This is a genomic window from Methylomonas sp. MgM2 (assembly GCF_054172045.1).
The window spans coordinates 1-51191 of sequence record NZ_JBSYXO010000030.1 but is presented as its reverse complement, the minus strand read 5'-3'; the positions used below and the strand labels follow the sequence as shown (position 1 = coordinate 51191).

41 protein-coding genes are annotated in these 51191 nt (G+C 51.0%); 18 read left to right on the top strand and 23 right to left on the bottom strand.

The window, feature by feature from the left end; genetic code table 11:
* Nucleotides 1–616: 616 nt before the first annotated feature.
* Entirely contained in the window at nucleotides 617–1171 is a 555-nt protein-coding gene (locus tag ACW73I_RS18140) for a M15 family metallopeptidase (RefSeq protein ID WP_458030846.1), read from the top strand.
* 365 nt (nucleotides 1172–1536) lie between these two features.
* Here ACW73I_RS18140 and argC read toward each other — a convergent pair whose 3' ends face one another.
* The gene (gene argC, locus ACW73I_RS18135; protein ID WP_458030845.1) at nucleotides 1537–2565 is read right to left on the bottom strand and encodes an N-acetyl-gamma-glutamyl-phosphate reductase; all 1029 of its coding nucleotides are present in this window, start codon (nucleotides 2563–2565) and stop codon (nucleotides 1537–1539) included.
* Between the two features lie 106 nt (nucleotides 2566–2671).
* Between argC and ACW73I_RS18130 the strand changes: the two genes are divergently transcribed.
* The 4 genes from ACW73I_RS18130 to ACW73I_RS18115 all read left to right on the top strand — a co-directional run bounded on the left by ACW73I_RS18130 (nucleotide 2672) and on the right by ACW73I_RS18115 (nucleotide 7688).
* A complete protein-coding gene (locus tag ACW73I_RS18130) occupies nucleotides 2672–3649 on the top strand; it encodes an NAD(P)H-quinone oxidoreductase (RefSeq protein ID WP_458030844.1) in 978 nt (325 codons plus the stop codon).
* Entirely contained in the window at nucleotides 3650–4489 is an 840-nt protein-coding gene (locus ACW73I_RS18125) for a sulfurtransferase (protein ID WP_458030843.1), read from the top strand.
* A gap of 90 nt (nucleotides 4490–4579) precedes the next feature.
* Nucleotides 4580–6334 (top strand): S8 family peptidase, encoded by a 1755-nt coding sequence (locus tag ACW73I_RS18120; RefSeq protein WP_458030842.1) that lies wholly within the window; start codon nucleotides 4580–4582, stop codon nucleotides 6332–6334.
* A gap of 31 nt (nucleotides 6335–6365) precedes the next feature.
* Entirely contained in the window at nucleotides 6366–7688 is a 1323-nt protein-coding gene (locus tag ACW73I_RS18115; RefSeq protein WP_458030841.1) for a hypothetical protein, read from the top strand.
* 225 nt (nucleotides 7689–7913) lie between these two features.
* Here the strand turns inward: ACW73I_RS18115 and tadA are convergent, their stop codons facing one another.
* Nucleotides 7914–8360 carry a tRNA adenosine(34) deaminase TadA gene (gene tadA / locus ACW73I_RS18110; RefSeq protein ID WP_458030840.1) on the bottom strand — a complete coding sequence of 149 codons (447 nt, stop codon included), beginning with the start codon at nucleotides 8358–8360 and terminating at the stop codon, nucleotides 7914–7916.
* A complete protein-coding gene (locus tag ACW73I_RS18105; protein WP_458030839.1) occupies nucleotides 8357–9325 on the bottom strand; it encodes an L-threonylcarbamoyladenylate synthase in 969 nt (322 codons plus the stop codon). Before ACW73I_RS18105 ends, tadA begins: the two co-directional genes overlap by 4 nt.
* A gap of 253 nt (nucleotides 9326–9578) precedes the next feature.
* Between ACW73I_RS18105 and gltA the strand changes: the two genes are divergently transcribed.
* A complete protein-coding gene (gene gltA, locus ACW73I_RS18100) occupies nucleotides 9579–10874 on the top strand; it encodes a citrate synthase (protein WP_458030838.1) in 1296 nt (431 codons plus the stop codon).
* Nucleotides 10875–10887: 13 nt separating this feature from the next.
* Here the strand turns inward: gltA and ACW73I_RS18095 are convergent, their stop codons facing one another.
* The 3 genes from ACW73I_RS18095 to ACW73I_RS18085 form a co-directional block, all read right to left on the bottom strand.
* Complete coding sequence (locus ACW73I_RS18095; protein WP_458030837.1) at nucleotides 10888–11163, bottom strand: late competence development ComFB family protein; 276 nt, start codon at nucleotides 11161–11163, stop codon at nucleotides 10888–10890.
* A 76-nt stretch (nucleotides 11164–11239) separates the two neighbouring features.
* Nucleotides 11240–12439: an ABC transporter permease gene (locus ACW73I_RS18090; RefSeq protein WP_458030836.1), complete on the bottom strand. Its 1200-nt coding sequence runs from the start codon at nucleotides 12437–12439 to the stop codon at nucleotides 11240–11242.
* A gap of 6 nt (nucleotides 12440–12445) precedes the next feature.
* Nucleotides 12446–13651 carry an ABC transporter permease gene (locus ACW73I_RS18085; protein WP_458030835.1) on the bottom strand — a complete coding sequence of 402 codons (1206 nt, stop codon included), beginning with the start codon at nucleotides 13649–13651 and terminating at the stop codon, nucleotides 12446–12448.
* Nucleotides 13652–13748: 97 nt separating this feature from the next.
* Here ACW73I_RS18085 and ACW73I_RS18080 point away from each other — a divergent pair, with 97 nt between their 5' ends.
* Nucleotides 13749–14696: a DMT family transporter gene (locus tag ACW73I_RS18080; protein ID WP_458030834.1), complete on the top strand. Its 948-nt coding sequence runs from the start codon at nucleotides 13749–13751 to the stop codon at nucleotides 14694–14696.
* 170 nt (nucleotides 14697–14866) lie between these two features.
* Nucleotides 14867–15817 (top strand): hypothetical protein, encoded by a 951-nt coding sequence (locus ACW73I_RS18075; protein WP_458030833.1) that lies wholly within the window; start codon nucleotides 14867–14869, stop codon nucleotides 15815–15817.
* 4 nt (nucleotides 15818–15821) lie between these two features.
* On the opposite strand, the gene ACW73I_RS18070 is transcribed toward ACW73I_RS18075, so the two are convergent.
* Nucleotides 15822–16148 (bottom strand): exosortase system-associated protein, TIGR04073 family, encoded by a 327-nt coding sequence (locus tag ACW73I_RS18070; RefSeq protein ID WP_458030832.1) that lies wholly within the window; start codon nucleotides 16146–16148, stop codon nucleotides 15822–15824.
* 222 nt (nucleotides 16149–16370) lie between these two features.
* On the opposite strand from ACW73I_RS18070, the gene ACW73I_RS18065 reads away from it, so the two are divergent.
* The 4 genes from ACW73I_RS18065 to ACW73I_RS18050 all read left to right on the top strand — a co-directional run bounded on the left by ACW73I_RS18065 (nucleotide 16371) and on the right by ACW73I_RS18050 (nucleotide 19976).
* The gene (locus ACW73I_RS18065) at nucleotides 16371–17381 is read left to right on the top strand and encodes a Gfo/Idh/MocA family protein (RefSeq protein ID WP_458030831.1); all 1011 of its coding nucleotides are present in this window, start codon (nucleotides 16371–16373) and stop codon (nucleotides 17379–17381) included.
* 39 nt (nucleotides 17382–17420) lie between these two features.
* Nucleotides 17421–19250 (top strand): intermembrane phospholipid transport protein YdbH family protein, encoded by a 1830-nt coding sequence (locus ACW73I_RS18060; RefSeq protein WP_458030830.1) that lies wholly within the window; start codon nucleotides 17421–17423, stop codon nucleotides 19248–19250.
* A 175-nt stretch (nucleotides 19251–19425) separates the two neighbouring features.
* Complete coding sequence (locus ACW73I_RS18055; RefSeq protein WP_458030829.1) at nucleotides 19426–19623, top strand: YnbE family lipoprotein; 198 nt, start codon at nucleotides 19426–19428, stop codon at nucleotides 19621–19623.
* Nucleotides 19624–19634: 11 nt separating this feature from the next.
* Entirely contained in the window at nucleotides 19635–19976 is a 342-nt protein-coding gene (locus tag ACW73I_RS18050) for a YdbL family protein (protein WP_458030828.1), read from the top strand.
* A gap of 471 nt (nucleotides 19977–20447) precedes the next feature.
* On the opposite strand, the gene ACW73I_RS18045 is transcribed toward ACW73I_RS18050, so the two are convergent.
* From ACW73I_RS18045 to ileS, 4 genes are all read right to left on the bottom strand, one after another.
* Nucleotides 20448–21920, bottom strand: a complete 1473-nt coding sequence (locus ACW73I_RS18045; protein ID WP_458030827.1) for a methyl-accepting chemotaxis protein — start codon at nucleotides 21918–21920, stop codon at nucleotides 20448–20450.
* A 3-nt stretch (nucleotides 21921–21923) separates the two neighbouring features.
* Nucleotides 21924–22463 (bottom strand): PAS domain-containing protein, encoded by a 540-nt coding sequence (locus tag ACW73I_RS18040; RefSeq protein WP_458030826.1) that lies wholly within the window; start codon nucleotides 22461–22463, stop codon nucleotides 21924–21926.
* Between the two features lie 264 nt (nucleotides 22464–22727).
* Nucleotides 22728–23207 carry a signal peptidase II gene (lspA, locus tag ACW73I_RS18035; protein ID WP_458030825.1) on the bottom strand — a complete coding sequence of 160 codons (480 nt, stop codon included), beginning with the start codon at nucleotides 23205–23207 and terminating at the stop codon, nucleotides 22728–22730.
* Nucleotides 23200–26031, bottom strand: coding sequence for an isoleucine--tRNA ligase (gene ileS / locus ACW73I_RS18030; RefSeq protein WP_458030824.1), 2832 nt, complete (start codon nucleotides 26029–26031; stop codon nucleotides 23200–23202). The genes lspA and ileS overlap by 8 nt, the downstream gene beginning before the upstream one ends.
* A gap of 244 nt (nucleotides 26032–26275) precedes the next feature.
* Between ileS and ACW73I_RS18025 the strand changes: the two genes are divergently transcribed.
* From ACW73I_RS18025 to ACW73I_RS18015, 3 genes are all read left to right on the top strand, one after another.
* Nucleotides 26276–26869 carry a DUF4124 domain-containing protein gene (locus tag ACW73I_RS18025; protein WP_458030823.1) on the top strand — a complete coding sequence of 198 codons (594 nt, stop codon included), beginning with the start codon at nucleotides 26276–26278 and terminating at the stop codon, nucleotides 26867–26869.
* The gene (locus ACW73I_RS18020) at nucleotides 26866–27702 is read left to right on the top strand and encodes an SDR family oxidoreductase (protein WP_458030822.1); all 837 of its coding nucleotides are present in this window, start codon (nucleotides 26866–26868) and stop codon (nucleotides 27700–27702) included. Before ACW73I_RS18025 ends, ACW73I_RS18020 begins: the two co-directional genes overlap by 4 nt.
* 153 nt (nucleotides 27703–27855) lie before the next feature.
* A complete protein-coding gene (locus ACW73I_RS18015; protein WP_458030821.1) occupies nucleotides 27856–28242 on the top strand; it encodes a hypothetical protein in 387 nt (128 codons plus the stop codon).
* 85 nt (nucleotides 28243–28327) lie between these two features.
* On the opposite strand, the gene ACW73I_RS18010 is transcribed toward ACW73I_RS18015, so the two are convergent.
* The 3 genes from ACW73I_RS18010 to ACW73I_RS18000 form a co-directional block, all read right to left on the bottom strand.
* Nucleotides 28328–29155, bottom strand: a complete 828-nt coding sequence (locus ACW73I_RS18010) for a hypothetical protein (RefSeq protein ID WP_458030820.1) — start codon at nucleotides 29153–29155, stop codon at nucleotides 28328–28330.
* A 116-nt stretch (nucleotides 29156–29271) separates the two neighbouring features.
* On the bottom strand, nucleotides 29272–31914 hold the full coding sequence (locus ACW73I_RS18005) for a UPF0182 family protein (protein ID WP_458030819.1): 2643 nt from the start codon (nucleotides 31912–31914) through the stop codon (nucleotides 29272–29274).
* A gap of 342 nt (nucleotides 31915–32256) precedes the next feature.
* A complete protein-coding gene (locus tag ACW73I_RS18000; RefSeq protein WP_458030818.1) occupies nucleotides 32257–33987 on the bottom strand; it encodes a multicopper oxidase domain-containing protein in 1731 nt (576 codons plus the stop codon).
* 356 nt (nucleotides 33988–34343) lie between these two features.
* On the opposite strand from ACW73I_RS18000, the gene ACW73I_RS17995 reads away from it, so the two are divergent.
* Both ACW73I_RS17995 and ACW73I_RS17990 read left to right on the top strand, forming a co-directional pair.
* The gene (locus ACW73I_RS17995; protein ID WP_458030817.1) at nucleotides 34344–35930 is read left to right on the top strand and encodes a glycoside hydrolase family 17 protein; all 1587 of its coding nucleotides are present in this window, start codon (nucleotides 34344–34346) and stop codon (nucleotides 35928–35930) included.
* A gap of 175 nt (nucleotides 35931–36105) precedes the next feature.
* On the top strand, nucleotides 36106–36792 hold the full coding sequence (locus ACW73I_RS17990; protein WP_458030816.1) for a hypothetical protein: 687 nt from the start codon (nucleotides 36106–36108) through the stop codon (nucleotides 36790–36792).
* 268 nt (nucleotides 36793–37060) lie between these two features.
* Here the strand turns inward: ACW73I_RS17990 and ACW73I_RS17985 are convergent, their stop codons facing one another.
* The 5 genes from ACW73I_RS17985 to ACW73I_RS17965 all read right to left on the bottom strand — a co-directional run bounded on the left by ACW73I_RS17985 (nucleotide 37061) and on the right by ACW73I_RS17965 (nucleotide 43249).
* On the bottom strand, nucleotides 37061–38578 hold the full coding sequence (locus tag ACW73I_RS17985; RefSeq protein ID WP_458030815.1) for a diguanylate cyclase: 1518 nt from the start codon (nucleotides 38576–38578) through the stop codon (nucleotides 37061–37063).
* Between the two features lie 103 nt (nucleotides 38579–38681).
* Nucleotides 38682–39287: a thiol:disulfide interchange protein DsbA/DsbL gene (locus ACW73I_RS17980; RefSeq protein ID WP_458030814.1), complete on the bottom strand. Its 606-nt coding sequence runs from the start codon at nucleotides 39285–39287 to the stop codon at nucleotides 38682–38684.
* Nucleotides 39287–40456, bottom strand: a complete 1170-nt coding sequence (ccsB, locus tag ACW73I_RS17975) for a c-type cytochrome biogenesis protein CcsB (RefSeq protein ID WP_458030813.1) — start codon at nucleotides 40454–40456, stop codon at nucleotides 39287–39289. Before ccsB ends, ACW73I_RS17980 begins: the two co-directional genes overlap by 1 nt.
* 93 nt (nucleotides 40457–40549) lie before the next feature.
* On the bottom strand, nucleotides 40550–42499 hold the full coding sequence (locus tag ACW73I_RS17970; RefSeq protein ID WP_458030812.1) for a cytochrome c biogenesis protein ResB: 1950 nt from the start codon (nucleotides 42497–42499) through the stop codon (nucleotides 40550–40552).
* Between the two features lie 81 nt (nucleotides 42500–42580).
* Nucleotides 42581–43249 carry a c-type cytochrome gene (locus tag ACW73I_RS17965; RefSeq protein WP_458030811.1) on the bottom strand — a complete coding sequence of 223 codons (669 nt, stop codon included), beginning with the start codon at nucleotides 43247–43249 and terminating at the stop codon, nucleotides 42581–42583.
* Between the two features lie 110 nt (nucleotides 43250–43359).
* Here ACW73I_RS17965 and yihA point away from each other — a divergent pair, with 110 nt between their 5' ends.
* The gene (gene yihA, locus ACW73I_RS17960) at nucleotides 43360–43974 is read left to right on the top strand and encodes a ribosome biogenesis GTP-binding protein YihA/YsxC (RefSeq protein ID WP_458030810.1); all 615 of its coding nucleotides are present in this window, start codon (nucleotides 43360–43362) and stop codon (nucleotides 43972–43974) included.
* Nucleotides 43975–44002: 28 nt separating this feature from the next.
* Here yihA and ACW73I_RS17955 read toward each other — a convergent pair whose 3' ends face one another.
* The 4 genes from ACW73I_RS17955 to ACW73I_RS17940 form a co-directional block, all read right to left on the bottom strand.
* The gene (locus tag ACW73I_RS17955) at nucleotides 44003–44890 is read right to left on the bottom strand and encodes an MBL fold metallo-hydrolase (RefSeq protein ID WP_458030809.1); all 888 of its coding nucleotides are present in this window, start codon (nucleotides 44888–44890) and stop codon (nucleotides 44003–44005) included.
* A 13-nt stretch (nucleotides 44891–44903) separates the two neighbouring features.
* Nucleotides 44904–45746, bottom strand: a complete 843-nt coding sequence (locus tag ACW73I_RS17950) for an HDOD domain-containing protein (protein ID WP_458030808.1) — start codon at nucleotides 45744–45746, stop codon at nucleotides 44904–44906.
* A 17-nt stretch (nucleotides 45747–45763) separates the two neighbouring features.
* Nucleotides 45764–48481 carry a DNA polymerase I gene (polA, locus tag ACW73I_RS17945; protein WP_458030807.1) on the bottom strand — a complete coding sequence of 906 codons (2718 nt, stop codon included), beginning with the start codon at nucleotides 48479–48481 and terminating at the stop codon, nucleotides 45764–45766.
* A 107-nt stretch (nucleotides 48482–48588) separates the two neighbouring features.
* The gene (locus ACW73I_RS17940) at nucleotides 48589–51000 is read right to left on the bottom strand and encodes a mechanosensitive ion channel domain-containing protein (RefSeq protein WP_458030806.1); all 2412 of its coding nucleotides are present in this window, start codon (nucleotides 50998–51000) and stop codon (nucleotides 48589–48591) included.
* Nucleotides 51001–51191 lie beyond the last annotated feature (191 nt).

Sequence of the window (51191 nt, the reverse complement as noted above, 5' to 3'; positions counted from 1 at the left end):
TTATGTGAGGCGCAAGACCAAGGAATCTCACTCCAGGCGGTCTAGGGTGGCTCTGGAATGAATCTGACAAAGTAGAATTAGGATGGACTAAATTTTTACATGCACATGAAATGCATAGACTTTTAACTTTTTTAATTTTTTTAGACAACTGATGACGCAATGTTTTGCGTCATTTAGGACGGCTAATTGTAGTTATACGTACAAAGTGTGAGGGCTAGATTTGGCAAATAATTGGAGTATTCCAAGCTGGCTAGAAAAGGAAGTTCGTGAGCGAGATAGGGCTTGTGTTTATTGCGGTATTCATTTCACGCCGGAAAAGGTGTCGAGGAAGTCCGCAGCTAGCTGGGAGCATATAATCAATGATGCAACCATAATTAACAGAGAAAATATTGTTCTCTGTTGTTGTGGGTGTAATGCCAGCAAAGGGCAAAAGCAGCTCTCGGAATGGTTGCAATCTAAATACTGTAAAGACCGCGGCATTACTCCTGACTCTGTTGCTCCAATAATTAAGCAGGCAATTGCGAATGGGCAATAACTTCACGTATAACACGTCGCTCAAAGGGACGCTCCGCTTTGCTACGCGCCCCTTAGCTTGGCGTTGGGCGTCTTTATCCGCATGAACGTGCACCTCGCCGCACTTGGAATTTCAAGCGAATTGATAACAGCTCGTGGCTTGCGCGAGTGTGGGGAAGCTACGGAACTTGAAATCGCAGAAGTTGGAGCCGAAGGTCGAGATCACTTGCTTGTTCCGTCGGCCGCTGAAGCATGGCGCTGCCTCAAAGCCGCGGCGCTCGCTGACGGCATCGATTTATTCATCTTTTCCGCTTTTCGCAGCATCGACCGGCAAGCCGAGATAGTTCGGCGAAAGCTTGAAGGTGGGGCTACGGTTGAAAGCATTCTCACTGTCTGCGCGCCTCCGGGCTACAGCGAACATCACACCGGACGGGCCGTCGATCTTTCAACATCCGGTAGTCGCGTACTTGAAGTCGAGTTCGATCAAACCCCTGCCTATGCTTGGCTCACTGAACACGCTGCCGAATTCGGCTACTATCTCTCTTATCCCATTGGCAATCTCTGGGGCTACCAATATGAGCCGTGGCACTGGTGTTTCCAAGACGCCCAACGAATAAGGTTAGATTGTGCGAGCGCAACGCGCGAAGCCACCATCTGAACCGATTGTTGGACAAGCCCGGTTTTCGGGGGACGGATTTAATTTAAGAAAATAGCTTTTTGTAGATTTGGGCTACTGCGGTCTGTTTCAAGGGTAGATTGTCGGGAAACAGACCGCAATGGGCGGGATGCCGGTCATCACAGGCGGAATTGGGCCATTTTGACAGCATTCCGGCCTGGATGCGGGCCGAACGAAAGAGCATTAGGGTCAGGCCTTACATTTGACATTTATAGTATATTTTTTCTGCGTGAAGTCTAATGCGTAAGGCGGATTCGCCGACAGGCAATCCGCCATAGCCTTTAAACACTGTTGGCGTTTTGCTACCGCGAAAACGCCCTACGACTTCAAGCTGTTCGCGCCCCCCATTACGGATACAGCGCCACAGCCTCCAAACCCTGATTCTCAGGCAAACCAAACATCAGATTCATGTTTTGCACGGCTTGACCTGACGCGCCTTTGACCAGATTGTCGATCACCGACAGAATCACCACCGTGTCGCCGCCTTGCGGTTGGTGCACGGCGATTTGGCAGCGGTTGCTGCCGCGCACGTTGCGGGTGTCGGCGTGGCTGCCGGCCGGCAATACGTCGACGAAGTATTCGTCCTGGTAGCGCTGTTCGAACAGGCTTTGCAAATCGATGCTGCCGGTCAGGCGCGCATACAGGGTTGCGTGTATGCCGCGTATCATCGGCGTCAAATGCGGCACGAAAGTCAAACCGACACTTTGTCCGCTTGCCGCTTGCAAGCCTTGTTTGATTTCAGGCAAATGCCGATGGCCCGGCACGCCGTAGGCCTTGAAACTTTCGCCGGCTTCGCTCATCAGGGACGAGATTTCCGCCTTGCGCCCAGCGCCGCTGACACCGGACTTGGCATCGGCGATCAAATGCCCGGCTTCAATGACGCCGGATTCCAACAATGGCAAGAAGCCCAGTTGCACGGCGGTCGGATAACAGCCGGGACAAGCGATCAGGCGCGCCTGTTTGATCGCCTCGCGATTGACTTCCGGCAAGCCGTAAACGGCCTCTGCGACCAGTTCCGGGCTGGCGTGGTTCATGCCGTACCATTTTTCCCATTCCGCTACGTCCTTGATCCGAAAATCCGCCGCCAAATCGATGACTTTGATGCCGCGCGCCAGCAACTCGGCCGCCATGTTCATCGCGGTACCGTTCGGCGTGGCGAAAAACACCACGTCGCAATCGGCTAAATGTTCGATTTCGGGCTGGGTAAAAACCAGGTCGCACAAGCCTCTAAGATTGGGATAGGTTTTATCGACACGTTGTCCGGCATCGGCACGCGAGGTCACCGCCGCAACCGCCACTTCCGGGTGTAACACCAATATCCGCAATAACTCGACGCCGGTATAACCGGTGCCGCCCACAATGCCCGCACGTATCATTTCTCTTTATCTCGCTGGAAATTCGAATCACCCTAACCGTAAGCATCGACTCGGGCATAAAGCCGCCTATAATAAAGCCTATCGCCACTCCTAAAAACCCTTAATCATGCGCGCAATCGAAATTGTCCCGGACACCGCCCGCAACGAACTGCAAGTGGCCGAGCTGCCCATCCCCCAACCGAGCGGGCATCAGGTGCTGATCAGAGTCGCCGCGGCCGGCGTCAATCGCCCGGACTTGCTGCAGCGCCAGGGCCTTTATCCGGCACCGCCAGGCGCCCCGCCGATCATGGGCCTGGAAGTAGCCGGCACGGTCGCGGAGACAGGCGATCAAGCCGGTCATTTTAAAGCCGGCGATCGCGTCTGCGCGCTGGTCACCGGCGGCGGCTATGCGGAATATTGCCTGGCCTCGTCCGCATGCTGCCTGCCTATCCCGGACGGGCTCGATTTCGTGCAGGCCGCGGCTTTGCCGGAAACGTATTTCACGGTCTGGAGCAACGCGTTCGAACGCGGGCGGCTGTCGGAAGGCGAAAGCTTGTTGGTGCACGGCGGCGGCAGCGGCATCGGCACCACGGCCATACAATTGGCCAAAGCCTTGGGCAACAAGGTTTACGTCACTGCCGGCAGCGACGACAAATGCCGACGCTGTCTGGAACTGGGCGCCGATGCCGCGATCAGTTACCGGCAGCAGGATTTCGTCGAAAAGATCAAAGAGCTGACCGGCGGCAAAGGCGTCGATGTGGTTCTGGACATGATAGGCGGGGATTATTTTCCGCGTAATCTGAAAAGCCTGGCGACCGAAGGCCGTTTAGTGCAAATTGCGATTCAAAACGGCGCCAAAAGCGAAATCAATCTATGGGCCGTCATGGCCAAGCGCTTGACGATTACCGGCTCTACTCTCCGGGCCCGCGACGACACTTTCAAAGGCCGGATTGCCGGCCAATTACGCCAAAAAGTCTGGCCCTTGCTGGAAACCGGCGCCGTCAAACCGGTGATCGACTCGGTATTCCCCTTAACCGATGCGGAACAAGCCCACGCCCGCATGGCGAGCAATCAACATTTCGGCAAAATCATCCTGGAGATTTAAATGAGCCATACCACCTTGATATCCGCGGCAGAACTGGCCAAGCATCTGAATAAGCCCGACTGGGCAATTTTCGACTGCCGCTTCTCGCTGGCTGACGACAGCGCAGGCGCCAAAGCCTACCGACAGGGCCATATTCCCGGCGCCCGATATGCCGACTTGAATAAAGACCTGTCGTCGCCGGTCAGAAGCGATACCGGCCGCCACCCGCTGCCGGATTTTAAAGTCTTGGCGAAAAAGCTGGGAGACTGGGGCGTCGGCAACCGTAGTCAGGTGGTGGTGTACGATGATGCCGGCGGCGCCTTTGCCGGGCGCATGTGGTGGTTGTTGAAGACCATGGGGCATGAAAAAGTCGCCGTATTGGACGGCGGAATCGGTTACTGGCAAAAGCAAAATCTTCCGCTGGTCACCACGCTGCCTAAAATCGAGCCGGCGCAGTTCCGCTGCTATTTGGATCGCGGCCGGTGGCTAAGCGCTATCGACGTCGAAAACGGCCTGGCGGCCTGCACGATCACTTTGATCGACGCCCGCACACCGGAACGCTATGCCGGACGACAAGAGCCGATAGACCCGGTAGCCGGACACATACCCAAATCCGTCAACCGGCCGTTTCAGAAAAACCTGGATCAAAACGGACTGTTTCTTGCGCCCGCCCAACTAAAAATCCAATTCCAGGACTTGACCGGCTCGCGAAATCCGCAACAAATCGTGCATATGTGCGGCTCCGGCGTCACGGCTTGCCATAATCTGCTGGCCATGGCGGTAGCCGGTCTGAACGGCTCTAAGCTTTATGCCGGATCATGGAGCGAATGGATAGTCGACAAAAACCGGGCTACCTCATAATGATCAGGCGAGCAAAACAAACACTAACGAGACAAGAAGTTTGCTGATTATCAAACCCGGCTCAAACGTTTACTTGCTACGGAGAACCTTATGGCAGATAAAAAATCAAAGCGGCCGTCGAAGGGGAGCGCCCGCAGTGCTAAGGACAAATCGTCTCCGCAGCAGGAATCGAGCGCCCGGCCATCCTCTAATTCCGACGAAGGCATCGGTAACCGTTTCGCGCGCCTCACTGCTCCGCGCGAACTGGATGACGCGGATAAACGTAAAAAATGGGGTTTGCCTCCGTTAGAGCAACCCGATGAGTTGGGCGATTATATCGTCGAGCTGAATGTGCAGCATATGGGCGGCTTGACCGGTGCGGCTCATGCATTTGTCCAACTTTATAACGACGTCATTGCCGAGCCCCCAAAAGCCAAGCGAGGCAAGCCGGGCGCAACTTCGCCGCAATCCAGGCCGGGGCCCTTACAAATTGCGAAATCCTATTACCGCTGCAAACTCAAAGATGCCGAGTGGCGTAAGCTGGTCGCATTGGATGAAGTCAAGCCGGCCAACAAACAGGCGATTTACCGACTGTGGCCGGATTTTCCGATCAGCGCCAGAACCGATCGCTCCATGGCCACAGTCAAGGCCGATGCGGCACTCCGTTCGTTCGACGCTGCCGGAGAAGGGATCACTTGGGCCGTTATCGATTCCGGCATCGATCGAAATCATTTGCATTTCGCCGGCGAAAAGAATGAGGATCATCTGCTATTGGCCGACTCCGTCCGCGACTTGCATCGCTGCTTCGCCGAGATAGAACCCATAGTCGACGGCGTTCCGATGGCTAAGCAGCAGCTACCAAGCCCGGACTGGGACCCGACCATCCCGGCGGATGCGTCTCAAAAAATGCTTGACGACCACAGAACATGGGCGCTACGCGACGACTTCGGCCATGGTACCCATGTGGCCGGCATCATCGCCGGCGAATCGCCGCAAGATCAAAGTAAAGTGACCGTTCTAGAGCATCAGTACAAAATGGACCAGGATGGAAAGAAAATGTCGCAGTGCTTCAGCGAGCGTTCAATTTCCGGCAAGAGCCGGTTCCGCGGAGTCGCGCCGCGCTGCCGGCTGATTAGTCTGCGAATTCTGGACGACGAAGGCAAAGGGCGCGCCAGCCAGGTGATTCAGGCTTTGGAATATATACGCGAAAAACTCAACGACAACCCCAAGCTCATGCGGGTGCACGGCGTAAACCTCAGCGTGGGCTACGAGTTCGACGCCGAGATGTTCGCCTGCGGCCAGAGCCCGCTATGTACGGCGGTGGATCGTTTGGTGCAGGAAGGCGTGGTGGTGGTAACGGCGGCCGGCAACACCGGCTACGGCACGGTAGGCGCACAGGTCGGTCCCACTAAAGTGGGGATTCCCAATACCATCAACGATCCCGGAAACGCGGCTTTGGCAATCACCGTCGGTTCCACCCATCGTGATTCGCCGCATACCTACGGTGTTTCTTATTTTTCGTCGAAAGGACCCACCGGCGACGGCAGGCTGAAGCCGGATCTACTGGCGCCGGGCGAGCGCATTACCTCCTGCGGCGCGGGCAAAAAATTAAGCAACGCCAGGAATTCCAATGATGTTACATTACGCGACGAAAATGCCTGTTATATGGACGACAGCGGCACGAGCATGGCCGCCCCTCATGTTTCCGGCGCCATTGCGGCGTTTTTATCGATACGCCGGGAATTCATCGGCAAGCCGTTGGAAGTCAAACGCATTTTCTTGGAAAGCGCGACACCGCTGGGACGGGACCGTTATTTCGAAGGCCATGGACTGCTGGACTTGATGCGTGCGATTCAGTCGGTCTAATTCCAATAAACCCAATCACGGGAGGTACATCATGTCTTTTCCTTTTTTTGATCTCGAGTTCACCAAAAACGGCCGGATTTTCGACCAAAGCCAATTGGACGCCATCCTGAATCAAACCGATCAATTTTCCGATCTAATAGTAATGTCTCACGGTTGGAACAACGACATGCGGAATGCGCGTGCTCTGTACGACGAACTCAGCGAGAGCCTGATCAAGGTTCTACCGCATGTGCCGGCGTTGCAAGGCCGGCAGTTTGCGGTATTACGGATATTCTGGCCAAGCAAGCGTTTCGCCGACGCAGAATTGATTCCGGGCGGCGGCGCCGCATCCGCCACACAGGAAAGCGATGCGGCCTTGGTACGCCTATTGGAAGAATTGAAGCGCGATCCGGAACGTCTTCCCGAACAAAGCGGCGATGGCGGCATCGACCCGGAACGCGCCGCGATTATCGATCGGGCGCTGGCGCAAATTCCGTCATTGGATGAGGATTTGAACGCCCGGGTAAGCTATGTACAAGAGTTGCGCAAACTGTTCGACCAACCCGCCATGGATGCCGATGACGGTTCCGACGAACTGTTCAGTCTGGCCCCGGACGCGCTGTTCGACGCGTTGCAGGAACCGGTACAAGCACCGCTGGGCACGCGGCCGGGCGGCGCCAATGCGGTCGGGGATACGGGCGGAGCCGCCGGTCTCGGCGATCTTATTTCCGGCGCTAAGGCCGCAGCACGCCGATTAGCCAACTTATTTACCTATTACACGATGAAGGAACGGTCCGGGACGGTCGGTAGCAAAGGACTTGGCCCGGTATTGATCCAGCTGCGGCAGCGCAAGGCCAACCTAAAACTGCATTTAGCGGGACACAGCTTCGGCGGCCGCCTAGTGACCGCAGCCGCCCATGCGCTTCCCGCATCCACGCCGAACGTTTCCATAACCTTGTTGCAAGCCGCCTATTCCCACAACGGCTTGGCGGAAAACTTCGATAACAAAGGCCATGACGGTGCTTTCCGTGCGGTAATCGCCGATAAACGCGCCTCGGGCCCTATCGTCATCACCCATACCCATAACGACAAGGCCGTGGGTATCGCCTATCCATTGGCATCCCGTATCGCGCGCGACCAGGCCTCGGCATTGGGCGACAAAAACGATCCCTATGGCGGAATGGGGCGCAACGGCGCCCAGCACACCAAGGAAGCGGCAGACAAAGCTGAAGACATGCATGGAGTCGGCAAACCTTATGATTTTCAACCGGGCGGTATCTATAATCTGAAGGCCGACGAGTTCATCCGGGATCACAGCGATGTGAAGGGATTTCAGGTGGCCTACGCGTTGTTGAATGCGGTCAAGGCGCTGTGATCGCGGCCATCGGTTTGAGCAAAGCGCGTGCGTATTTCAGAGCGGTTTCAGTCACGGAAAACTGAAACCGCCGCTATCCCGGAACTTGATTCGGATTGACCATCCTCGTTCCGAATAGTCAGCGAAGATACGTTTATCGCGTGTTCCGGCGCGTTAAACAATCTAAATTCCGATAGATTTTTTTAGGCAAAGAATTTTAGCACGCTAAAAAATTCGTCATGGCCCTTACCTGCGCGCTTTAAAGAAATCCGTCAGTATCTCGGAGCAAATTTGTTCCAATACGCCGCCCGTCCATTCAATGCGGTGATTCAAAAACGGCGCGTCGCTGAGCTGAAGAGCATGGCAAACGGCACCCCGCTTGGGATCGTACGCGCCGAAAACCAGGCGTTTGACCCGCGCATGCGCGATCGCGCCCATGCACATTACGCAAGGCTCCAGCGTGACATATAAAGTGGTCTCGTTTAAGCGATAATTTTGCAAGGCCCGGCCGGCTTTTCTTAATGCAACGATTTCGGCGTGGGCCGTTGGGTCGTTGTTTTGTATCGGCTGATTCCAGGCTTCGGCAATGCACCGATCGTCTTTGACCAGCAAAGCGCCGACAGGCACTTCTCCTTGCTCCTCGGCACGCTGCGCCAACCTGAAAGCGTGCCGCATCCATTCTTCGTCGGTCATATAGTCGCTTTACTGAGTCTGTCGTTTACCGCCGCCCATTCTTCCCGTTCCGGCGGTTGCTCTACCAATATGCTGTCCAAGTGCAGCTTGTCCAGTTCGCGCAACGCCGCATATAAGGCCGCTTCGTAGTCTTCGACATTAGCGGGCAAGTGCGTTAAATGCCGGCAACGCAATTCGGACAAGCACGCGCTGTAAGACAACACGCCGACCTGCTTTCCCTGATGTTGCTGCCGGTCCAGCAACGCAAACAGCGCCTCGGTCGAACACAAAAACGCCGGCGTGTTCGGGGCATAATGCGAGGCCAACATGCCCGGAGCGCGGATTTTGTTTTGCGATTTCAACGCCACCTCGGTTTGCAACACGGATTCCAGTTGCTCGCGGGTAATCCTTCCCGGACGCAAAATAGTCGGTCTCGCATCGGTCAAATCGATGATGGTCGATTCCACGCCTACCGTACACGGGCCGCCGTCGAGAATAAAATCGACCGCATCGCCGAGCTCCTCCGCCACGTGTTGCGCCGTCGTCGGGCTAATACGCCCGAATCGATTAGCCGACGGCGCCGCAATGCCTCCGCCAAAAACCCTTAACAGCCATAAGGCCACCGAATTATCCGGTACGCGCAGCGCCACCGTATTTTGACCACCGGTGACAGCCATCGGCACGATCGCTTTTTTGTGCAAAACCATAGTCAACGGGCCCGGCCAAAATTCGCCGGCCAAGCGCAATGCGTATTCCGGAACTTCCTCGGCCCAATCCTTGATTTGCGATGCATAGGCCAAATGCACGATTAAGGGATGATCGGCCGGCCGGCCTTTGGCCTTGAAAATCTTGGCTACCGCTTCGGGATTGGATGCATCGGCCCCCAAACCGTAAACGGTCTCCGTGGGTATGGCCACCAACTTTCCTTGGCGCAATAAATCGGCGGCGAGTTGAATCGCGTCCGGAGTAACAACTGTGGGCGTCAAAGTAAAAACTCGTAATTAAAAAAAGCGTATTTTAGCGTTTCAGTTGCTGACTTTGGTTCGAATATTCGACAAAGCGTTCGCTGCGCCATTTAATTCTCAACGTCTTAGTGAAAATTAAGGCCATCATATTTCGATGACGAAATACTTTAGTCACCCATTATTGACAATTACAAACTGGTTACGCTCTTCTACATCGAATAGAATAGATCCTAGCCTGCAGTCACGCAGCTGAAACCGACGTAGGAGAACTGATATGGTTGAAAAATATGTTTCCTTGTCAAAGGACGATCAGGAACAAGCACACCAATTACCGGTAATGGAAGGCACGATGGGGCCTTCGGTAATCGATATTCGCACCCTTTACGCTAATACAGGGCATTTCACTTACGATCCCGGGTTTACTTCAACCGCGAGTTGCTCTTCTAAAATTACATTCATTGATGGCGATGCCGGCATTCTTTTGTACCGCGGCTATCCGATTGAACAGCTGGCGGAAAAATGCGACTTCCTCGAGGTCTGTTATTTGCTGCTGAATGGTGAATTGCCAAAAGGCGCGCAAATGAAGGAATTTGTCACCACCGTCAGCCAGCATGTGATGGTGCATGAACAACTAACCCGATTCTACAGCGGATTCCGGCGCGATGCCCATCCGATGGCGATCCTGGTTGGTGTGGTCGGGGCGCTATCGGCGTTCTACCACGATGTGACCGATATCAATTCACCCGAAGACCGCTATATATCGGCAATCCGGTTGATCGCGAAAATGCCCAACATCGTCGCCATGAGCTATCGATACAGCACCGGCATGCCGTTTATTTTCCCAAAACGCCGGCTCGGTTATGCCGAGAATTTTATGCGCATGATGATGAGCGATCCGTGCGATGAATATATCGCCAACCCCGTCTTGATGAGGGCTTTGGATCGCATCCTGATTTTACATGCCGACCACGAGCAAAATGCGTCCACTTCGACCGTGCGCCTGGCAGGCTCCAGCGGCGCCAACCCCTACGCCTGTGTGGCTGCCGGTATCGCCTGCTTATGGGGTGCGGCGCATGGCGGCGCCAACGAGGCCGTATTGAACATGCTGGAGGAAATCGGCGATTCGTCGCATATTCCGGAATACGTCAAAAAAGCCAAAGACAAGAGCGATCCGTTCCGCTTGATGGGTTTCGGCCACCGAGTCTATAAAAATTACGACCCGAGGGCGAAACTGATGCGTCAGACTTGCCACGAAGTACTCGACGAGCTCAATCTGAATGGCGATCCTCTGTTCAAATTAGCGATGGAACTGGAGCATATTGCGCTGGAAGACGAGTATTTCGTCGAACGCAAGCTTTATCCGAATGTGGATTTCTACTCCGGCATCGTTCTCAGAGCCTTAGGCATTCCGACCGAAATGTTCACCGCTATTTTCGCATTGGCAAGATCGGTGGGTTGGATAGCGCAATGGGACGAGATGATCTCCGATCCCGAACAAAAAATCGGCCGACCAAGACAACTATATCGTGGCGTCACGACGCGCGACGTCATGCCTATTTCACAGCGTTAAACACCTTCTTATGTTAACCGCCTCTTTTCTCATGAGGACGGAGGCGGACTTGAACCATGGCTTGCGCTATGGCCTTTTCTACCGCAACCCTCATCTTTTCATGATCCGTTTCGCTCAAGTTGGCACTTTTATCGACCGGACTACACACGTAGCAGGTCGGCAAACTATTTAAAGCTAAACAGGCCACATCCTCCAGAAAACACTGAGAAAACGATTCCGCCTCAGTTTGCTGCATTTGCCAGATCCGGTCGATGACCAATCGTTCGTAATAATTGACGATGTCAAACATATACCCTCCCTTCATCGGCTCAGATTCAGTCATATCAATTTTTAAGGATGGTTTAGAAACGGCCGCCTTCCTTCATCTATTCCGCGCGCAGCGCATCCAGCGGATTTAGGCGGGCCGCTCTAATCGCTGGAGTTACTCCGGAGGCGATTCCGATCAGCAGAGAAACAAAAAACGCCGCAACGATATAGCTCCACGCCAATTGTACCGGCAAAGCCGGCACCAAGACCGAAACAAGCTGGGCCAGAACCACGCCTAATATTATTCCGACCGCGCCGCCGGCTAGGCTTAACAGTATCGCTTCTGCCAAGAATAGTCGGAAAATCAGATGACGCTCGGCGCCTATCGCACGCAACAAACCGATTTCGCTCACGCGCTCGGATACGGCGATGGTCATGATAGTCAAAATCCCAACCGATCCGACTAACAACGATATGCCGCCCAGTGCGGCCACGGCCATTGTCAATATGCCGAGTACCGAATCCATTTTTTCCAGCATCTGATCCTGGGTGATGATGGTGAAGTCCTCACCGCCATGCCGGGCAATCAGCCTGCGTTTAATGGCGTCGACGACATTTTCGGCTTTCGCTTCGCTGCTGTATAACACATCGACTTCCATCATGCTCTGACGGTCGAACATTTCCATCGCTTTGCCGATAGGAATATAGACCGTATCGTCGAGATCGAAGTCCAATATCTGGCCTTTGGACTCCATGACTCCCAGCACTCGATAGCGGTCGTTGCCGATACGTATCCGTTGACCCAGTGGACTGGCACTACCAAACAATTCGTCGCGCATTTTGCTTCCCAGCACCGCAAAAGCGCGCGGATTGCTCATGTCGTCATCAGGCAAAAACCGGCCGAGACCGACTTTGATTTGCCAAACCATCGGTACCCCCGGGCCCACTCCAAGCACGTTGGTTCGACGTTGCCGTTTGCCCGCTTCGACGCGGGCATTGCCCTGAATCACCGGGACCACGGCAATGACGTGCTCAAGCCTGGACAAACTTTCGGCATCGGCCACGGATAACGGCCGCACCGTACTAAAAGTGGCTCCGGACAAACCAAAAGTAGTGGTCTTGCCCGGATAAACGGCAATCAGATGCGTACCGAATTGGGTAAATTCGTCGAGTACAAAGCTATGGATTCCGCGGCCGATTGATGTCAACAGCACCACAGCGGCTATTCCAATAACCAAACCTAATACCGTCAGCAAAGAACGTTGCCTATGCCCTCTCACGCTACTCAGCGCCAATTTCGTCAGGTCTATGGCATTCACATCCCGTCACCGTCTGGCCAAGGCCGCTATTGGGTCCAAACGCGCCGCTTTTCGTGCCGGCAATACCCCGAAAAACAAGCCGGTAAACAAGGCCACCGCAAGCGCCGAAAAAAAAGCCCACTGCGGCAGGCTCATGGGAAAATCCGGATAAACCCATTGCAATACCCCAACCCCCAGACGGCCGATCAGACTTCCGAGCAATGCTCCGGCCAACGATAGCAAAGCGGCTTCGGACAAAAACAGAATCTGCAACTGGCCCCGGGTAGCGCCCAATGCCTTCAGTAGACCAATTTCGGCAGTCCGTTGGCTCACGCTGACCAGCATCACATTCATCACCAATACGCCTGCCACAGCGAGGCTGATCGCGCCGATGCCCGTTACCGTCAAGGTTAGCGCTTTTAGAATTTTATCGAAGGTACTCACCACGCTGTCCTGCGTAACGATGGTAATGTCGTCTTCGCCTTCATGTCTTAGCTTGATGATGTTGCGAACTTCATCCACGGCTTTGTGCATCGCTTCTTCGGAATGGGTTTCGATTAGGATGCGAAACAGCGAATGATTATCGAATAAAGCGAGCGCGGAAGCCACCGGAACGATGACGATTTCATCGAAGCCGACGCCTATCGATTGACCTTCGCTAGCCAGCACGCCGATCACCCGGAAGCGCCGATCGTTAATCCGGAGCCATTGACCGATCGCCTGCCGGCGCGGGAATAATTCCTCTCGTATGGTACGGCCTATCACGCAAACCGGCATTTCCTTTTCGGCATCGGTATCGGGCAAAAACCGCCCTTGCGCTATGGTCAAATGACGCACGCGCAGTAACGCGTGGGTCGAGCCTAGAATATTGGTTTCGCGTTCCAAACCGGCTACCGATATCGGAGCCGAACCGACACTGACCGGCGCGATAGCGGCTATGTGGCGGCTTCTATACAAGGCAGCGGCATCGCTCAAGGTCAAATCGCGCGGCGTTTCGCCAAAAATCGGCGGATGCCCGCCCGTTGTCTCCGAGCGTCCGGGCAACACAATCACTAAATGCGTGCCCAGCGATTCGAATTCGTTAACGACATAGCGGCGGGCGCTTTCGCCCAGCGCGATCAAAACATTGACCGAAGCCACGCCTATGCTCATCGCCAGCACGATCAGAGCAGCCCGAAGCGGCTGCATTTTTATGGCTTTGGTCGCCTGAAGCAAAATATCCCGGATAAGCATGATTTCAATTTTATGTTAAACGCCTGCAGTTTGGCCGGATAAATACCGAAGCCGCCGCGAGAATGCGGGTAAACTAGGCAAACCGGCTAATCCAGTGATGCCGGCCACTATTTCCAATTTTATCCGTTCTCATTTTTCCATGAAGTTGGCGAATCTCCGCTATAAGAAATTCAGCGCATCCCCCTTATCAAAAACTCGCCGCGGTTTGGCCGATATGGTATTGGCTTGTTTGCTATTTTCGCTGATGAACGCCGCCGTGTATGCAATCAAATTGTTCGACGCCGACATGCCGGCGACAGTGATTAGCTTTGTCAGAGTCTTAGGCAATTTACTGATTCTGGCGGTACCGGCTTTGGCCCGTAACCAACTGAAGGTATTGTTCGGTGACCGCCGCCCGTCATTGTGGTTGCGGGGCCTGTTTGGCACGCTCGCGCTGATGCTGTCGTTTACCGCGATTACGCGGATTGGCCCGGGTGAAAGTACGTTTCTGTCCGCGAGTAGCGGCGTGTTTGTCGCGTTGTTAGGCCCGTTGATCTTAAAACAGAAGAATTCCTGGCTGGTTTGGCTGGCGATTTTAGCTTCGTTTGCAGGCATCACCTTAATGTTCAAACCGAATGGACACGGTGCCGACCTATTAGGCAGATCGATGGCATTGATGTCCGGATTTCTGGCCGCGCTGGCATACTTAATGGTTGCGCGCGCCGGCCGCAGCAATTCGCCGCAATCGGTGGTTTTTTATTTCTGCCTGGTCGCCTTGATCGTCCACCTATTGTACTTCGCCGCCTATGGCGGCCGATGGCCTCTTATGCCGGAGATTTACGGCTTGTTGCTATTGATCGGCATATTAGGCAGCGGCGCGCAACATTTGATGACGCGGGCCTATCAAGCCGCCCCGGCCGCTTTAGTCAGCGCCGTAGGCTATTTGGCACCCGTGCTGAGTCTGGCCTGGGGCATCGTGTTGTTTAATCAAATACCCCACCAGAACGCGCTTTTGGGGTCGTTATTGATTCTGCTGTTCGGAGTATTGCTACCGTTTCTGCGTTAACGTTGCCGTTAAACGGCTGTCGTCAATTGCGCTTCACATAGGTGCATAAATGCACCAGCACGGCTAATCAAAATCCGCACGAAAGCAATAGGCCATTGATTTTAAATGATTCATAGAAGGCATATATCTTGCTGTAATTAGCTTACGCTCTAGTCGGCATGAGGTGTTCCATGGCTAACTGTCAACGTTTCACTGATATTTCCGTTTCGGAACGCATACTCAACACATTGTTCTTGTTAAGTATTGCAATCGGTTACCTGTTCTCGCTCGGACAAGTGTTTTTTACCCATCAAGGGCGCGACGGCCTCCCAGGCCTATCCATCACCGACATCGCCATTGCCTATCACGGCAGCCCCGAGCAAACCCGCCTGGCGGCAGCCATCAACGGCCCGATGGCCGCTAAGCTGAAATCCGCCGGCGACAAAGCCGTAATCCTGGATTGGATAGATTCCGGTGCGTCGAAGCCCTTGTACGAAACCCAAGTCGCGCCGATATTGCAGCGCGATTGTTTAGGCTGCCATTCGCCGGCCAGCGGCATGAACGTGCCGGCCTTAACCGGTTACGACGAAGTGGTTAAGCTGACCGAGGCCGACCGCGGCGCATCGATTCCTTCGCTGGTACGCGTTTCACATATCCATTTATTCGGCATTGCCTTTATTTTATTCTTCGTCGGCAAGCTATTCATATTGTGCGATATTCCTGTCTGGCTGAAACGCCTAACGATAGGTATCCCTTTTATGAGTATGCTAACCGATGTGTTTGCCTGGTATCTAACCCGGGAAACGCCGGCGTTCGCCTATTTGTTGGTCGTCAGCGGAGGATTGATGGGCTTGTCGTTAAATTTTCAGATAGGCCTTAGTCTTTACCAAATGTGGCTACCAAGCGAATGGGAATACCAGATACAGAAAGGCGCGAGAAACCTGGCTTGTGTGACCAAGTCAATCGCGCGGCTAGGTTTTCAAGGACTTAAAACGATGTGCCGCGAAACAAACATGTTGATAATCGGTCTGTCTCGCAGCGAAAAAATGAAGGCGATTCAAAACGAATTGAGATCGGCTATTTCCAACACCATAGATATCGTCAAGAACCGCCTGTCTACCGGCGACTGGCGCTTATTTTGATGTTTTACTTGAAATAGCCCCAAGGGTATTCCGGTCTCAAGATTGGTCTAAAGCCCGCCGGCACGGGGAATGGTGCTGTTAAAAACTCGTAAACGCCGACCAATTCGCGGGTGACTATCATACCGACCCCCATAGCTAAGCCGACCGGAATACCAACCGGCCCATTAGCGTCTGTTTCCTTAACAATATTCCCCGGCAATTCCAAAAACCCGCAAGTCATGCCAGCCAAGCCGCGTCCGAATTTTTGCGACGCGGTATCGGCTCGGGCGCCGGTAATCGTCAACATCAGTCCCAATGAACAAACAAGAGCTATTTTTTTTAATTTTTTCATGCTTAATCTCAAGTCAATTAGTAAATGGTGGGTTATCGAACATCGTGGACCCGCAATCATTTAGGGTATTCTCTGCCTGTCCCAACAATGCATAACTATAACCGATAGTTTCAAACCCTGATCTGAACGTTAAATTAGGATTATTAAATTTCGGTTTGACGGATTACCCAATGACCCGGCACACTTTGCCCCATAAACGACATCACCACAAGAGGCCAGACTATGACTAAACAAAGCAAATTGCGTTGGGGGATTATAGGCGCTGCACGTGTCAACGAAAGATTACTGCCGGCCATCATTCAGGCCGGCAATTCCGAACTGATCGCAATCGGCAGCCGCCGCCCCGGCGCCGCAGCCGAAACCTTGAAAAAATATGCCCCTTGCTATCCTGACATTCATGCCTATGACGATCCGGATGCCGTGCTGACCAATCCGGATGTGCAGGCGGTCTATCTGCCGATGGCCAATCATGAACACGCCGAATGGGCTCTGCGCGCGATCGCTCACCGCAAACATGTGTTGGTCGAAAAACCCATGGCGCTGACCGTCGCCGACATCGATGCGATTGAAACCGCAGCGCGCCGCTACAAAGTCACCGTGATGGAAGGCTTTATGTATCGTTTTCACCCGCAACATGCCAGGGTCATGGAAATTTTGCGTTCCGGTTTGATCGGCGAGATCCGTTCCGTGCGCAGCTGTTACTCCTTCATGATGCGTCCGGCCAGAATGTACCGCTTGGCTGAACACGTCGAAAGAGGCGGCGGGGCCATGTGGGATATCGGCTGCTACGCGATTCACTCGCTCAGGATGTTTTTCGACCAGCCGCCCGTTGCGGTTACGGCCATGGCCAAATACGCGGAAAGCGGCGCCGATATCTCCACCAGCGGCATACTGGATTACGGCGACGGCCGCTTCGCCCAATTCGATTTCAGCTTCGAGCGGGCGCGACGTTGCGAATACGAGATCGTCGGCACCCAAGGCGGTCTGAAATGCCATGTGGTTTGGCAATTACCGGGCGATGTACCGGTCATTTCCTGGTGGACCGAAGACGGCCGCCAAGGTGAAGAGCGCATGCCGGCATCCAACCACTTCAATCTCGAAATCGAGCATTTCAGCAACTGCGTGCTTAACGGCAAGGAACCGGCATTGTCCTTGGACGATGCCAGAGAAAATTGCAAGATCATCGTGGCTGCGTTGGAATCGGCCGCCAACGGTCAGGTAGTGAAAATATAATCCGGCTCGGCGCCACGGGCTTAAGGAACCCCATCTGCGATGGCGGAACAAGCCGCCTCCGACACACAACCACGGCCGGGCAAACGGCGATCCAAACGCCGTTTTTCGGTGGTTTTAGTGTCGTTGATAGCGGCCGCAAGTGCAGGCATATATTATTTTCACGATCTAATCGTGCAATGGGGCTTGCAACGTCTATTGGAACAAACTCCCTTGCAGCTCCCCAAAAGCGCCGGCCTCAGTTTTGGACTTAGCAGCGCCGAAATTGCCCATGCCGAATTCAATTTACAAACCGCCGCCGGTTTAATAGCTGTTCAATTAAGCGACGTCACGGCCAATTATGACCTGAAGACGGCCCGGGTCGATAGCCTTTATGTGGCGGATGCCAAGATTAGCTGGGTCTACCGGGCTGAAAACCCATCTTCAGAAAAACAAAATATCGATCCAACTGAAATAGGGGCGTTAATCCCGCTGCCGAGTTTGCCGATTCGGGAATTGACGATAGAAACGCTCCGCCTCGACCTGGACAGCCTCTGGGGGCACTCGAATTTTAGCGGCCGGGCCGGCTTCTCGCAGGATCAGGACAAACTCCAAGCCCTGCTGACCGATCAAAACATGAAGCTAACCGTCAAGATTGATCGAAACAGCGCGGCACTGTCGATTGAACAAGGCGGGCTACAGCCCGTCGCGCAACTCGATTTAAAGCAAACCGAGAAAAAGCATTATCGAGCCGATTTGAATGCCGATGCGGTCTCGCTGCTCAATTGGCTGACCGGCTCAAGCTTGATCCCATCGAAAATCCGGAGTGACTTGGCTGCTTCGATTTCGGCACAAAATATTCCGGCCCTTTCGGGAATCAAGTTGAATCTTCAATTCCGCTCGAATGACGCGCTGAAAAACCTGAAGGGCCGGATGCTTTTGACCCGCAACGATAGCTATCTGTCCAGCGCGGAAATTACCCTAAACACGCAAAACCTTAGAGCGACCGCCGACGGCCACTTGGACATGGTTCTTGCCGACTTGCTGGATATCGCCAAACCCTGGTTGCCGGCGGAGAGCACGGCTTGGCAGACTACCGGCGGAAATGTAACGGGAACGTTTCGCGGCCAATGGCTGCCTCAAACCGAAGTCCGGGGTGAAATGTATCTCAGAGCCTATAACGTTGCCGGCAATCTTGGTCCGGCCAGGCTTGAAGGCGGATTTTCCCGTCTGGATGTCAAAACGCTGCTTCCCCTTACGGCCTTGCTGGAAGTAGACATACCTGATCTGCAATTGGGCAAAGACACTAGACTCAACCACTTGCAGTTGAAAGCTGCGATCGATGGACGATGGTTTTCGGTGAAAAAAGCCGAATTGCCTATATTCGGCGGCTTGCTGGAGATATCGCCGACCCGGATCGATCTCGAAAACACACCGCTGAGTCTGACCTTGAACATACGCAAATTGGATTTGGGGCAATTGCTGCAAAGTTTAAATTATCCGGAACTATCCGGCACTGGCAGCATCAGCGGTAAGCTGCCGTTAAGGCTATCAAAGCAAAGTATCGAGGTGATAAACGGTGAGCTCAACGGAACGCGTCCTGGCGTATTACGTTATCAAGGCGCCGTGACCGACACCAGCAATATTGCTTTTAAAGCTTTGCAAAATCTGCTTTACCATAAACTACAAGGCAAGTTGAACTATCAAGCGAACGGCGACTATCGCTTGGGTTTACGACTGGAAGGTAAAAACCCCGAGGTCTTATCCGGACATCCGGTGGCGTTTAATCTAAACCTGAGCGGGCATTTGCCCGAGTTATTGCAAAAAGGCTTAATGGCCGGGGACTTCGACCAACCCATCCTGGAACACCTTAAGACCAACGGTAATCGTTAACTCAGCAAATGGATCAGGGTGCCGGATTTTGGATATAAACGGCGAAAATGCCCGGGGAATGACATTTTGAGCCTATCCCGGACAAAGCAATGGCAATACGGGGGCTAACCATGTTTTCGCAGACTAGGCGGTTTCTAAGGATCAACGTTATGCCGCGCAGCGGCTGGAGAAGTCTATGAATTGGAGTACAACAAAGATCGCGAGTATCTTATTCGGCGCTTTCTATTTGGCCGGCTGCTCGCCATCCGTCAAACTGGAAGCGCCGGAAAAACCCATCGAAATTACCATGAACGTCAAAATCGAACACGAGATACGTTTAAAGGTTGAAAAAGACGTGGATAATTTAATAAGCAGCAATAAAGACCTGTTTTAAAGGAGCGATCAATGAAAAACAAAGCATTGAATTCTATGTTGGCGATCTCGTTCTTGGCTCTGTGCTGTTTGGTTCTGCCGGTTAGCGCGGCCAGCTTGGCTCAGGCGAAAGCAGCCGGACAAGTCGGCGAACTAATGAACGGCTATTTGGGCATGGTTGATCCGGGAGCGCCTAGCGATGTAAAAGCCATGGTGAATAGCATCAACGCCCAGCGTAGAGCCGAATACCAGCGCATCGCCAACAAAAACGGCGTGCCTGTCGATGAAGTCGCCAAGATGACCGCCCAAAAAGTCATCAATCAAGCCCCCCGCGGTCATTACGTGCAGACACCTTCCGGCTGGCAAAGACGATGATTTTTTAAAATCGTCGTTCCGTTTAGAGCAACATGCCTTGTAAGCCTCACGAAATCAGAGCCACTGATTATGTATTTGATGTTCAACTTGGAATACGAACTCAAGGCCGAGCCGTTCGGCACCGAGTAAAAGTGAATCGATTGTTCAAAATATAGCTTGTAGCCACTGCTATCAGAAGGGCAAGAAGAACGGGGTCAAGTGTAGCCATTCCTCGATCGATACGCTCCACTTTCGTTCAGCACATAGGGCGCTTCAGATGTAGGACTGGTATATTTGCCCACCATTCCAATCCGCGCGGGTACAAAATCCGTGCCATCCTGCCGGACTGGCCACTAACCATCTCATCGAACAAGGTATGCCAAAGGCGGCTTGGGTCGGCGACGGCCTTTCGGTTTACGATCTATTGCGATTGGATTTTAAAAATGCCTGGTCGAGTTTGGCCTGCCGCGCTTTAATCTATCGGGATCACGATTAAATCCTGCGATGTTTTTCTTCGACCATTTCGTCGATATATTTCATTACCAAGGCGCTGGCTTCTTCGGACAATTGCATTTGTTTAATAATCTCATCCAATTTATGAGGATCGTCAGCCCAATTGCTGCGAGAGCTTTCATAAGCCGTCTGAGTGGTCCGATGAACTTCTTGATGCGGAAAGTCCAATTGGCTGTATGCCGAGGTCGTGCGGAATTTCTCATAGCCGACACCATTGTAATACCACTTACCTAAGCGGCAATGATGATTGTCGACCATAATGGCTTTTCGTTCATCGCAATCTTCATTATTTTCGATGGCGATATAGGCATTTTGCTTGTAGATAATATGGTCCAGCTTAGTCAGCAAACCGAAGGACTTGTCTTTTGCGTAAGTAATGTAACCGACCGAGGCCTTAGCCGACTCGGACAAACCCGTAAACTGAAACCGGAAGGAATTCACTTGCTGCATCACTTCCTGCGATAAGGTCGCCGAACTTTCGGCTTCGCTATACATTTGCTCGACCCGTTTATTAAAGGCTTTCAAGGTCTTCGAAACTTCCAACGCTGCATCCTTGGTGTGCTCGGACAGGTTTTTGACTTCATCCGCCACAACCGCAAAGCCTCGCCCGTGTTCACCGGCCCGGGCGGCCTCAATGGATGCATTCAATGCCAACAGGTTGGTTTGGTCGGCAATACCGGTAATCATGGATAACGATTCGGTAATTTTTTTACTGTCATTGATCAAGGCTGTGATGACTTCCGAAACTGAATGCACGGTGTCGTTAATGTTGTTTAACGAAGCACTGATTTGCTCGACCGTGCCCAGGCTGGCATCTGCGTTACTTCCTGTGTCCATAGCTATGCTTTCGACTTTTTCCAATTGCTCCGTTATATTGATCAGATCGTTCTGGCTGGTTTTCAGATTACCGGATAAATTGGCGGTATTGAGCCCATGCAGACCGGCTGACAGGCGTCTTTTCACCATCAGCTTTTCATTTTCGTTCATATGTTGTAATGCTACGTTCATATTTTTGGCGGACTGCTTCAACAGTCCGGGCAATCCATCCGCCAAAGCATAACGGTCAAGATTACCTTTGGCTGCCTGGCCAAAACAACTGTTCATCTCCTTGAAATAGGATTCCATAATATCCAGCGTTTCGTTCAATTCCCAGGCAACCTTACCTACTTCACCCAAGCCGCGAGTCCCGGTAATCCTATGATAAAGCTCGCCCCGGTTCGTGCAGATCAATACCTGTTCCATCCGCTCCAGTACATCCAAGTTGCGCTGCGTAATCTTCCAAACACCGAACGCGATGACCGGCAACGGTATGGCCAAAACTAACGCGGCCCAGGAAAAACCTCCCAACGTTAGACTGCAAGCCAATTGCGCCAGCGCGAAAAATACAATTCCCCCGACCGCATAATTTACCTGTGTTCTCACAAACGGTATATTCGCGCTTACTCTACTCATGGTTCACACTCCGTTAGGCTTATACAGCTTCAACACTAGATTGTTATAATTCTTGAACCCGTGCTGCCTGACCACATCGAAAAGATACGCCATCGACTGCTCGGGGGCTTCTTTAGCAGAACTGCGCTTTTCTATCGCCAGCATTTCCCGGTAAATCGGGATTATTACCTCAAGTGCAGAACGTGGCGGGTTGCGGCGCACCGAATAGTAGCCTTGCAGTTGCCCCTCTTTATCGTAATCCGGCGTGATATTGGCAAACACCCAGTAAAACCCGCCGTCGGCGCAAAGGTTTTTTGCAAAACCGAAAAATTCCTCCCCGGCCTTTAACGTATTCCACATGAACCGGAACACGCCGCGCGGCATGTCCGGATGCCTAATGATATTGTGCTGCACGCCAAGCAACTCATATTCCGGATAACCTGCTATTTCCATGAATATCCGATTAGCATAGGTTATGCGTCCCGATGTATCCGTTTTCGAAACGATAAAGTCTTCCTCCGCCAACTTTTTTTCAGCGTCGTTCGGTGTAATAGCAGGTTTCATAGTTCATACCTTGTGAAGAATGTTCAATCGAATTCTAGGACTTTTTTATAAAAACACTAATTGGTAACGCTCGCCGTTCGATCGAACAAGGTTTACGGCATCGGCAGGGAAAACTTGAATCATTAAGCAGTCTGCGTCAAGTTAACTGCGTTCAACTCTTTATTAACTTGAACAAGAAATATGTAGAAGGAGTATTTAAATTGGCACTTGTATAAAAAAACTTTCGCTTTACCTTCACGACAGCGGCGTAATGCGAATCAAGCCTTATTTCAAAACACCGGAGGGTTTACGGCCAACACCGAAGCTTTCCAACAGAATCAGGCCAACGCCGATGCAAATCGCCGAATCGGCAATATTGAAAGCGGGCCAGTGCCAGTGTTTGTAATAAACATCCAGGAAGTCGATCACATAACCGTAGGCCACCCGGTCGATTAGATTACCGATGGCGCCGCCGAGTATCATAGACAGCGCAATTGCCATCAATGTCTCATGCTTTTCGAGGCGCATCAACCAAACCGCGATGATGCCGCTCATCACGATGGCCAAGCCGGCGAACAACCAACGTTGCCATCCGCCCGCCTGTGCCAAAAAACTAAACGCCGCTCCGGTATTGTGCGCATACGTCAGATTGAAATAAGGCATCACCGGAATGGACTCGTATAACTGCATCGACGCGTCGATTGCTAATTTGCTGGCCTGATCCAAAATCAGCACCAGCAAGGAAATCCACAACCATTTAAGCATAGCGGCGTATCTCACCATTGCCGACGACGTTTTCTACGCAACGGCCGCATAACTCCGGATGGTCCGGATGCGTGCCGATATCGGCGCGTTGATGCCAGCAACGCACACATTTTTGATGTCGGGACACCGAAACTTTCAACTTAACGCCGTCCAATTCGGTGGCTATCGCGTCACCGGGGCAGTTTTTCATATCGAGCACGTCGGCATTTGACGTGATGAACACGAAATGCAACTCGCCGGCTAGTTTGTTCAGCTCGGCAGCATAAACGCTATCGCAATACAACTCGACTTCGGCATTCAAAGACGCGCCGATGGCACCGTCTTTGCGCAGAAGCTCGAGCTCCTTGCTGACCACGTTCCGCACAGCCATCACTTTTTCCCAGGTGCCACGGTTGATTTCGGCGGCGGCGTCCATCGGGAACAAACCTTCATACCACGTTTCCAGGAACACCGATTCGCCGTGCCGGCCGGGAAGCGCCTGCCAGATTTCATCGGCGGTGTAACTGGTAATCGGCGCCAGCCAGCGTACCATGGCTTCGATAACATGAAACATCGCCGTCTGGGCGGAGCGGCGAGCCAGGCAGTCTTCCTTGGCGGTGTATTGCCGGTCCTTGACGATATCAAGATAAAAACCGCCCAAATCGATGCTGCAGAAATTCAGCACTTTTTGGTAAATCAGCTGGAACTGATAGTCGCTGTAGGCGGCTTTGATTTCTTCCTGCAGTTGCCAGGCTTTGTCGACCACCCAACGATCCAAAGCCAACAAATCATCCTTGCTCACCATATGCTGCGCCGGATCGAAACCGTTTAAATTCGACAAAAGAAAGCGGGCGGTATTGCGCAAGCGGCGATAGGCATCGGAAGTGCGTTTCAAAATTTCGTCGGAAACCGACATTTCGTAGCGGTAATCGCTGCCGGCCACCCATAGACGCAATACATCGGCACCCAGCGACTTCATGACGGTTTGCGGCAATACTACGTTGCCTTTGGACTTGGACATTTTCTTGCCCTCGGCGTCGACCGTGAAACCGTGCGTCAAAACCTCTTTATACGGCGCTACGCCGTTCATCGCCACCGACGCCAGTAGTGACGATTGAAACCAGCCGCGGTGCTGATCCGAGCCTTCCAGATACAAATCGGCCGGGAAGCTTAATTGGTCGCGCCGTTGCAATACCGCGCCATGGGTCACGCCCGAATCGAACCAGACGTCCAGAGTATCGGCGACTTTTTCGTAATGCTCGGCGTCGCCGCCTATCAGCTCGGCGGCATCCAGTTCGAACCAGGCCTCTATGCCTTGCTGTTCGATGCGTTCGGCAACCTGTTCGATTAATTCGGCCGTGTTTGGATGCAGTTCGCCCGTTTCTTTGTGCACGAAAAACGCGATCGGAACGCCCCAGGTACGTTGCCGCGAAATACACCAATCGGGACGGTTATTGATCATCGCTTCGATGCGGGCTTGGCCCCAGTCCGGTATCCACTCGACCCGCATGACTTCACTCAACGCTCTATCGCGCAAGCCATTTTTCTCCATCGCGATAAACCACTGCGGCGTAGCGCGAAAAATGATCGGGGTTTTGTGCCGCCAACAATGCGGATAGCTATGCAGCAACGCATGATGATGCAACAGCTTTCCTCGCTCGTTGAGCTCCTCCAATACCTTGTCGTTGGCGCTGAACACATGTAAACCGGCGAATAGTTCGGTGCCGGGCAAAAACACGCCGTTGCCGCCGACCGGATTGTCAACCGGCAGGTTATATTTCATGCCCACGACATAATCTTCCTGACCATGACCGGGGGCGGTATGCACCGCACCGGTACCGGCATCGATGGTTACATGATCGCCCAGAATAATAGGTACTTGTCGATCGTAAAACGGGTGTTGCAACATCCGGCCTTCCAATACGCTGCCTTTGCAATAAGCGATCACATGATGTTCTTCCACGCCGTATCGCATAACGGCATCCTTCAACAAGGCCTCGGCCAGTACCAAGCGTTCCGGTTTGCCGGCGATCGTGCACTGCACCACGGCATAATCCAGGTCGGGATTCAATGCGACGGCCTGGTTAGCCGGCAAAGTCCACGGCGTCGTGGTCCAAATCACGACCGACAACGGCCCTTGACCTTCATGCGCCGGAACATGGTGGCACTTGGCTAGAAACGCATGTTCGTCGACGACTTGAAAACGAACGTCAATGGCGGGAGAGTGCTTGTCTTCATACTCGACTTCCGCCTCGGCCAAAGCCGAACCGCAATCGGTACACCAATGCACGGGCTTAGCCCCTTTACTGAGATGGCCGTTGGCGGCGATTTTGCCCAATGCGCGTACAATATCGGCTTCGAAGGCGAAGTCCATGGTCAAATAAGGATTATCCCAGTCGCCCAACACCCCAAGGCGTATGAATTCGGCTTTTTGGATTTCAACCTGTTTCTTGGCATAGGCCCGGCATTCTTTGCGGAATTCCGCCGGGCCCACCTTGACGCCGGCTTTACCTACTTTTTTTTCGACCATCAACTCGATCGGCAAACCGTGACAATCCCAACCCGGCACGTAAGGCGCATCGAATCCGGCCAGGGTTTTCGACTTGACGATAATGTCTTTCAATACTTTATTAACCGCATGGCCAATATGAATTGCGCCGTTGGCATAGGGAGGTCCGTCATGCAGTATGAATTTAGGGCGTTCTGCGCAGATTCCACGAATTTTTTGATACAGCTGATTTTCGTTCCACTTCTCAAGCATTTCGGGTTCACGTTGAGCCAGATTAGCTTTCATCGCAAACTCGGTTTTAGGGAGGTTCAGTGTCGTTTTATAATCCGTGGTCATGGTGATAGGTGTGAGCGCTGCATGCAATCGTAAATTAGAGTGATATAGTTTAATCGAGGAACAACACGTTCCCTGGAGGTTGTACCCGCTGCCTGTTCCAAGTATTTTAGAACATGGGATTCTATCACCATCTGCTTCAGCCTAGAAAACTTAAAGCGCGTATTGCCTCAAGTCACCTTGTCGGAAAAACTTCGCTACAATCCAATTAATCAAAAACGCCGATTTTTCATTTTGGAGTTAGAGGATGATCACGCAACTTAGAATTTTATTGATGGCTCTTTGGTTTCCGTTCGCCAGCTGGGCCGGCGTCTATAAATGCATCGATGCTACGGGGCAGACCCATTACCAATCTTCGCCCTGTACCGAAGAAGCCAAAGCCCTGGAAATCAACACCAAAACCGGTGGGCAGGTAGATCTGGGTGCACTGGAAAATCAAAAAATATTGGCTGCCGAACAAAAACAGCAAGAAGAAGCTCAACGGAAAGCGGAAGAGCAAGCCAAACACGACGCCATTGCTTTACGCAAGCAACTCGCGCAAGAGCAATATGCCTTGACTCAAGCGGTTATTAAGCAAAACCCAACTCAGTTTTCCGCTTACGCCATTCCGCCCTATGATCCGAACGGACTACCTAAACAGATAAAGCCATTCGAAGAGCGCCTACCTGATATCGAAAAATTTCGCCGTCTTGCCGCTCAGAAAGCGTTGGCAACGGGCCAATGCAAGCGTGTGGAGGCCGACGAGTTGAACTCCAAGAGCACGAACGAAAAACTGGTGTTTATGATCAATTGCAGCTCCGGTCAGACTTATTACTACAACGAATCCGACTTGGCAGAATGAAGGCTAACTCAAAAACTATTTTAATAACAGGTTGTTCGTCCGGCATCGGTTACGTCACGGCAGGTGTGCTAAGAAAACGCGGCCACCGAGTCATTTGTTCGGCCCGAGACGCCGACGACGTCAGCCGTTTGATTGCAGAAGGCTTCGAATGCTTGCAGTTGAATTTAGCCGATTCGGGTAGCATTCAGCGAGCGGTAAATGATTTGATAAGCATGACTGACGGAAAAATCGACGCTTTGTTCAATAACGGCGCGTTCGGCCAACCGGGCGCAGTGGAAGACTTAAGCCGAGCCGTACTCAGGAATCAATTTGAGACTAATTTTTTCGGCACGCACGAATTAACCAATTTATTGATTCCGTTGATGCGTGAGCAAGGCCATGGCCGCATTATTTATAACAGTTCGGTATTGGGATTTGTGGCAATGAAATTCCGTGGCGCTTACAACGCCAGCAAATTTGCCCTGGAGGGCTTGGCGGATACCTTGCGCCTCGAACTGCGAGGCTCCGGCATTCACGTTTCAGTGATTCAACCCGGCCCGATCGAGAGCCGCTTTAGGGCAAACGCATTTGCAATGTATCAAAGAAACATCGATCCCAGCCGGAGCTTTCATAAGGCCACCTATCAAGCCATGGAAGCGCGCTTGCAAAAAGTTGGTCCGGCGGCTCCATTTACATTGCCGGCAACCGCTGTCGCTGAAAAAGTCGTGCATGCACTCGAAGCAAAGCATCCGCAGTTACGGTATAGGGTCACCGTTCCTACCCATTTATTCGCATGGCTGAAGCGATTATTGCCGACTGCTTGGCTGGACAAAATTTTAGTTAGCGTCGAATAAAGCAAGATTCATTTCACTCGCAGGATTTCATCATTTAGTAACAAACATGCTATCAAACCCCTCAATGTGTGATATTATCAGGGCTAGCATGTAGCCAGTTAAAGTAATTAGCCGCTATATGTGCATCAATAAAAACAACTGTGAGGTTCCTAGATGAAAATTTTTAAAAGTGCAGCTATCGCCTTTTCTTTGACTGTTGCTATGGGTTCTTTCTCGACATCTGCTGTTGCCGAATCTGATCCAGGTCGAATCAGCTATGCACCTGTCGACGTAATCAATGAAGTTAGCAACCGTATTGACGCAGCTGTAACCGCGATCAACAACGGCGCGGAAGATGCCGACGTTGCTGCCTTGATCAAAAAAGCGCGCGATTTTACAAAAGAATTGAACGCTAACGATAAAGTAGCTAGAGAAACTGCCAAAGTTAGAAACCATTTGAAAGCGGCTGAAGCAGCTGCTAAAACTGCGAATCTGACTGAAGCCAAAGAACACTTAGCCACTGCTAAACAAGCAAACGAAGGCTTGAAAGGCTTGCTGTAAGCTTTTTGCCGAACGGGGTGCCGCAATGGCACCTCGTTTTTTCGAAGTAGACCCAACCCGCAACCATCAACTCTTTTCGCAAACTTTACAGATAGAAGTCAACACTGTCTAGCTGTTGCTCCATCCAACACAACAACTCTTTTGCACTGCTTAAGTCGGCATCTCGCCAAGCAATTGCTTCATCACCTTTCACGACTCGCCAGCGATGCAACAAGGATTTCAGTTTTAACGAACGGCTGACTGTAAAATGAAAGGCTTCCAAAATGTCACGATAAACATCGCTGCTTGTCGTAACGATACATTGTTGCCGCAATTGCATTAGTTGATCAATTATGCTTTCTATTTTGGTAAGACAATCATCAACCCACCGCTCAACCAATGCTTCATTAATATCGGCAATAGGAGACCGGGCGCTATCCGAAATAACCTTCATCACCTGAATCAGCTCGCTACTGCTAAATTTAAGCGCCAACTCGTAAAATCCCGCAGCTTCCATTTCATACATCTCGTTAGTCGCATAATCCATATTTGGCTGACAAGCCGTTACCACCGAATAGGTCTTACAGGGAACTGTAAAGGGCAGTTGCGGATAAAAACAGCGACCGCTGTCTTTATCGACGATTTTATGCCCCATGCAAAGCCTGCCCGGCGATTCGTCGCGCTGCCCGGCGATGCCTAAATTGACTAACACCGGCGATTGCGGATTGCCAAACAAAGCCAATGCGTAACCGACCGCACCGGCCATATTGATTTTACCCATGCCGGTCACAACGACCACCCGATCTCTATTTGCATAAACCGCATAAGGATGATCGGCCGCCGGCAAACCGGACAAGCGCCACGCCTTCAATAGCGGCCTGGCCTCGCAAAACAACGCGCAAAATACGAAGGTAGTCGGGCTATTGTCTGGCATGTCCAACAGCCATCAACTAATGCCTAAGCCTTTCCCTGCGCCAATCCGGCAGCCGGACAGCGCGCCCGATAATGACTGTCGCACAAGCATTCATCGACGCTTCGCCGGGAGATAGCTTAAGGCTTCGCTTCGGCCCCTCCCGAAGTACCCGAGCCGGAACCCTGGGCTTCTTTAATGAAGCGGCCTTTCAGGCGATCGAACGCCTTCCATAGCGTCTTATCCATGACGACTTGATTGCCGATCGAAACGATAACCCGCGCCAGCTCAGGCATTTTGGTTTTTTTGGCGAGCATATAGATCGGCTGCACATACAATATCGAATTGCCCATGGGCAAAATCACCATGCGGCCTTTTTTAACCTCAGAACCGATTTGGTTCCACAGTGTAAATTGCGCCGCGATTTCCGGATTCTGATCGATCAAGGCATTGACCTGCGAGGGACCGTTGACCTGGACTTCCTTGGGAAATTTATAAATGGTAACGCCGGGCTTATAGCTGAAGTCGCATTTGTCGTGATCCAGCGTGCTGGCAATACCCACCATGCTCAAATTGTTCCGGTTGACCGGTGTCATAGGGTTGATCATCGCAAACTCTTCCCGGTCGTTGCAGCGATCGAAATCCATCGTAATGAAATAAGGCAATACCGGCTCGTCGTCAACGGTGGCGTATTGCCAGGTCTCGGCCTGCTCATAAAACAATTCCGGAACCATTTGATGGTATTTGGCATAGATCTTCATCTGCATGTAATACAAGTCGCGCGGATAACGCAAATGTTTCAGCAAGTTTTCCGGCATCTCTTCCAACTTCTTAAACAATCCGGGATACGCGCGATCGTAGGCGTTGATAATCGGATCCTTGGGATCGGCAATGTAGTAATCCACCCTGCCGTCGTAGGCGTCGACAACGACCTTAACCGAATTGCGAATGAAGTTGAATTGTTGCGAACCGTCCAGGAAATCGTCGGCCGCCGGCTTTGCCGCCGGATACATGTTGGATAGCGTATAGGCATCCTGTATCCAATACAATCTATCCCGATCTACGACCAAATAAGGGTCTTTATCTAAATGTAAAAACGGAGTCAGCATGTGGATACGCTCGTCGATGTTACGGCGTATCAGCATTTTGCTTTGGGTCGTAATATTGGGCGAGAAAAATATTTTGATGTCCTTAAAATAAAAAGAGAACAACAGTTTTCTAAAATAAGACTGTATCGGGATGCCGGAATTGCCTTTATATTCGGCCGAGTCGCTGCGCTCCGAACCGGAGATGCCCTCGACCACCAAACTATTCGGCACGATCACATAAGGATATTTCTCCTGGCCGTAGTAGATATCGGGATATTTGACCGACAAACCGACGCTGGACGTCATATTCAAGTCGCGCAAATACCAGACGATGGGGATATCCGCGTCCTGGGCCGCGGGCGACATCACCGCGCCGTAACCGTGGGTGTAGCGCATATGGGTGTTTTCCCAGTTTTGGGCTTCCGGCGGCAGTTTATTGATGTTGACCTCGCGCGCCGCCAAATTGACTTGTTGCAAATGACCATGTATGAAATAGCGATCCTCGTCGACCATCATAAAATGGTAATAAGGCCTGATCGCTTGTAACTGTTGATAACTATCGATCAAATACTCCCGGTCCCAAACCGGAATGTTTTCAAAATGCTTGGTGTTCGACCAAGCCTCGATATCTTTGGTGGGATCCAGACTGATGGGAAACTCGATGGTATTGATGTTATTCAGGTCATAAGCATCCAAGGTCGCGTCGATGTTGTATTTCATGAAGGGTCCTTCGGTCCGCGTCGGATTGGGCTTGACGACCAATTGTTCGATCACCTCCGGCAGAAAGCCCCAATTTTGCAGCCCTAAAATAGCTACAAAACTCAACACCGAAATGACGATGGGCGTTTTACTACGATGCTGTTCCGCGAACGCGTAGAAAAGCAACGAGCAAGCGACGATCAAAAAAGTCGCAATCGCCAACCAAATCAACGGCAAGTGGTAGCGTAGGTCGACGAAACCGGGCCCGAAAAATACCGGCTCCCGCGAATTTTGGTACAACAGGGAGAAGCGGTCCAGCATGAAACCCCACTCCACGAACAACACGACGAAACCGAACAACACCGCCAAATGAACTTTGGCGCCGAATGGAAATTCCCGGCCTTGATTCGGGATGAAGCGATGTTCCAGCCAATACAGCACAGCCGTCGCCAAGAACGCCAACGACGCGGTCGTCAGCAATTCTTTCTGAATCAGCATGAAGATAGGATAGGAAAACAGATAAAAGCTGACGTCGTTGCCGTAAACGGGATCGGTAATGCCGGCGTCGCCGCCGAAAAAGAACAGCAAGGCGTCTTCCCATTGCAGATAAAACGGAACGGCGATCGCCACGCCCATCAGAAAGGAAATCGGCGTATAGACCTTGGCCGAGCCATACATGAACACTTCGGAAAATCGCTGGAATCGCCGTCTTTTCCTGTCGTCCAGCAGTACATCATCGGGGGGATTCAAACCTAAATAGCGAGAGGCTATCGAGAAATGAAATTGAAAAACCCCAAAGAAGAATAGCGTAACCGCACCGGAAAACACAAAGCGGTACAACAACCTAAGCCAGAAATAAGCTTCAAATTCCAGCGCTCTGAACCACCATAAATCCACGAAAAAATCGAGAAATACGAAATAGAACGCAACATACACGACGAGCGCGCCGACAAGCGTGGCGCTGATCAAGGCTGGTAACAGTTTCCGGTTACGCATATTTTCCTCTTATTTTTAGAATCTTGGCCCGACTTAAAGTTTTCGGTTCAAACAACTTTCAACCTTAGTGCTGATCGTGGCCATTCTATCATTACAAAGGAACGGATTGAGCGTTCGGCATTCGCTAGGTTCTTTAGGGAACGCTCGGAAAATCAAAATCCCGCAGTCATTTGTATGAGTAATACCATGAAAACGGAAAGACTCGAGCAAAGTAAACCGGTTTTTTGGGAATGATTGACTTGATTCGAAGATCAATTCATCGCCTGGAAACACAAACATAAAACCCCCACCAATTTAAAAAGCCGGTGGGGGTTTTTGTACGATTTAGAACGGCGGATATGCTTATTTACCAAACATGGCTAAGATTTTGTCTCGCTTAGCGTAGACCGTAAAACCCAACAATCCCAACACAAAGCCGTACAACAACTGCCCAAGAAACGATGATTTATTTCCGCCGGCTTCCGACTGGCTACCGAAACCGGCAGCCGGCTGAGCCGTCACAGGAGAAGGCACAAAGGCTTTTTGTTTTGCGTTGGTTATTTCAGGTATGCCTAAGCTTTTCCAGGCATCGTAATCCTGCCAGGCCGCATATTTGCCTTGCCAAAATTCTTTGGTGAAATAGGGCTTAAGACTCATGCCATGCAGCTCGGGTATTCCCTTCTCATTCAGAAAGTCTTTATAAACCACTAAGCTAATGTCGCCGCCTTCGCCTATACCGTCGGTGGTAAATGATTTTTCGACATGGTCATGCATCATCCATACACCTTGGCCGAAACTATTCAAACCGTCGTCCACCCCGCTTAGCTCTAGATCCAAGCGTTGCGCTGGCACCATAGCGTGTACGTCACGTTTGATATAGGTGGAAGGACCGTTATCGACACCGTCGTAATGGGTCGCCATAGGTTTGTGACCGTGGAGATGGATACCGAAGGCCTCCTCATGGCCATTGAGTATGCGCAGTTTTGCTTTTTTATTGGGCTCCATGATGACCAAGGACTCTCTTAAGGTATATGGAAAAGAGCGCCCGTTCAGCATGAAATAATCGGGAGATGAGTCGGTAATGTCGTATTCCTGATTCAGGCGTCTGGCCAGCAAACGCGGATCGTTGGCGGAACGCGCCATTAAATGCAGCTCCTTATCGGCTGACTGATAGTGTAAGTCGTATTCGTAGGCGTATTTTTCTTTGACTGCTACCGAAGGATGTCTGACCTGACCCCCGCCCACATTAAATACCTGCACCCAGTTGTTCGGACGGTTTTCTTCGACGATAAATAGGCCCTGCAAGCCCATAGGGATATGGGTATGCGGCTGCACGTGGCAATGGTAATACATGGTGCCTGGCTGGCGCGGCTTGATCACATAGGTCTTGCTGCTACCGGGCATGACGTCCATTGCTCCGGTTTGACCGACACCATCGTTCCCTTCGCCCCCCATATCCATATAAGGATGATCCACCCCGTGTAGATGAATAGTGTGCGGCAAATAATGACTATTTTCCAGCACCAGCCAGATGACGTCGCCTTGTTCGACACGGATCGGCGGCGACGGTGCTCGCAGCAAGGGATTGGCGATGGGTTCATACAAACTCAACGTCGACATATCGCGGGTTTTAGGTGCGTAAACCCAAAATGTCGGTTGGATGCCGGGTGCGATATCAAAAGTTGTGGTCGGTTCGCGCATGTCCGGCGAATGGCCGTTCAATTCGGCGATTTCCAATTTAATGATGTAATGGTCGGGATCACCGTCACCGTCCATATCATTGCTGACGGTTATCGCATCGGCAGCCAGCTGAGTTCTCATCAGCGTGTCCATCGAAATATTATTGGTACCCTTGACGAATGCGGCGATATCGGCAGGATTGTCAGGCTCACACATCCTTGATTCCTGAATCTCCACACCATCAATCACCTGTGCATCGCGCCATTTAGGATCTACAAAATCAGAGCACACTTCTTCTACGGTACCCATTTTTACATCGCTTGACGCCGGCAACTGATTGGTGACGGCTGTAGCCAAAGGCGACATAGGCAGCAACATGGCTCCACATAGAATGGGAAGTACTTTTTTATGCATAGAAAGCCTCATAAAAATTCACGACGATGTTATTGGATGACAAAAATACGAGTCCAATATCAGGAAATCTTATTACTGTAACCAGAACCCATAGGTAAAGTACAGAAATTATTTCGAAAAATGTTTCTTTTTAGCTCGGGAAGCGAGATGAAAGCTTACCTTTTGTAAAATAGTTATAATCTCGCGATGCAGGTTACCTGACAACAAACGATTGTTTATCTGAACTCTAATCACAGCGTATGCGGTTGACTAAAATATTAATTTGTTCATTTTTTCTCCTTTTAGTTCACTTAGGTATCGCCTGGTGGATAAATCAACCGCACAATGTAGGTGTTGACGTACCATCCGGTAAATTGATGAGCTTGTCGTACGCACCTTTTCGTGAAGGTTTTAGTCCTTTAGAGGAAGTGTTTCCGATTCGGGAAGACATCGATGCCGATCTAAGCTTGTTGGCCGACAAGACTCACGGCATCCGCACATATTCAAGTTTAGGCGGCGCTATTGAAGAGACCCCGGCGTTAGCGCGTAAATACGGCATTGGCATGATACAAGGCGCTTGGCTGGGATACGGCTATGAGGACAATAAAAAGGAGATCGATGCATTAATCAAGTCCGCTAATGCCAATCCCGATGTGGTTAAACGGGTTATCGTCGGCAATGAAGTATTATTGCGTGGCGACATGAACGTTAATCGCCTGATCACTTATATCCGGGAAGTCAAACGCGCGGTCAAACAACCCGTATCCTATGCCGATGTTTGGTCGATGTATATGAAACATCCCGAATTAATCAAAGAGGTGGACTTTATTACCATCCATATTTTACCGTACTGGGAAGATGAACCCATTTCAGTAGAACATGCATCAGAACATTTAGAAAATATTGTCGAACAAGTTGACCAAGAAGCTCATACCATAGCACCCGGCAAACCGATTTTGATAGGCGAATCGGGCTGGCCCAGCGCCGGTCGCCAGCGCGGCTGGGCGATACCCAGCGTCGTCAATGAAGCCAGGTACATTCGGGAAATGATTCAAGTCGTCAATCGCCACGGATTCGATTACAACATAGTCGAGGCGTTCAACCAACCGTGGAAAAGCAGTTTGGAAGGTGTTGTTGGTGCCAACTGGGGATTATTTTCGGCTAACCGAAAACCGGTTTTTCCGTTAACCGGCCCTGTCATGAATAATCCTGATTGGCTGATTCATTTTGTTGCATCCACGGCCATATGGCTAACAATTCTGGCAGTTTTCCTGCGAAAACTGAAAGCATTTCCAAGCCCGCGCTTAATCATTTTTTTAGCCTTTGCCCAGATATTCGGCGTTTGCCTGGTAAATATGGCTGAATTTCTTTGGTATACGAGTTATAACTCCCTACAGCGAACTTATTCAATTCTAATAACGGCTGCGAATATATTAATTGGCGTAATGTTACTGCATCGTTACGCGATGATGTTAAGTAACCGGGGGACCGACGAAAAATTGGGAATTTGGCTCCGGAATACCTATTTGGGTTTTATTTTATTGGCGCTGTATAAAACTTACGGCCTCAGTATCAACGGGCGTTATTTGAGCTTTCCGGTTGAACAGTTTGCCCTGCCTGTAATTGGAATCATCGGTTTAATTATTTGTCAACGGATAGGTTTGGGCCATATAAACGGTAAGCTTATTAATTTCGACCGATTATCAGGCGCGAATTCACACAGCCGCCGGGATAGAATAATTGCATATTCTTTATGTATCGCTGTAGTCGGAATGATTATAGGCGAAGCAAGAGCTTTTATGCTTGGTAGAGACCTGATCAATGCCCATCCTAAAACATCCGAACAGCTATCCGTTGCTTTTAGCTATACGTTGCAAAATCAGCAATTGTTGAAATGGATTGGGTGCCTATTAATATTATCATTGCCCTTTTGGAACCAGGCAGAACGAAACACACAAGATTGACACCATTAATAATTTGACACTTTGACGCGCGGCAATTTGTCACATTTTCAAATTCAACTCCTTTGATTAAACTGCGTGCAACTCTTGTATGCGCTCCCTCTCCTAAGGGTAAAGAGTTTTAATATCCTTCCTCAATGCGGCATTATGCCGCATCTTTTTTTGGACGAGGTTGCTTATGGAACGAAACTACATCATAGCCCCACCAAGGTTCGTGCATCCGGACGAGTTGCATTTACGCACCGCTTTTCATGAAGCGGGTCATGCAGCGGCGATACATATACTCAACCGGCAAAAAAAACTTCCTCCCGTATTTTTTGAGATTCGAGTCAAACGACCGACGGAAAACAATCATAATTTCTCTGCCAAGGTCATCGACGGCAATTTAATCCAAAACCTGCCGATTGCGATTATCGAAAGCATGTCCACATTGACCGAAATCGAACAGCATAGCTGTCAACGCGCTTTTGAAGCCGACGTAATTAATCTGTTAGTAGGCCCCTTGTCGGAAGCAAAGTATATAGCGACCCGTGATGGCGAAGTTTTTAATCATAATTTAGTCAATTTGAACGCTTTGAGGCACTACGGGGGTCATAGCGATTTAGAGAAAGCGCAGCATTATCTTGAGCACTATGTCACCTCAAAGATTGAACAGGAACAAAAACTCTTAGAGTTACTTAAACAAGCCTATAAGTTCATCGACGGCTCGAAGCATTGGGAATGCATTGTAAATTTGGCGCATTTCATACTAGAAAGCCAACATGAAGTCATCAGTTGCGATGACGCAATAAACGTGCTTGAACGCAGTCTCACAGCGCCTCAGAATAAGCGCTGGAGTAACGTTATAAGATTTTCAGGCCGGTAAAACTCGAACGATCGCTCCGGTTAGCGCATTCCAATCGGACTCGCGACGGCACACCCGCCACCTTTTGAGCGGAGAATGCCTTAGGTTTGGACAGCATATAATCGTACTTGATTGTCCATAACATTCAGATATTCCAAAACTAAGGACGCGATTAAGCCCGCTTCGTTATGTTTGAACACCGCTAAGCGATAATGAAGCGCGGCGCGCGTCGGCCGGTTAACACGTGACGAAGCGTAGTCATTTTTTGACGTAAAAGTCGATGTACTTTCTATACGATGACGCACTGATTACGCCCTCCCTGCTTAGCTTGGTACATGCCTCTATCGGCGCGCACAAATATCGATTCACTGGTGTCGCCAACCGTATACTGAGTTAAACCGCACGAAACGGTAATCGATATAAGGTCTCCATTTGCCTTAAATCCGCATTTTTCAATAACTTCTCTTAATTTATCGACTACCGATAAAGCTCTATCGACATCGGTTTCCGGTAATAGGGTTACAAATTCTTCACCGCCAAACCGAGCAACAAAATCAGTCTCCCGGCAATATTGGGATAACAGTTTAGCAATAATGATTAACGCCTTATCACCCGACTTGTGGCCGTAGGTATCGTTAATACTCTTGAAGTAATCGATATCCCAGACCGCCACGGATAACGCGGATCCGTAACGCTTGGCACGGGCAATCTCTAATGTTAAGCGCTCTTCTAACGCTTGCCTATTGGGCAATCCGGTCAAAGAATCGCAAGCGGCTTTCTTCTGAGCGGCATCCAACCTAGCTTTTAGTTCACTGGTTTCCGATTCCATTTCCCGAATTTTTTGCATCAAATGTGTTAATTCGCGCTGATTCCTGTCTTTTTCTGCCTGCTCGTTGGCGTTATGTTTTTGAATCTGTTCGCTGATACTCTGAAGCCGGATACTAACCAGTTGCTTTAAAGGCTCCAACTGGGTTGCAGTCGCCGATTTTCTTTGTAAATCGGCCACTTGCTCAGCAACATCCTTATCATGGCTATCGCGTTTTTTCAGCGCGTCTTCGTTCGCATTATTCACCCCGGCGGCTTTCAAGCCTAAGTTCGCCAACTCCTCTGTCAATGTCGACAAAAAATCGGCCATTTCCTGCTGTTCGGCCTGAATATGTTTTTTTATTGTCAGCAATAAGGAAACCACATCGTTAAACACTTCCGGCAGCGCCTGCCCGCTTAATAGCCGAAGTTTTAGCTGCCTAGCGTCCTCAATTAACGATTCAGGCACATCGACGCTGTCTAGTAATCGAATCACCGCCTGAACCACAATCCGGCAATCAGATAACTCAGGGCCTAAGTCGCTTCTTACAGTCGCATCCTCCTCAACTATGCTCATCAAGGCCCGAAACAGGCTTTGCCTGTCACTAAATACCTGCTTGTGGTAGCTTGCCTTAATATTCCTCAGATCTTTCAAACGATCCGGATATCGCTCTTCCAGAAAGTCGAACAATAAAGAACCGACGACCTGTTTATTACTTCGGTGACTTTGATATGAAGTCAACGCATTAGAAAAAGCATCGACCTCTTTGCGTAATCGTTGATTTTGTATATTGGATTTTAATAGATCGCGAATCCGACCGAGGAGAGGACTAAGCGATTCGTCAAGACTCTCGACCAGGCCGGAAAGAATAAGAATAGCTTTGGAAAAAGACTCTTGGCTTTCTTTGCAGTCCCTTTCAAACTGCTCATAACTTTCCAACAATTTGAAATATTTTTCCTTCCAATGTTGCGGACTCCCATCCCTGAATTTCGATAAGCTCATGAAATCTCTGCGCCGTCTCAGAAAAAAGATTATAGATATTTGATTATAGACGACAGGCTAAGCCATTCCGGCAATAAATTGATCATTGCCGGTTTAAAAATGATTATTTTGTCCCGCTTTCATGCCGGATCAAGTCGTTCGTGACTTTAATCATGTTATCTTGCGATTTTGCCGTAGTTGCGGTTACGCGATATTTGCCGTTGACAATGATTGCCGGCACGCCTGTAATACCGTAACGCGGCCCCATGGTTTCCGCTTGACGCAATTTCGCATCCACAAAAAAAGAATTGTAAGCTGCGCGGAAATCCTCATCCTTGACGCCATGCGCCGCAAAAAATTTGGCCAAATCGTCTTCCGAAGTCAGTTTTTGCTGTTTGTTTTGAATAGCATCGAAAAAGTCCGCGTGCACTTTATCACTGACGCCCAAAGCTTCCGCCGTAAAAAACGCCTTGGCGTGTTTAGCCCACAAATCGCTGAATACCGCAGGTTGGCGAATAAACTCGACATTTTCCGGTTTGTTTTTTAGCCAGTCGACCATTGACGGCTCCAAGCTGTAACAGTGCGGACAGCCGTACCAGAAAAATTCGATAACCTCGACTTTATTAGGGTTCTGTACGGGTTGAGGGGGGGTTATAGCTTCATAACCGTCTTCGGCTTTAGCTAAGTTTGAAAAACAAAACAGCGCTATCAATGCGATATTTTTCAACATCAAAGTTCTCCGTATGAATGTAGACCAGATAAAAACATGTTCACGCCTAAAAACGCAAATAACGTAACAAAAAAACCGACAATCGCCCACCAAGCCATTGGCTTGCCGTTCCAACCTTTGGTCAAGCGCATGTGCAGCCATGCGGCGTAATTGAGCCATACAATCAGTGCCCAGGTCTCTTTCGGATCCCAAGACCAGTAGCCGCCCCAAGCTTCGGCCGCCCATAACGCGCCCAGTATGGTTGCCAATGTAAAAAATGCGAAACCCAATGCAATTGCTTTGTACATGAGATCGTCCAACATAGAAAGATCGGGTAAGCGGGCTTGCAATGAACCGCGAGGATTTTTCGTCTGTAAACGATGTTTTACGACAAACACCACACCGATCATCGCCGCCAATGAAAACGCCCCGTACCCGACAAAATTAGCCGGCACGTGTATTTTCATCCAATAACTGTTCAAAGCCGGCACTAAAGGCTGTATGCCTTCCGCGTGACGCTCGAAGGTGTACCACAATAAAAAGCCAACGGCGGCACTAATCACCAGCAGAACAAAGGCGCCTAGGCTGCGAGTCTTATAATGTTGTTCGTAATGCAAGTAAAGCACGGCCGTGATGATGGAAAATAGTATGAAAACCTCGTATAAGTTGCTGACCGGGATATGACCTATATCCGCTCCCATCAAATAAGACTCTCTCCATCTGACCATCAAGCCGGACATGCCCATGACCGTAGCGCTCCAGGTTAGGGTCGATGCCACTTTACCGACGAATTCTCGCCCGGAAAATAAAAATCCGAAATAAGCCACCGTCGCCATGACGTATAAAGCGCTCATCCACATGATGGCCGATTGGCTGGCAAACAGAAATTTCAATAAAAAAGCCGATTCGCCCGGATCGAGATTGTTACCGTATGTCGAAATTGCTACCAAACTAAACGCCGCCACGGTAATACTGAAACGCTGTAAGGCCGGCCAACTCCAACCCGACCAGACAAGTAACGGTGCTGAAATCAGTAAAATCCCGATTTCATAAGCATCCATCAGAGCCCGATATCGGCCAAACGCATAGCCGCTGCCCAGAATCACAAGTATGAACCAAAGCCAATCGTAGCCGGTTCTCGACTGAAAATAGGAAGGCGGTCGATACGGGTTTTGCAGAGTGTTATCCATGTTGATTTTACTGAGCTAATGAGATGCGAAATGATTTGCCGTCTACAACAGCGAAACTATTATCCACGACTCTTATGAGACGCTTAGGTAACATTAAACCGGGTTCCGGCTTAATTCTCGAATGATAAGGTCAAATTCCTTATCGAAATCATAGCGGTTACGCATTGCGCTTCCTGCCAATAACACGGCCGAGCCCGGATCACGCGGTTCAATCAACAACCACATGCGGCGCTGCGGCAAGTAAAACATGCAAAACACGCCCAAAACCAATAATAGACATCCCGGAAACACCAACCATTTCCCAGGGGAACGGGTAATCTGCAGGCCGGTGGCTTCTATCTGTTTAAATCCTTCTAATTCCAAAAATACCGGCGCATCGTAAAAATGGGCTAAGTTAATCGCGGCTGCCGCATCAATAAAAAACTGAGCGTCGAACCCGGACAAACCATGCTCCAGATCCACGCCTTCGTCGCGCAAGACTTGTAAATAGACCTTTTTCAACAAGCGCTGCAGCACAGTGGAATAGACCTCGGCGGCTTCCCGGCGCTTGTCTTCCGCAACGCTTCGATCGATGGTCGCCGATATTTTTTCATAGCCGCCTTCGACAAATTGCTGTGCGAGGCTCAGCATGAACCGGGCGACCGCCTCCCGTTCCTTATCGCCGGATTGCTTGCCGGTTTCGGTCGAAGCGGCCGTTTCCATCGCAATGGGCAGCAGCGTGTCCGGGTTTAGCAAGCCTTGATAAAAACTCATGAAACGACTCAAGCGTTTTTCGCCATCTGCCGGCATATACCAATAAATAAACGGCTCGGAGACTCTGCTGCGCATGCCGCTTAAATAAAACCAACGGCCTTCTTGCAAAATGGGCCGCATGTAAGTCAGGTATTCGTTAGCGCTGCCGTCGGGTCTACGCAATTTATATTGGAAGCTTGGGCCGAGGTTGATAAATTTCTTTTCGCCGCTAAAGTCCGGATTGACGTTGAAAGGCCTAAATTCCGAGACTTCCAGCTGTTGACCGTCGATCCGGGTATATTGCTTGACGGCGGCCTGTAATAACTTTGCTTGTCCGGCGTTCGCTAACGGCCAAGCACTCAGTTTTAGCTCGGAACCGCCATCGCCAAAGCTATTTTGGTAAATCGTGTAACCCTTATAGGTCAAGGGATGATTCACCGAAATTGTCCGGCGCAAAGGCCGGGATGGATCGGTATCGATAATCGCCAAATCGCTTTCGAAGGACTTAGGCTGACCGCTAGGGTAATGTTCGATACGAAAATCCTCGACGCTGATGGTAAACGGCAGTTTTTGCAACAAATAACCGTCTTTGTAATCGATGAAGGCTAAATCCGCCCGGCCGCCTTCAGCGATATCCACATTCGCCCGAAAAGAAACGTTATCCTCGGTCAAGGTGCTAATGTCCGGAATCTCGCTGGCCGGAATGCGTCGGGTTTCTACCGCGATCACACCTCGCCATTCCGCGATTTTCAAAGGTAGATTACCATCGATCAATCCTCCGATGCAGATCAGGATAATCGCCACATGACTAAAGATATAACCCAAGCGGCCGCCGCTGCCTTTTTTGGCGGCAATCAGCAAACCGGCGCGGTCTTCGCGCAATCTGAAGCGATAACGGTATTTGTTCAGCACGGCTGTCATCAGCGCCAAATTATCTTGCTTGTCCAAGCTATTCTTAAATTCGTGCCGATGCGGCAAGCGTAACAGCGCGTTGCGCTGAACGTACTCTCGATAATCATTGACGTCGCGCCATACGCCCGGCAAATGTCGATACACGCAAACGCCGGTCGACACCACCAGAAAACCGAGTATGGTCAAAAACCAGACAGAGCCATACACATTGAACAAACCTAGCGCCTTGAACACCTCGAACCAAAATGGACCGAATTTGAGCGCATAATCGGGATAGGGTTGATTTTGCTGCACTACGGTACCGATCACGGCGGCAACGGCAATAGCGACCAGCAAGGTGATCGCCAGGTTCATCGAACCCAAAAAACGAAGCAAAATGCGTAATGTTGATTGCGGCATGAGAAAGAAAAACCAATCCCCGCCATGCGCGGGGATTAAAGCTCCGGCGGACATACCACCGGTTGAAGATGGCAAATTTGTTTATTTCATCGTAGAAATGTAATAGGAAACCGCTTTGATGTCTTCATCGGTCATTTTAGTCGCGATCATATGCATCATGTTTTCGCGGTTATTACTGCGTTGGCCGTTTTTGAAATCGGTCAAGGTCTTGATCAGATACTCGGCATGTTGCGAATGTAACGACGGATAAGCGGCCGGCTTATTACCTTCGCCATAAGGGCCATGGCACGCGATACATGCAGACACTTCCCGGCTCAAGTTGCCGTTACGGTATAAATCGCCGCCTTGTTCTATCAAATCGTCCAGCTCAGCTTTCTTTTGCTCTTCGGTTTTTTCCGATTCATCGTCGTCGGACAAAACCGGCGCCGGGTTTTTGGAAATTTTTTGCGTGGCGTAATAGGCGGCAATCTCTTCCATGCTTTTTTCATCCAAGCCCATCGCCAGCGGCGCCATCATCGGCGCATTCCGCTCACCGTTTTTGAACGCTTTCAATTGCCTTACTAAATAACCTTCGTGTTGTCCGGCGAGCTTGGGAAAGCTCGGCATTGCGCTATTGCCGTCTTCACCGTGACAACCCGCGCAAGATGCCGCTTTTTCTTTACCCACGCCGGCTTTACCTTGTGCATAAACAAAACCGGCGCTGGAGGCAAGTGCCAAAGAAATGGAAACGATCAGCAGTTTTTTTATCATTATTGGCCCCTGGTTAGGATGGTTATTCGACGCTTTGCGAACTTGCGCAAGCCGCCAGACGTTATAATGGCCGGATTCTAACCGATTTAAACCCCTTAAGCGAGATGGCGATGAACCCAGCGTATCACCAAGCCAAATTTATCAGCAGCGCGCCGCGCTTACAGGACGCCCCCCCCGACCAAGGCATGGAAATCGCTTTTGCCGGCCGTTCCAACGCCGGCAAATCCAGCGCCATCAACACCTTGGTACAACAAAACGCATTGGCCAGAGTCAGTAAAACGCCCGGACGCACTCAATTGCTGAACTTTTTCGAAATCGACCGGCAACGCAAACTGGTCGATTTACCGGGTTACGGTTACGCCAAGGTACCGGAAGCCGTCAAACGGGATTGGCAAAAAATGATGGAAAACTATCTGAAAAACCGCAAAGCCCTGTGCGGCATCGTGCTGGTCATGGACATCCGGCACCCCTTGACCGAATTCGACTGGCAGATGGTCGAATGGTGCGAACATACCCGCTTACCCTTACATATACTGTTGACTAAAGCGGACAAACTCAAATACGGTGCAGCCAAAAACACCTTGCTGAAAGTACAAAGGGAATTAAGCGGAATCGAGATTGTGATAACGCTACAACTATTTTCCGCGCTTAATAAAACCGGTATCGATGATGTCCATCAGATATTGGACGACTGGTTCGGATTTTCGCAAGAAATCGTAAAATGACGCGTGCCGCCTTGCCGCGGCCGACTTCCTACGATAAGGCGTGCTCATCGCCTTCTCTCGCCAGATAGACTTGAAACCCGGCCGGATCGTTCTCGGTTAACACGGCGTGAAAAATCGCCTCCAACTCGTCGTCGCTGCGAGTCGGTTCATGGTGCGTAAAGAATAATTGTCTGACTCCGGCTTGCTTCGCAAGCCCTAACGCGGAACTATAAGTCCCATGCCCCCAACCCATTTTTTTCTGATACTCGATATCGGTATAGGAAGAATCGACGATCAAAGCGTCGACGCCCTCCATTGCCGCCAACACCTCTTTAAACCTATCATCGATAAATTGCTGCGTAGACGCATAATCCGATTCGAACGGCCGATAAGGGTTACGCGGCATCTCGTAATCGCCGGTAAAAAATAAGGAACTGCCATCGATATCGTCCACTCGGTAACCGAAATTTAACACAGGATGACTCAAGACTATGGGCGTGACCATTGCGCATCCTATTTGCACCGGCTTTCCAGGTTTCAGCGTGCAATAATGAATTCCGGCCTTTAATTGCGCTTCGTTAATTGGGAAATAACTATATTGCAGTTGCACGGTCAAAGCCCGTTCTATGCCCAGCTGCGTAACGGGGTCCAAACCGCCGTAGACGTATATCCGGTTATCCGGATTAAACAACGGCAAGAAAAACGGTAAACCTTGAATGTGGTCCCAATGGGTATGGGTAATCAGAATATGCGCTTCGAGCGGATTTTGTTTGAGAAGGGTCTGAGCCAGCGCGTGGATACCGGTGCCGGCATCTAAAATCAATAAATCGTTCGCGGACGTTCGAATTTCGATACAAGTGGTGTTGCCGCCGTATTTAACCGTCTTGGGGCCGGGTGTGGGAATGGAGCCTCGCACGCCCCAAAACTTAAACCTCATCGTTGGTCACATCCTAATCAATAAACGCTAGCGCTTCGGTCTTGATATGGGTTAAATCGCCCGATTCCGTTATCAACTGATCTAAGTCCGCGCCAAAACGCTGCTTCAGCCCGGGCGGAAACGGCCTAACGACCGGATTGCCGGCAAACCCAAATTTCAACTGCTTGCTGATTTGATTAGCCGCAAATAAACAATCGCTTAACAAAGTATGAGAATATTCATGATGATGGTGGTCGATCGCCGCAATCAAGCTATCCGCCAAACCCCAGTGCTCGGCAAGTAATTTCCCGGTTTGGCTATGATCTATGCCCAATATATCGCTTTCGACCTGATTCAATGCGATTGACTGTTCGCTAGCGGTTTTCAGCACGTCCTTATATACGTCCGGAACGAATTCGGCGAACACGATTTTGCCGAAATCATGCAATAAGCCGGCCACGAAATAATCGCTGCCTTGGGCGGGCGGAACTTGCAGGCGCTCCCCTAATAATTTGCACAAGCTCGCGCAAGTCAAAGAATGCAACAAAAAATCTCTGCTATCGAACCCGGCCCGGTTCTGCGGCGGTAACATGCCGATTGCCGCCACCGACAAGGCCATGTTCTTAATGCTATTGATGCCCAAATGCACAACGGCGCGTTGAACCGAACTGATTTTTTCGGCTAAGCCGTAAAACGGCGAATTGGTCACTTTCAGAACCTTTACGGTCATTAACGGATCCGACTCGATAACGTGGACGATTTCCCGATTGTCGGCGTTCAGGTCGGAGGCCAATTGCAGAAGGCGCTGGACGCTGCTGCGAAACGCCGGCATTTTGTCGACAAAAGCGACGAGTTGCTCAATATCAATCGCGGCCACCGGATTTTGCTCCTTAACTAATGCGCTTGGTCCCAGTTAGCGCCCAAGCCGACGTCGACCAGCAACGGCACTTTTAATTCGGCCGCAGCCGACATGATACGGCGTATGCTCTCCACGCTGGTTTCGACTTCCGATTCGGCTACCTCGAATACCAGTTCGTCGTGTACTTGCATGATCATCTTGACGTCGGCGGCGCTATCCGAAATCCAGCGGTCGCAGTCTATCATCGCCCGCTTGATTATATCCGCGGCCGAACCTTGCATAGGCGCGTTGATCGCGGTGCGTTCGGCATATTGGCGTTGCGCCGCGTTGCGCGCATTGATTTCGGGCAAATACAGCCTGCGCCCGAATAGGGTTTCGACAAAGCCCTGCTGCTTGGCTTGCTCGCGAATACGGTCCATATACTGTTTCACGCCGGGGTAACGGCTAAAGTATAGATCAATATATTCTTGTGCCTGATTGCGCGACAAACCCAGCTGTTGCGCCAAACCGAAGGCCGACATGCCGTAGATCAAACCGAAGTTGATCGCCTTGGCCGACCGGCGCAAATCTTGGGTGACTTGCCCGACCTCAACGTCGAATACTTCGGCCGCGGTGGCGCTATGCACATCAACGCCTTCGGAAAACGCCTTGAGCAATCCGGCGTCGCCGGACAAATGCGCCATGATGCGTAACTCGATCTGCGAATAGTCGGCCGCAACGATCTTGTAGCCGGGCGGCGCGATGAAAGACTGTCGAATTTTGCGGCCTTCGTCGCTGCGTATCGGGATATTCTGCAGATTCGGATCGGTCGACGACAAACGCCCCGTCGCCGCCACGGCTTGATGGTAGGAGGTGTGCACACGGCCGGTTTTAGGGTTGATCTGTTGCGGCAGCTTATCGGTGTAAGTCGATTTCAGCTTGCTCATACCGCGGTGCTCCAAAATCAACTTAGGCAGCTCGTATTCCAGTGCCAGTTCCTGCAACACCGACTCGTCGGTAGAGGGTTGACCTTTAGGGGTTTTTTTCAGTACCGGCAATTTCATGCGATCGTACAAGATCTCTTGAATTTGTTTAGGCGAACCCAGATTGAAAGCCGAGCCGGCTACGTCATGCGCCTGCTGCTCGATGCTCATCATGCGGTTCGCCAACTCCAAGCTTTGCTGATCCAGTAAAGCACTGTCGATCAAAACGCCGTTTTCTTCGATGCGCGTCAGCACCTTGATCAATGGAACTTCGATATCGTTGTACAAAGCCCATTGCCGCGGACTTTGCCGCAATTTCTCGGACAGGGTTTGATGCAGACGCCAAGTGATATCGGCGTCCTCGGCCGCGTATTCGGTGGCTTGCTCGACAGCCACTTCGGCAAAGCCGATCTGCTTGGCGCCCTTGCCGGCCACGTCCTCGTAATGAATGGTCTCGACGTCCAGATACTGTTTGGCCAGATCATCCATGTTATGTTTGGTCGCGGTGCTGTTCAATACATAGGATTCCAGCATGGTGTCGTGTCGAATACCCCGTAGCGTAATACCGTGGTTGTTCAATACATGCGCATCGTACTTTAGATTTTGCCCAAGCTTGGCTTTGGCCGGGTCTTCGAGCAGCGGCTTCATCTTATTCAATGCGGCTTGCCGGTCGAGCTGTGCAGGCGCGTCGGGATAATCATGCGCCAGCGGCAAATAAGCCGCCTGTCCGGCTTCGACCGCGAACGACACACCGACGATTTCAGCGTCGCTATAGTTGAGGCTAGTGGTTTCGGTATCGAACGCAAACAGTTCGGATTGCCATAGCTTATTCAGCCAACGGTCGAAATCGGCTTCAGTGAGTATGGTCCGATAATCCTTGGTCTGGGCTTGCTTTATCGCGCCCGATTGTTGTTCGGACTGGGCGCCGCCGTTTCCATTCAGCGCCTTCAACCAACTGCTGAACCCCAGGCTATCCAATTGCTGTTTCAACGAGGCGATATCGGGCTCGGTACGCTTCAAATCATCCAGACCGTAATGCAAGGCTGCATCGCATCTGATCGTGGTCAATTCCCGGGACAGCGGTAATTGCGTCAACGCCTCGCGCAAACTGTCGCCAATTTTGCCCTTGATTTCATCGGCGTGGGCCATCAGGTTATCCAATGTGCCGTACTGATTCAGCCATTTGGCCGCGGTTTTGGGACCGACTTTGGGCACGCCGGGAATGTTATCCACCGCATCGCCCATCAGGGCCAGGTAATCGATAATCTGTTCCGGCTTAACCCCAAATTTTTCCACGACACCGGCGATATCCATCCGGGTGTTGGTCATCGAATTTTCCAGCGTGATGCGTTCGCAGACCAATTGCGCCATGTCCTTGTCGCCGGTCGAAATGACGACCTCGAATCCTTGGGCAGCCGCATTTTGCGCCAAGCTGCCCAATACATCGTCGGCTTCGACGCCTTCCTCTATGATCAACGGCAAGCCCAAGGCTTTGATCAATTCATGCAGCGGCCGAATCTGCACCCGCAGATCGTCCGGCATAGGCGGCCTGTGCGCCTTGTATTGATCGTACATTTCGTGGCGGAAGGTCTTGCCCGGCGCATCGAATACCACCGCGAAATAAGGCGTGCCGTAGTCGTTGATCAACTTCCGCAACATGTTCGAAACGCCGTAGACCGCATTGGTCGGCATGCCGTCGGCATTGGTCAAAGGCGGCAGGGCGTGAAAGGCGCGGAACAGAAACGACGAACCGTCGACCAGGATCAGTTTGTTGGCGTGGGTTTCGGACATGCTTGGGCTAAAGCAAAAAGAAAAATCATAAAGATACAGAGCATATCGAGTCGCCGCAAGCTAAGTTTTAGTCAGCTTGCGGGACCGCCATAGCCGCTGCGTCGCTGTTAAGTGGAAATCGGATTGGATACCAACACCGATTGGGTCGGATAGGCGAACTCGATGCCGGCTTGTTCAAACCGGCGATAGATTTCCAAATTTATGAACTGCTGCGCGTCCATGTAGACGTTGTAGTCGGAACTCAACACGTAATAGACAATCTCGAAATCGAGCGAAAAATCCCCGTACTGAAAAAAATGCGCACGGTCGAAGCGGGTTTGTTCCACGCCTTCGATAATGTCTTTGATGATGCCCGGAATTCGCCGGAGCTGTTCATAAGTGGTTTGATAGACCACGCCTAATTTAAATACGACGCGCCGTTCATGCATGCGTTTAAAATTGCGAATCCGCGTCTCCAACAACTCGCCGTTGGCACAGATGATCTGCTCTCCGGTCAGGCTGCGTAAGCGCGTGGTTTTAATGCCGATATGTTCGACGGTACCTAAAAAGTCGCCCAAGACGACGAAATCCCCGACCATGAACGGTTTGTCGAGTACGATGGACAGGGACGAAAACAAGTCGTTCAGGATCCGTTGCAGGGCCAATGCCACCGCGATACCGCCGATACCGAGACCGGCGACCAGCGCGGTGATGTCGACGCCCAGATTTTGCAATATCAGCAGTGAGGCCAAGGACCACAGCAAAACCTGTCCGGTAAAATTCAAGATCGATAAGGCGCCCAGGCTGGCGCCGTCGCGTTTGGTTTTGCGTACCAGAATACGGAAAATCCAGGCGCGCAAGAATCCACTGAGCCAGATTGCCACTTGTACCGCGATGACGACTTTGATGAATTTACCGAGCGCGGCTTCGGTCGCCGGCGCCATCGTGAGCGGCAGCGATGCGCAATACAGCGCGATCGCCAGGAAAAAAACCAGGTTTGCCCGTTTGACGGTTTTCAGCAGTTCATCCGCGTTGGACAAATGCTGACGTTCGGCAGCCAATTTTAAGGTTCGAATTAAAAACCAACGTAACAGATACAGAAAGCCGAATATTGTGATGGCTAGCGTGAACGCGTAACCCCAAACCAAAATGGGGTCGTGCCGGAATTGCATATGCACTATCAAATCCAACCAGTCGCGCAGGCTGTGCTGTGAATTTCTGACGCTAATATCGTCGATCAGGTGTTGAAGCAGCTTACGATTGCTGTCCAGTTCGGCGTTAAACTGCTCCAAAGTATCTATGGTCTGTTGTATCTGTTCTTGCCGGTGTCTATATCCGACAAGCGCATGGCCCTCGGCGTAAGCCAGCTCGCTATTTACGCTCCCCAAACGGCTGCGCCAGTCGCTGAGCCATAATTTAAGGGTGGCCTGCTCCTGTTGCAGCTGATTGAGATCTTCGCCGGCGGCGGCCCGCCATTGCGGTAAGTTCGTCTGATCCGTTCGTTCGTTGAATATGTCGTAGCGCTTTTGCCAAGTTTCCTTGCGTTGAGCCAATAGGGCTAGTTCGCGTTCGGTCGCTTCGATTTTTGTCTCGACCACATCGAGTTCCAGCCGCCTGACTTCAATATCCGCCGAGGCTTTTTCATCCTCCAACCCGACTTCATCCAAGCGCCGGCGGCTGCGCTCCAACAAGCTTTGCGTCCTAATTTGCTGCCGTTTGAGCTGTTCCAATTCGCGGTTTTTTTGGAACTCGGCGCGATCGATCTCGCTTAACAATTCTTTTAAGACGCTTTCATCGAAATTCGTGTTTTGTCGAAAAATTTTGATTTGCTTTTCGAGCAGTTGCAACAATGCTTCATGGCTCGAATATGCTTTTTCTTCGTTTTGCACCTCAAGCTCACGCAGAACTTTTTGTTGCTCGGCAAACTCTCTTCTTAGCTCGAATAGATCGGCTTTAGCGGCGGAAGTAGGGTGCTTGCCGTTGGCCTTACCGTCTATTTGCTTCAGCGCGCTCTTTGCCTCTTCCAATGCTTGCTTGGCCAAGTCAAACTTGCCTCGCACGACCTTGATGCGAGCCGATTCGACCGCCAGTTGCTCGCGCGCACGATCCAGTTCAAGGAAAGAGAAGGCCTTTTGGCTTTTCGCATCTTCTTCAATTCGAGCAAGCTGCATTCGATCGGCGGTCACTTGCGCATCGAGTTCCTGATACCGCTGCCATTGGCCGATTTGCGCCGTTAATACCGTTAACGTTTGATCGACCAGTTCCAGTTGCTGCTTAAACACATCGGCTTCGCTTTCGTCTGCCTTGGCCAATTGCTCGTTAATTTGCTTGCGGCGCCCTTCGAGTTCGTCCCGGTGCCGCTCTATCGCCTTGATATGTTGTTCCGGCGTTTCGACCGGCGTTTGTTCCTGTGCTTGAGCATTCTTGGCATCCTCAGGCTGAGCCCGGCTTGACGGCGCTAATAAGCAGAGTAGCAGGATCGGCACATAACAGTTACGGCTGCGGAATAAAGAACGGAAAATCGTTAAAACGTTATTCATGATTCGTTTTTCCTCCTATTGAAATTAGGCCGGATCAACACAAAGATTCAATGAATAATAATTTTTGCAGTGAGCCCCGACGATTTAATACGGCATAAGCGATGCCGATTAACAGCCGGAGAGTGTCGGCTTCCGGCGGGAAAGATTGCTAGCCATCCCTGGCTAGCAATCGCGCCTACACCGCCACGTGA

Bases quoted from the DNA above. Each gene is read 5' to 3' on its own strand.
- ACW73I_RS17940 (WP_458030806.1), bottom strand. From the start codon at position 51,000: ATGAATAACGTTTTAACGATTTTCCGTTCTTTATTCCGCAGCCGTAAC.
- ACW73I_RS18055 (WP_458030829.1), top strand. From the start codon at position 19,426: ATGAATTGGAGTACAACAAAGATCGCGAGTATCTTATTCGGCGCTTTC.
- ACW73I_RS18140 (WP_458030846.1), top strand. From the start codon at position 617: ATGAACGTGCACCTCGCCGCACTTGGAATTTCAAGCGAATTGATAACA.
- ACW73I_RS18060 (WP_458030830.1), top strand. From the start codon at position 17,421: ATGGCGGAACAAGCCGCCTCCGACACACAACCACGGCCGGGCAAACGG.
- ACW73I_RS18065 (WP_458030831.1), top strand. From the start codon at position 16,371: ATGACTAAACAAAGCAAATTGCGTTGGGGGATTATAGGCGCTGCACGT.
- ACW73I_RS18025 (WP_458030823.1), top strand. From the start codon at position 26,276: ATGATCACGCAACTTAGAATTTTATTGATGGCTCTTTGGTTTCCGTTC.
- ccsB (WP_458030813.1), bottom strand. From the start codon at position 40,456: ATGGATAACACTCTGCAAAACCCGTATCGACCGCCTTCCTATTTTCAG.
- ACW73I_RS17990 (WP_458030816.1), top strand. From the start codon at position 36,106: ATGGAACGAAACTACATCATAGCCCCACCAAGGTTCGTGCATCCGGAC.
- ACW73I_RS17970 (WP_458030812.1), bottom strand. From the start codon at position 42,499: ATGCCGCAATCAACATTACGCATTTTGCTTCGTTTTTTGGGTTCGATG.
- ACW73I_RS18095 (WP_458030837.1), bottom strand. From the start codon at position 11,163: ATGTTTGACATCGTCAATTATTACGAACGATTGGTCATCGACCGGATC.
- yihA (WP_458030810.1), top strand. From the start codon at position 43,360: ATGAACCCAGCGTATCACCAAGCCAAATTTATCAGCAGCGCGCCGCGC.
- ACW73I_RS18020 (WP_458030822.1), top strand. From the start codon at position 26,866: ATGAAGGCTAACTCAAAAACTATTTTAATAACAGGTTGTTCGTCCGGC.
- polA (WP_458030807.1), bottom strand. From the start codon at position 48,481: ATGTCCGAAACCCACGCCAACAAACTGATCCTGGTCGACGGTTCGTCG.
- ACW73I_RS18075 (WP_458030833.1), top strand. From the start codon at position 14,867: ATGGCTAACTGTCAACGTTTCACTGATATTTCCGTTTCGGAACGCATA.
- ACW73I_RS18040 (WP_458030826.1), bottom strand. From the start codon at position 22,463: ATGAAACCTGCTATTACACCGAACGACGCTGAAAAAAAGTTGGCGGAG.
- ACW73I_RS18120 (WP_458030842.1), top strand. From the start codon at position 4,580: ATGGCAGATAAAAAATCAAAGCGGCCGTCGAAGGGGAGCGCCCGCAGT.
- ACW73I_RS17965 (WP_458030811.1), bottom strand. From the start codon at position 43,249: ATGATAAAAAAACTGCTGATCGTTTCCATTTCTTTGGCACTTGCCTCC.
- ACW73I_RS18010 (WP_458030820.1), bottom strand. From the start codon at position 29,155: ATGCCAGACAATAGCCCGACTACCTTCGTATTTTGCGCGTTGTTTTGC.
- ACW73I_RS18070 (WP_458030832.1), bottom strand. From the start codon at position 16,148: ATGAAAAAATTAAAAAAAATAGCTCTTGTTTGTTCATTGGGACTGATG.
- ACW73I_RS18045 (WP_458030827.1), bottom strand. From the start codon at position 21,920: ATGAGTAGAGTAAGCGCGAATATACCGTTTGTGAGAACACAGGTAAAT.
- ACW73I_RS18115 (WP_458030841.1), top strand. From the start codon at position 6,366: ATGTCTTTTCCTTTTTTTGATCTCGAGTTCACCAAAAACGGCCGGATT.
- ACW73I_RS18125 (WP_458030843.1), top strand. From the start codon at position 3,650: ATGAGCCATACCACCTTGATATCCGCGGCAGAACTGGCCAAGCATCTG.
- ACW73I_RS18015 (WP_458030821.1), top strand. From the start codon at position 27,856: ATGAAAATTTTTAAAAGTGCAGCTATCGCCTTTTCTTTGACTGTTGCT.
- ACW73I_RS18050 (WP_458030828.1), top strand. From the start codon at position 19,635: ATGAAAAACAAAGCATTGAATTCTATGTTGGCGATCTCGTTCTTGGCT.
- ACW73I_RS18085 (WP_458030835.1), bottom strand. From the start codon at position 13,651: ATGCTTATCCGGGATATTTTGCTTCAGGCGACCAAAGCCATAAAAATG.
- ACW73I_RS18080 (WP_458030834.1), top strand. From the start codon at position 13,749: ATGCCGGCCACTATTTCCAATTTTATCCGTTCTCATTTTTCCATGAAG.
- gltA (WP_458030838.1), top strand. From the start codon at position 9,579: ATGGTTGAAAAATATGTTTCCTTGTCAAAGGACGATCAGGAACAAGCA.
- ACW73I_RS17985 (WP_458030815.1), bottom strand. From the start codon at position 38,578: ATGAGCTTATCGAAATTCAGGGATGGGAGTCCGCAACATTGGAAGGAA.
- ACW73I_RS17995 (WP_458030817.1), top strand. From the start codon at position 34,344: ATGAGCTTGTCGTACGCACCTTTTCGTGAAGGTTTTAGTCCTTTAGAG.
- argC (WP_458030845.1), bottom strand. From the start codon at position 2,565: ATGATACGTGCGGGCATTGTGGGCGGCACCGGTTATACCGGCGTCGAG.
- ACW73I_RS18130 (WP_458030844.1), top strand. From the start codon at position 2,672: ATGCGCGCAATCGAAATTGTCCCGGACACCGCCCGCAACGAACTGCAA.
- lspA (WP_458030825.1), bottom strand. From the start codon at position 23,207: ATGCTTAAATGGTTGTGGATTTCCTTGCTGGTGCTGATTTTGGATCAG.
- ACW73I_RS18000 (WP_458030818.1), bottom strand. From the start codon at position 33,987: ATGCATAAAAAAGTACTTCCCATTCTATGTGGAGCCATGTTGCTGCCT.
- tadA (WP_458030840.1), bottom strand. From the start codon at position 8,360: ATGACCGACGAAGAATGGATGCGGCACGCTTTCAGGTTGGCGCAGCGT.
- ACW73I_RS18005 (WP_458030819.1), bottom strand. From the start codon at position 31,914: ATGCGTAACCGGAAACTGTTACCAGCCTTGATCAGCGCCACGCTTGTC.
- ACW73I_RS17980 (WP_458030814.1), bottom strand. From the start codon at position 39,287: ATGTTGAAAAATATCGCATTGATAGCGCTGTTTTGTTTTTCAAACTTA.
- ACW73I_RS17955 (WP_458030809.1), bottom strand. From the start codon at position 44,890: ATGAGGTTTAAGTTTTGGGGCGTGCGAGGCTCCATTCCCACACCCGGC.
- ileS (WP_458030824.1), bottom strand. From the start codon at position 26,031: ATGACCACGGATTATAAAACGACACTGAACCTCCCTAAAACCGAGTTT.